Here is a 56,064-nt window from a genome sequence, read left to right as displayed (position 1 = left end):
CAGCCAGGCGCCGAACGTGTCGAGCTTGGCGACCTCGGAGACGTCGATGAAGATGCTTTGCGGGGTGCCTGCGAGCTTCTCGGCATCGGCCACCATCCGCTCCAGGACCGGCGCAAAGCTCGCGGTCCAGGTCCCGGTGGCGCACAGCGCCAGCGCGTTGCCCTTGGCAATCCGTTCCAGCTTCGGATCGCCACTCATGTCCGCTCCCGTGCCGGGGCGGAGAAAATCAGATGGTTGCGCACGCGCCCTTACCCAGAGAAGGTATCCCCAAGTGGTTAATGTTAGTTGCTAGAGGTAACTAGCAGGTTCAGATTTCGCCAGAGTTCAAAATGACTTCCATGAAATTTGCAGCTTTGGCGACGCGAATCGAGCGCTTCCCGATCGCCGGCAGCTTTACCATCAGCCGGGGCGCCAAAACCGAGGCCGTCACCGTCGTGGCGGAGGTCAGTCGGGACGGCCTGACCGGCCGCGGCGAGTGCGTGCCCTATCCCCGCTATGGCGAGACGCCGGAGGCGACACTGGCCGCGATTGAGGCCATGCAGGAGGCCGTCGCTGGCGGGCTGACGCGAGAGGCCCTCCAGGCCGCCATGCCGCCCGGTGCGGCCCGCAACGCCCTGGATTGCGCCCTGATCGACCTCGAGGCCAAGGCGGCCGGCTTGCGCGCCTGGAACCTGCTCGACCGCCCGGCCCCGGGGGAGCGCACCACGGCCTACACGATCTCGTTAGGGACCCCCGAGGCCATGGCCGCGGCGACCGCCAAGGCGGCGCACCGGTCGCTGCTCAAGATCAAGCTCGGCGGCGACGGCGATCCGGAGCGCATCGCGGCCGTGCGCAAGGCCGCCCCCGAAGCCGAGCTGATCGTGGATGCCAACGAGGCCTGGACCGAGGCCAATCTCGAACACAATCTCGCTGCCTGCGCCGTGGCCGGCGTTACCCTGGTGGAGCAGCCGCTGCCGGCAGGCAGAGACGAGGCGCTGGCGCGGATCAGGCGCCCGCTGGCGGTCTGCGCCGACGAGAGCGTGCACGACCGCTCTTCGCTCGCGCCCTTGCGCGACCGCTACGATGCCGTGAACATCAAGCTCGACAAGACCGGCGGCCTCACCGAGGCACTGGCCATGGCCGATGCCGCCCAGGCGCTCGGCTTCGAGATCATGATCGGCTGCATGGTCGCAACCTCGCTGTCGATGGCGCCAGCGATGCTGGTGACGCCGCAGGCGCGCTTCGTCGATCTCGACGGCCCGCTGCTGCTCGCGCACGACCGCGACCACGGCCTGCGTTATGACGACAGCCTGGTCTACCCGCCGGACGCTTCGCTCTGGGGCTGAGCCGTGAGGCGATGCCGCGCCGACCAGATCAGGATCGCGCCGGCAGCGGCCATCGCGGCCATGACGTAATAGACACCATCACCGATGCGGGCATAGATCGCGCCCGATGCGATCGACGTCGCCGCGCCCAGGAGTCCGTTGCAGGCGGCGTAATAGCCCTGCCCGCGCGCGATCTGATGCGACGGCACGCGCTGCACCAAGAGGTTCATGGTGCCGAGGATGGTCATGCCAAAGCTGAAGCCGTGGCCGAGCTGGGCGATCGCGAGCAGCACGAGCGGCGGCTCGCTGGCGGTGACGATCCAGCGCAGCACGGCGATCACGCCGCCGATCGCCATCAGCGTGGACGGATGCAGCGAGAAGCGCGGCGACAGCGCGAACACCACGATCTCGGCCATCACGCCCAGCGTCCACAGCACCGCGATGGTGAGCCCGCTGATGCCATGGAGCTGCCAGTCGATGGCCGAGAAGGTGTAGAAAGCGATGTGGCTGCTCTGGATCAGCGCGGCCGATGCGATCACCGCCCAGAAGCCGGCATCACGCAGCAGCGGCTTGCCGGCGGGCCGCTCCGGCGTCCTCCGCCTGAGATCGTCGAGCGGCTGGAGCAGCAGGCTGGCGAGAACAGCGACGACAGCCCAGGCCACGATGACCCAGATCAGCTCGCGCGGAGCAATGACGTCGACCAGATAGCCGCAGGCGAGCGAGCCGGCGGCGAAAGCCGCCGAGCCCCACAGCCGCAAGGGTCCGTAGTCGAGCCCGTAGCGGGCGACACCGCGCAGCGCATAGGCATCGGTCAGCGGCATCGTCGGCGTCCACATCATGCAGGTCAGCGCGTAGATCACGAACAGCGCCAGCGGCTGCTGCTGCAGGCCGACGACCGAAAATCCAATCGCCGTCGCCAGCGCCGACACCATGATGGCGGCGCGAATGGCATGCCGCTTTTCGGCAAAGGCCGTGACCTGCGGCAGCGTGGTGAAACGTGTGATCGCCGGCAGCGCGTTGATGATGCCGATCCAGGCCGCGTCGACGCCGATCGCCTTCAGCCAGACCGGGAAGAACGGCATATGCGTGCCCAGAACCGCAAAGAAGGCCGAATAGAACACGGCGAGGCTCACGGCGAATCGCCGCTTCGTCGCTGCCGCGATGGGGATTTGTGATTCGGACTGCATCAAACCAATTGCGATTCGGTCGATATCGTGGTGATCGTTACAGTAACGCGCACTGATTTGCGCGACGAGATTGTCATGGCCAACGAAGCATTCGCCCTTTCGCCCATGTCTGCCCGTGCGGCCGAGCCGAACGAGCAGGATTACGACGCGATCCGCGAAGCCTTCATGGAGACCGCGCGCGGCCGCTGGTTCCTCGGCGAATATGCCAAGCGCAACCGCAATGCCGACACAAGCATGGTCCTGGATGCGGTCGCTCGAATCGAGGAAACCCTTGCAGCACAGCGGCAACCGGTCGTCGAGGACCGCCTGCCCGAGGCGCTGGTCGAAATCCGCCGCGCCATCCGCGAGGCGGAGACGATCGCACTCGCCGCGTTCGATCCCGCCGCGATCGAGGCGAGCCTCGCACCGATCCCGCGCGGGGTGCGCATCATCAAGGAGATCTCCTGGCGCTGGCGCGAGATCGGCGCCGACGGGCGAATCTGCGACCTCATTGATTCGCAGCTGGCCTCGATCGAGGCCGCCTGCGGGCAGATCTCGACCCTCGATCCCCGCGTCGAGCTCAAGGCCGCGTTCGATTTGTTGAAGGATCGGGTCGAGCAGCTCGACGGCGGCGCATCGCCGCAGGCGGCTCCGGCTCCGGCGCAGGAGGTGCCGTCATCCGCTGCGGAAGCCTCGCCCGTCGAGACGGCGCCGGCGGCGATGGCCGGCGAAGCCGTGGCTTTTACGGAGACGCGCGAAGAGATCGCCGCAGCTCCGGAAGCCGAGGCGGCGGCTGTCGAAGCAACGGCCGTCGCTGAGACCTCCGTCATCGCCGAGCAGGCCATGGACGCGGCTGCTGCACAGGAGATCGCGGCCGACAGCCAGATCCCTGCTGAAAGCGCGGTGCTCGAAAACGTCGTGCCTGATGATGCCGAGCTCGAAGCCGTCGCGTTTGAAGAGCCGGCCGCTGAGCCCGAGGCATCGACGGAAGCAAGCGAGGAGTTCTCGCTCGATGCCGCCGCCGAGGCCGAGGACGAAGCCATTCTCGAAGCCATCGCGATGGAGATGGCCGCGCCCGATCCCGATTTCGACGAGATCATCGAGCCGGTCGAGATGGCCGCCGCAACACCGGAGCCGGTGCCCTCGGATGTCGCAGCGCCCATTGCCACCGCGCATCCGCAGGCGGTCGCCGAGCCGGTCGTCGCAGCCGTCGCCGAAGAGCCCGCCGCGGACGCGCCGATCGCGCTGGACTCGCTCGCGCGCCTCACCGACGCCATCGCGGAAGCCGCCGCCGAAGTGATGGAGCAGCAGACGCCGGCCATGGCAGCGGCAGCATCGTTCGCCGCAGCACCGGCCGCAACGCTGCCGATGCCTTCGCCCCTGCCTGCGTCCATGCCCGAAGCCTCGCTCGGCGCCACCATCCTCGCCAGCGGCATCCTGCAAAAGCCGCGCGCACCAGCCAACGACCCGCTCGCCCCCATCCGCCGCATGACCCAGGCCGAGAAGATCGCGTTCTTTTCCTAAGGGGCGCGCACGCTCACGTGTCCCGGACAAGCTGCAACGCCCACGGCGTTGCGGCGCAGAGCCGGGACCCAGGAGCCACAAATTCCACTGAGCATGGGCCCGGCTCTGCAGCGCACCGCTGAAGAAGCGCTGCGCTGCGTCCGGGGCACGAGAGGATTCGATGCCACTCTCTCCACAGCGTCATTGCGAGCGCAGCGAAGCAATCCAGAGTGTCTCCGCGGCGGCAGTCTGGATTGCTTCGCTGCGCTCGCAATGACGCGTAGGCGCAGTCAGCGCCTCATCACCCGCAATTCCACACCGCCCCGATCGGCGTGCGTGTCCAGCACGGGCCAAAGCTGCCACCATTGTAGCGGCCGCCGCCAAAGCCGGGGCGGCCGAAATAGTGCCACTCACCGTCCCAGCGATAATATTGCGGAACCGGATCGATGTACCAATGGCGACGTTCAGTCCGCGCGAGGCGCCGCATGGCGTCTTTCTGCTTGTAGAGCGGGATGCTGTTGCTGAGCGGCTGCCGATAGCCCGGCAGAAACCCATAGCCCTTCCAGACCGGCTTGGGACGCTTTTGCACGGGCTCGGCGGACGCGACAGCGGGCAGCAACGACAGGATGACAGCAACGAAGAGACACAGAAGGCGAGACATGGATCGACGATAGACGCTCGCCTGGCGGAAGACCATTCAAATTCGAGTGCTGGCAGATGGTCGCGTGGGAGCATCGCACACGATGTCGCATCCGCTTCGATCACGCGGTGCGTCGATCGAACCCAGCCGCGCTAACCGATCACGCCCTTGCGGATCAGGAAGCAGCCATAGCCCCTGCTGTCACCGACCTGCACGACGCCAAAGCCTGCCGCCGCCGCGCGATAAAAATCCGGACGGGAGAGCTTGCCGGGTGCAACGGCGCGGCCAACAGCGCGCTCGATCTCGGCGAGCACGGCGCGCTGCACCTCGGGCACGCGGTCGGGATCGTCGACCGGCATCATCACACGCACCGGATCGGGATCGAAATCGTCGAGCGGATAGACCGACATGATGGCGCGGACGGCGACCTCCATCGTCATGCCCGGCAATTGGATCAAGCGTTGCGACGAGGTGCTCTGCGCGATGCGGGTGGCCGGGTGATTGGCATCGACGAAAACGAGGTCGTCGCCGTGGCCCATGGAGGCGAGCAGCCAGAGCAGGTCTGGCGTCAGGATCGGATCGATCGATTTCAGCATGTGACGGCGGTTCCTCCCAATTGATCGCTAACCATAACAGGTTCCGAGCGTGATTCAGATCACGGAGGCCGCCATGGTGACAGGGATCACGGACCGCAGGGCTCGAACGCGGCCAAGCTTGCGCGCAACCAATCTCGCATCGAGATGAGTGCCAAAGGAGCACGCCATGTTCCGCCTAAAGCCCTTTTTCATGACAGCGAGCCTGTTGGGAAGCCTGTTCGGCTTCGCCTGCGGGCCCGTTTCCGCGCAGGTCGCCCCGGTGCAGCCTGCCCCCACCGCGCTGCAAGGCCCGGAGCAGCGGGTGGCGCTGGTGATCGGCAATGCGAACTACAAGAACGCGCCGCAGCTTGCGAATCCCGACGATGACGCCCAGTCGATGGCGCAGTTCCTGAACTCCGCCGGGTTCGAAGTGGTCGCAGCGACCGACCTGACCCAGAACGACATGCTCCGCGTCGTCCAGGACTTTTCCGCCAAGGTCGCCTCGCGCGGTCCGAACACGGTGGCAATGGTCTATTACGCCGGTCACGGTGTGCAGCTCGCCGGCGAGAACTATCTCGTTCCGGTCGATGCCAAGGTCTCCAACCCCACCGAGCTCGTCAACAATTCGGTGCGCCTCGTCGACGTGATGTCGACGCTGGAGACGATCCCGAGCCGCATGCGCATCGTCATCCTCGATGCCTGCCGCAACAACCCGTTCCCTGAAGTCAACGACGCCGGCCGCGGCTTGGCAATCGTCGATGCGCCGAACGGTTCGATCGTCGGCTACTCGACCGCGCCGGGCGCTGAGGCGCTCGACGGCACCAATGGTCACAGCCCCTACACGCAGGCGTTCCTGAACGTCGCGCGCGAGCCCAACGTGCCGATCGAGCAGCTGTTCAAGCGCGTGCGCCTGCAGGTCAACCAGACCACCAGCGGCGCGCAGATCCCGTGGGAGAGCTCGTCGCTGACGAGCGACTTTACGTTCTTCGGCGACACTGCGGTTGCCGCCAACCGCGCGCCGGTGAATACGCCGGTCGTGCAGATGGCCTCCAATTTGCCGAGCCGCTCGACGCGCCAAGCCTATGACTACGTCGTGTCCGAGGGTCGTCCGGAATATTATCAGGAGTTCATCCAGATGTATCCGCACGATCCGCTGTGCGACCACATCCGCTGGCTGCTCAAGAACCTGCTGATCTCGCAGGCCTGGCACAAGGCGGTGCTCGCCAACTCCCCGCTCGCCTACAAGAGCTTCTACGACAGCTACGGCAACAGCCCCTATGCGCAGGTCGCGCTGAAGCTGCAGGCGCAGCCGAAGCAGATCCCCCTGATGCAGGCGACCAAGTTCCTGGCGCCGCAGAACTTTGCCCCGACGATCAAGATCGGCAATCTCGGCCAGCCCAAATACATGCCGCTGATGCAGCAGGGCAATGGCGTGCAGGTGAACGGCAATTTGCCGGTCGTGCAGAAGCCGGTCGACGGCAACGTCGTCGGCAAGCTCGGTAATGGCGGCCAGATCGTCACCCTGCCTGCGGGCAACAACCAGCCGAACCCGCAGAACGGCACGCCGTCGCAGATCCCGAGCAAGATCGTCACCCTGCCCGCACCGACCCACACGACCAATGGCAAGGTCGGCATCGGCAAGATCGTGACCCTGCCTGCGACCAACAATCCGCAGAACGGCGGCAACAATGCCGGCACGATCAACGGCTCTTCTGGCAAGACCGTGAGCGTGCCGGTGAATCCGGGCACGAAGATCGACGTGAAGCCCGTCAACCTTCAGACGCAGAACCAGCCGATCCGCGTCAACAACGGCAACACCGGCATCGTGAAGCCCAACACTATCCCCGTGAACAAGGTGCAGGTGCAGACCAACGTGCAGACCAACCGTCCGCAGCTCAACACGATGCCGAACCGCATGGTCAGCAGCAACAACAACTTCCGACAGTCGATGAACCAGGCGCCGAGCATGAACAATGGCGGCAACCGTCGCGGCGGCTTCATGCACTGATTGCGCAAGACAGAAGGTGCGCTCCCTCCCCCGCTTGCGGGGGAGGGCTGGGGAGAGGGTCTCTCCACAACGGGACAATCCCCAAGAGGAAAAAGCCCTCACCCGGCACTGCGTGCCGACCTCTCCCGCAAGCGGGAGAGGTTGCACCGAGCAAGCGGAAAGTTCGATCCTCAAGATCGACAGAAACACAGAAGGGGCAGAGCGGCGACGCTCTGCCCCTAGTTCCTCTCATTCCGGGATGCGCCGTGAGGAGGAGGCGATCAGGCCACCAGCTCGGCGAACAGATCAGCGTCGACATTGCCGCCTGACAGCACGATGACGACGTTCTTCCCCGTCACGTCGAGACGTCCCGCGAGCAGCGCGGCCAGACCCACCGCGCCGCCCGGCTCCACCACCAGCTTCAGCTCGCGATAGGCGAAGGCGACGGCCGCGCCGACTTCGGCATCCGACGCCGTCACGCCGCGCGCGAGCAGCTTGCTGTTGATCGCAAACGTCATCTCGCCCGGCATCAGCGCCATCAGCGCATCGCAGATGGTGCGGCCAGCCGGCGGATGCGGCTCGCGATGGCCGGCGGTCAGGGAGATGCCGTGGTCGTCGAAGGCCTCAGGCTCGGCGACCACGATCTCGGCTTGCGGATAGCGCGCCTTCACGGCCGTGGCGACGCCCGCGATCAGGCCGCCGCCGGAGGCCGGCGCCACCACGATGTCGGGGCTGAGGCCGAGCGTTGCCATGTCCTCGGCAATCTCGCGGCCGGCGGTGCCCTGCCCTGCGATCACGAAGGGATCGTCGTAGGGTTTGACCAGCGTCGCGCCGCGCTTCTCGGCGATGCCGCGCGAGATCGCCTCGCGGTCGTCCTTGTCGCGGTCGTACAGCACAACTTCGGCGCCGTAGGATTTGGTGCGCTCGCGCTTCGACATCGGGGCATCCGCCGGCATCACGATGGTCGCCTGCATGTCGAGGATTTTTGCCGCCGCCGCCACGCCCTGCGCGTGGTTGCCGGAGGAGAACGCGACGACCCCGCCGGCGCGCTTGTCCTGCGGGATCGAGAACACCTTGTTGAAGGCACCGCGGAACTTGAACGAGCCGGTGCGCTGGAGCATCTCCGGTTTCAGAAACACCTTGGCACCGACGCGCTCGTTGAGCACGGGGAAGGACAACAGCGGGGTGCGGATGGCGTAAGGCGCGATCACGCGCGCCGCGGCGTCGATGTCGGCAGGGCCGATCGGAAGGAGCTGTTCGGTCATGGCGGAATGTTATCGCGGCCGATCAGGCCCGGGCAAGACACCTCCGCGCGATGATTCCCCCATAGCGCTTTAGAGCGAAGTGGCCACCGGTTCGCGTGAAGAAAACGCGTCAAAACAAGAATCTAGAGCCATTTCGATCCATCGGATCGAGATCGCTCTAGGCCACGAACCGCGGCTGTTCCGCGCCGGCCCTGCCGGGCAGCACCGCCCCGACCGCCAAAATGCTGTCGATGAAGACCCGCGCCGAGGCTTCCCAGGTGTAATTGGCGGCAAACGCGACGCAGTCCTGGCGGGAGATGTCGAGCGCGGCGAAGCAGGCGCTGCGCAGATCGTGATCGAGCGCGCCGACAGGCGCATCGCCGATCACGTCGCGGGGTCCCTTCACCGGGAAAGCCGCGACCGGCAGACCACTCGCCAGCGCCTCCAGCAGGACCAGGCCGAAGGTGTCGGTCTTGCTCGGGAACACGAACACGTCGGCGGCCGCGTAGATGTCCGCCAGTTCCTCACCGTGCTTCTCGCCGAGGAAGATCGCATCGGGATAGGCCTCTTCCAGCGAGGCGCGCGCCGGGCCGTCGCCGACGACCACCTTGGTGCCGGGCAGGTCGAGCTCCAGGAACGCCTCGAGATTCTTCTCCACGGCCACCCGGCCGACCGACAGGAATACGGGGGCCGGCAGGCAGAGATCGATGACGCGGGGGTGGAACAGGCCAGTGTCGACGCCGCGCGGCCACAGCACGACATTGTCGAAGCCGCGCTCGGTCAGTTCGCGCGCGAGCGCCGGCGTCGCCGCCATCACGGCGCGGCTGGGGCTGTGGAATCGCCGCAGCGCCCGCCAGATCAGCGAGCCAGGGACTGGCACGCGGGCGCGGACATATTCGGGGAAGCGGGTATGGAAGCTGGTCGTGAACGGCAGCTTGCGCTGGCGGCAATAGCGGCGAACCATCAGGCCGATCGGCCCTTCGGTTGCGATGTGGATGCTGTCGGGCCGCGCCTCCTCGATCAGCCTTGCGATCCGGGCCGGGCGCGGCATGGCGAGGCGCACGTCGCGATAGCTCGGCATGGCGAAGGTGCGGAACGATTGTGGCGTCAGGAACGTGAACTCGACGCCGAGCTCTTTGGCGGCGTCAGCGAGCTTGGTCAGCGTCCGAACCACACCGTTGACTTGCGGGTGCCAGGCATCGGTCGCAACCAGGATGCGCATCAGGCCGCCCTTGCCGCGACCTGTGGCACCTGCGCCGGCTTCTGCAACTGATCCGCCCAGGTGATGATCTCGAAATGGCCGTCGTCGTGCTCGACGAGGGCCGTGCAGCTCTCCACCCAGTCGCCGCAATTCATGTAGCGGATGCCGGCCTCGTCGCGGATGACGGCGTAGTGGATGTGGCCGCAGATCACGCCGTCGGCCTCGTGACGCCGTGCCTCGGCGGCGAGCGCCTGCTCGAACGCGCCGATATAGTTGACGGCGTTCTTGACCTTCTGCTTGGCCCATTGCGACAGCGACCAATAGGGCACGCCGAACAGGCGGCGGAAGAAGTTGACGAAGCGATTCATCTGGATCGCGAAGTCGTAGGCCTTGTCGCCGAGATGGGCGAGCCAGCGCGCGTTCTGCACCACGAGATCGAAGATGTCGCCGTGAATGACGAGATAGCGCTTGCCGTCGACGCCGGTGTGAACCGTGTTCTCGACCACGTCGATGCCGCCGAAATGCGTGCCGTAATAGTTGCGCAGGAATTCGTCGTGATTGCCGGGAATGTAGATGACCTTGGCGCCCTTGCGCGCCTTGCGCAAAAGCTTCTGGACGAGGTCGTTATGCGATTGCGGCCAGTGCCAGCTCGATTTCAGCGCCCAGCCGTCGACGATGTCGCCGACGAGATAGATCGTGTCGGCATCATGGTAGCGCAGGAAGTCGAGCAGAAGATCGGCTTGAGAACCGCGGGCTCCGAGATGGACGTCGGAGATGAACAACGTGCGAAAGCGCCGCTCCGGGCTCTCGTCACTCACATCGTAACTTCCCATGCGCCAGCCTGTAACAATGTCCCGTGACAGGGGGATGACCGATTGAACCCTCGAGGCACCTTGAAATACGAATCACGCCTTGCCTCGCCCTCCCCGCGAATATCAGTCGCATGCGACAATCAGGCGACATGGCGCCGCAGGGGGCTCTGGAGATCAGATTCCGGCCGGAAGCCAGGTAGGTGCGCTCCCTCCCCACTTGCGGGGAAGGGCTGGGGAGAGGGTGCTTCCGTAATGGGACAATCCCCAAGAGGAGAAAGGGCCCTCGACGCGACCTCGCCCGCAAGCGCAAGCGGGAGAGGCGAAGCAAGCCCGCCTCAGTAGAACTTGTGGAAATGATGAATCGGTCCGTGGCCGTGGCCGACGCTGAAGCGGTCGGCGGCGGCGATCGCGGCACTGATCCAGGCCTTGGCGTTGCGCACGGCGGCCTCGAGGTCCTCGCCCTTGGCCAGCCCAGCCGCGATGGCGGAGGACAGCGAGCAGCCGGTGCCATGGGTGTTGCGGGTTGCCACGCGCGGCGCGGCGAGCGCGATCGTGGTCCCGGCAGTGACGAGATAGTCGGTGCTCTCGGCACCCTCTCCGTGCCCGCCCTTGATCAGGACGGCGCGGCAGCCCAGCGCCAGCAGGCGGCGTCCCTGGCTTTCGATCTCGGCCTCGCTCGCCGCCACCGGCTCATCGAGCAGGGCCGCGGCCTCCGGCAGGTTCGGCGTGATCACGGCAGCCAGCGGCATCAGCCTGGTGCGCAGGGCGTCGACGGCTTCGGCGGCGAGCAGGCGATCGCCGGAGGTCGCCACCATGACGGGATCGAGCACGACGTGCCGCGGTGCCCAGCGCGACAGCGCGGCCGCGATGGCGTCGATGCTGGCGGCCTGGGCCACCATGCCGATCTTCACCGCACCGATGTCGAGGTCGGAGAACACCGCGTCGATCTGCTCGGTGACGAACCCGGCCGGCACCGCGTGAATGCCGGTCACGCCGCGCGTGTTCTGCGCCGTCAGCGCCGTGATCACGGAGGCGCCGTAGACGCCGAGCGCGGCAAAGGTCTTCAGGTCCGCCTGGATGCCGGCGCCGCCGCTCGAATCGGAACCGGCGATGGTGAGTGCGACCGGGGTCGTCATCGCGGGGGACATGTGCTTGAGGACGCCGCCATGGCCTGTCCTAGCGCGACCGCGGAACGCCAGCAAGCGCGCCGAATCGCCGCCGAGCGTGATTCGCGAATCAATTGCGCGCCTTGCGAATCAGTCGGACACGGCGCGGTCAAAGGCCCGCAATGATGCGGGCTTGAAAATGCAACGGCGCCGGACCCTTGGTATAGTCGTGTACCTTAGCGTGCTTCGCCGGTTACGCGAGACGTCAGGTGGTGGAACCGTCCAGCGACCCGATGTTGCAGGCCGCCCCGGCCCGCAAGCCATCTGAAAGACTCTTGGGGTGGAACGATGTGGGCCTTCTTCGAACGTCTCCTCGACTCGTCCATGCTGTCGCCGCACGGCATCTGCCTGTTGTGGGAGCCTGAGCTGATCTGGCTTCACGTCGTTTCCGACGCCTGCATTGCCGCCGCCTATTTCTCGATCCCGTTCGCCCTCGCCATCCTCGTCACCAAGCGGCGCGACCTCAAGTTCGGCTGGGTCTTCTGGGCGTTCGCGATCTTCATCATGGCCTGCGGCCTGACTCACGTGCTGTCGATCTACACGCTCTGGGTTCCGGTCTACGGCATCGAGGGCATGGTCAAGGCCGCCACCGCGGTCGCCTCGGTCTTCACCGCCGCCGCACTCTGGCCGTTGCTGCCGAAGATCCTGACGATCCCCTCGCCGTTCGAGCTGCAACAGGTCCAGGCCGCGCTCGAGGAGGAGGAAATCAAGAGCCGCGACGCCGCGCTGCTGCTGCAGCAGGTCCGCGACGCCCAGCGCGCGATGCGCGAGAGCGTGGCGCGCCTCACCGCGATCGTCGAGACCGCCGTCGACGGCGTCATCCTGTTCGATGCGCAGGACCGCATCCTGCTGTTCAATCCGGCCTGCGAGCGCTTGTTCGGCTACCGCGCCGACGAGGTGATGAACCGCAACGTCGGCATGCTGATGCCCGAGGCGGATGCGGCGCGGCATTTCGCGATAGGCGGCGAGGCCATCGGCCTGCGCAAGGACGGCACGACATTTGCGATGGATCTCTCGGTCGGCCAGGCGCGGCAGGACGGCGAATTGATCTTCGTCGGCATCGTCCACGACCTCACCGCGCGCAAGCTGACCGAGCAGCAGCTCCAGCAGGCGCAGAAGATGGAGATGGTCGGCCAGCTCTCCGGCGGCATCGCGCACGACTTCAACAATCTGCTCACCGTCATCATCGGCAATGCCGAGCACCTGAGCGAGCAGCTCAAGGCGAGGCCGGACCTCAAGCGCTTTGCCGAGGACATCTGCCAATCGGGCGAACAGGGCGCCGAGCTGACGCAGCGCCTGCTCGCCTTCAGCCGCCGCCAATTGCTGCGGCCCCAGACGATCGATTGCCGCAGCCTGCTCGATTCCATGTTCAAGCTGCTCAAGCGCACCTTGCGCGAAGACATCGAGATCAGGACGAGCTCCGGGCCCGGCACGGTCCTGGCCTTTGCCGACCGCGCCCAGCTCGAATCCGCCGTGCTGAATCTTGCGCTCAATGCGCAGGATGCCATGCCATCGGGAGGCCACCTCACGCTGGCCACTGAGCTGGTCACGATCGACGACGATCGCGCCCTTCACCCGGAGGTCGCGCCCGGCAGCTACGCCCTGATCTCGGTCACCGATGACGGCGAAGGCATGACGCCCGAGATCACCGCACGCGCGTTCGAGCCGTTCTTCACCACCAAGGAGGTCGGCAAGGGTTCGGGCCTCGGCCTCAGCATGGTCTATGGCTTTGCCAAGCAATCGGGCGGCCATGTCTCGATCTACAGCGAGGCAGGCCTCGGAACCACGGTCAGGATCTACCTGCCGCGCGCGAACACCGGCTGGTCGCAGGCCGATCTTCCCGACGGCGAGGACAAGGCGCCGCGAGGCTACGAGACGATCCTGATCGTCGAGGACGATCCCTTCGTCCGCTCCTCCGTCATTCGCAGGGTGGAAGCGCTCGGATATCGCGTCGTTGCTGCGGTCAACGGCAAGGATGCCCTGCAGCAGCTGCAGGGCGATCCCGGCATCGACTTGCTGTTCACCGATATCGTGATGCCCGGTGGCATGAGCGGCTGGGACCTCGCCGATCAGGCGCGGCGGCTGCGTCCCGGCCTGCCGGTCCTGTTCACCTCGGGCTACGCGCTGGAGACCCTGGTCGCGCAGGGCCACGCGCGGCCGCAATCGATCGTGCTGACCAAGCCCTATCGCAAGGTCGAGCTCGCCCAGCGGCTCAGGGATGCATTGGCCGCAGCGGTGGTCCCATCCTAGACTTGCGAATGCGCCGCGCAGGAGCCGCAAGCTGGCTTGCTAAATCCGGCCGGTTTTGGCCTATTAGCCGCCAGATCCGCTTTCGGAGTGCCCGCGATGGTTCCTTTCTTCGTCCAAATCAAATGCAAGCTCGGCCAGTCCTATACGGTGGCCAATGCGCTTGCCGAAGCCGAGATCGCCTCCGAGATCTATTCCACGGCCGGCCAATACGACCTCCTGGTGAAGTTCTACGTCGACAAGGATACCGACATCGGCCATTTCGTAAATGAGAAGGTGCAGGTGCTGCCGGGCATCCAGGACACCCTCACCATCATCACCTTCAAGGCGTTCGGCACCAGCTAGAGCATGCGCCTAACAACGGCCGAAGCGCGCCGGCAGCGCTAGCCGCCCTCCTTGCGTTTGGGCGGTGTCGGTCCCTGCACCGGCGGCAGCGACTTCAGATACGCGGCCATCGCGGCGCGGTCTTCTGCGGTCAGTTGCGCCAGATTCTTGATCACCGGCCGCATCGCACCCGAAGCGCTATCGCCCTCGGGCATGTCGCCGGTCTCGAGAAAATCCGCGATATCCTTCTCGCTCCAGCTGCCGATGCCCTGCTGCGTGATGTTGGGCACCCAGCCCTCACCTTCCGGATTGGGCCCACCGGCAAAGCGCTGGCCGGCGATGATGCCGCCGAGCGCATTGCGCGGGCTGTGGCATTCGGCGCAATGGCCGAAACCGTTCACGAGATAGGCCCCGCGATTCCATTGCGGCGAGCGCGCGGCGTCCGCGACGAACGGCGCGGTGTCCATGAACAGCAGTTTCCAGATGCCGACATTGCGGCGAATGTTGAACGGAAACGGCAGCGCGTGGTCGCGCACTCTGCCGGACACCGGCGGCAGCGTCTTCAGATAGGCAAAGAGGTCGCGAACGTCGTCGATGCTTGCCAGATGATAGGACGTGTAGGGAAACGCGGGGAAATAGTGCGCGCCCGCGGGCGAGATGCCGCGCACCACGGCGTTGACGAAATCAGCCTCGCTCCAGCGGCCGATTCCGTCGGCCGGATCGGGGGAAATGTTGGGCGCGTAGAACGTCCCGAACGGCGAGCCCAGCGCCAGCCCGCCGCCGAGCCGCAGGCGATCGGGCTGATTGGGGATGGCGTGACAGGACGAGCAGCCGCCGGCGTTGAACAGCTCCTGCCCGTTGGCAAGATCCGGACTCCGTGTCGGCGCCGGCAAGGCCAGCGCGGCCGGGGCGGTCAACCACCAATAGAGGCCGAACGCCGCGGCGGCGGCGATCAGGGCGGCAAGAAGCATTCGTCGCAGCATTCGATCATTCCATCGTGAGCGCGCGAACTTAAGGGTCATGCCGCGCCCGATCCAACCACGAATATTTTAGACGGTCCGGCTGTAATGCGGGAATAAACCGCATGGCGCACTGTTTGAAGAGCAATCAGGCGTCAACAGGGAGAGACCCATGACCAAAGCCGTTTTTGCCACACTGGCACTCGGAGCTGCCGTTGCGTTCGCCGCCCCGGCCAGCGCGGAGAAAATGAAGGCGACGCTGGACGGCAAATCCGAAGTCCCCGCCAACACCAGCAGCGCCACCGGAACGGCCGATCTGGACTACGACGCTGCCAGCAAGAAGCTGTCCTGGACGGTCACTTATTCCGGCCTCTCGGGCCCCGCCACCGCCGCGCATTTCCATGGGCCGGCCGAAGCCGGCAAGAACGCCGGCGTCGCGGTCGCGATCCCGAATGCGGCCTCGAGCCCGGTCAAGGGCGAAGCCACGCTCACGGACGCGCAGGCCGCCGATCTGCTCGGCGGCAAGTACTACATCAACATCCATACCGCGGCGAACCCGGGCGGCGAGATCCGCGGTCAGGTGACGAAGTAAAGCGAAAACGCGGGGCTTCGTCGCGGAAAGGCCGGACGCAAGGAGGGAGCGTCCGGCCTTTTCGATTCGGGGCGAGGACCTGCCTCGCTCAAGCGGCGTTCAGCGCCTGCGCGAGGTCGGCGATCAGGTCCGACGGGTTCTCGATGCCGATCGAGAGCCGGATCGTGGAATCGAGCACGCCGATTTTCCGGCGGATGTCGGCGGGAACGCCGGAATGGGTCATCGTCGCCGGCAGGCTTGCGAGCGATTCCGTGCCGCCGAGACTCACCGCCAGCTTGAGAATCTGCAGCGCGTTGAGGAATTTCACCGCCGCCTCCTTGCCGCCGACGATGTCGAACGAGAAAGTCGACCCCGCGCCGAGGCATTGCCGCGCGAACACACGCCCCGATGGCGAGGCCTCTTCGTGATGGCCGAGGTAGTGCACCTTGGCGACCTTCGGGTGGTCGCGCAGGAAGTCCGCCACGAGCCGCGCATTCGCATCGGCTTTCTCCATCCGCAGGCTGAGCGTCTCGAGCGAGCGGTTGATCATCCAGCAGGAATGCGGATCGAGCTGGGTGCCGATGGCGCCGCGCAACGCCTTGATGCCCTTCATGATCGCTTTCGATCCGAGCGCGGCGCCCGCGATCAGGTCGGAATGGCCACCGACATATTTCGTCAGCGAATACAGCGACACATCCGCGCCGTGCTCAATCGGCCGCTGAAACACCGGCCCGAGCAGCGTGTTGTCGCAAGCGATGATCGGCGTGTGTCCCTGTGCCTTGCCGATGGCATCGGTGATGCGGCGGATCATTGCGATGTCGACGAGGCCGTTGGTCGGATTGGCGGGCGTCTCGATCAGGATCATCGACACCCGCCCCTTGCGCATCGCCTCGTCCGAGGCCTGCTCGACCGCCGTCTCGTCGATGCCGTCGGCAAAGCCGACGGCGCCGATCGACAGACGCGCAAGGGTGTTCGTCAGCAGGGTCTCCGTCCCGCCGTAGAGCGGCTGCGAGTGCAGGATGACATCGCCGGGGCGAACGAAGGCCAGGATCGTGGTTGCGATGGCCGCCATGCCGGAGGAGAACAGCGCGCAACTCTCGGTTCGCTCGTAGATCGCGAGCCTGTCCTCGACGATCTCGCTGTTGGGATGATTGAAGCGCGAATAGACCAAGCCCGCGCCCATGCCTTCCGGCGGCTCGCGCCGACCGGCGACGTAGTCGAAGAAGTCCTGCCCGTCCTCGGCGGTCTTGAACACGAAGGTGGAGGTCAGGAACACCGGCGGCTTGATGGCGCCCTCCGACAATTGCGGGTCATAGCCATAGGTCAGCATCAAGGTTTCCGGATGCAGCATATGATTGCCGATATGGGTCTTCGACGGGAACGGTTTTGCCATGGCCTGTCTCGCTGTTGACTATGGTGCTCGCCGCGCGCTGGAACTCCCTGATGTCCTGAGAGTGTCGGGAGGAGGATGCGTCGACTCGTGTGAGCGCACGGCGCGCTGCCACAAAGATAGCTGCTCTGAGAGCAATCCGTCAGGCCTTGCGGACAGAATTACTGCCTCGCTGCGGCTCGCGGCTACGCAAAAAGGCGGCTGCCTTCGCAACCGCCCCCTTCACTGCTTCCTCGTCGCCCCGTTATTTCAACTTCAACCGATAGGTTTCGTGACAATCATTGCAGCGGTCGTTGATCGCCGTGTAGGCCGCCTTCAGGCTCGCGACATTGGTGATCTTGCCTTTGACGTCGGCGATCGCCTTCTGCACCGGCGGGATCTTGGAATCGAAATCGGCCTTGTTCTGCCAGACCTTCGGCGAGGAGCCGTAGGACGCATTCACGACGTCCTGCTTGGGATTGACCTCGAAGGTCTTGGCGATCTTGGCGACGTCCGCCTCCAGGTTGGCAATCGCCTCGTCGACGGTCTTCTGGTTGTAGGGAATGTCGCCCTTGGACATCTTCTGAATGACCGAGTACAGGCTCTTTGCCTGCGAGCGCATCAGATTGTCCTGCTGGACGGCAATCTCCTGTTGCGCCATGACGGCGCCCGCGCCCAGCACGAGGACGCCCGCGACAATCATCGTCCGTTTCATTGGTTCGCTTCTCCGGCTCTCGAGACGTTCAGGGAATGAGACTTCGCCGGCTTCACGTGAAGCCGGGACCCATCATGGGTAGAACCCCGCGCGGCGCGTTTATTCCCGTGCGCGCGGAGATCGGGTTCAGAGACTGTGGCGGCGGTGGTGCTCGTTGATGGCGATCCACACCCGCTCGGGCGTTGCCGGCATGTCGATGTGGTCGATCTTGTATTCGCGCCAGAGCGCGTCGACGATGGCATTGACGACGGCCGGACAGGAGCCGATCGCGCCGGCCTCGCCGGCCCCCTTCACGCCCATGGGATTGGTCTTGCAGGGCACGTTGTGGGTTTCGAACACGAAGGCAGGCCCATCCGCCGCGCGCGGCAGCGCATAGTCCATGAAGGTTGCGGTGATGAGCTGGCCGTCCGTCGGTCCATACACCACCTGCTCCATCAAGGCCTGGCCGATGCCCTGCATGGCGCCGCCATGCACCTGGCCGGCCAGGAGCAGCGGGTTGAGCGTCTTGCCGAAATCGTCGACGATCACGTAGTTGACGATTTTGATGATGCCGGTGGCCGGATCGATCTCGACCTCCGCGACATGGGTGCCGTTGGGATAGGTGCCGTCGGCGCTGGCAAAGGTCGCGCTGCCGTTCAGATTCGACGGATCGACCCCGGGCCGCTTGGTGAGATCGGCGAACGAGATCGCACGATCGGTGCCGGCAATGCGGATGATGCCATCGGTGATCTCTAAGTCGCCGGCGCTGGCTTCGAGCGCCTGCGCCGCGATCTCCTTCAGCTTTTGCCCGAGCTCGCGCGTGGCGCGCTCGACGCTGACGCCGCCTGACGGAATCGAAGCCGACCCGCCGGTGCCGAGGCCGGTCGCGATCTCGTCGGTATCGCCCTGGCGAACATGCACACGCTCGGGCACCAGGCCGAACTGCTCGGCGACGATCTGCGCGTAGGCAGTCTGATGGCCCTGCCCGCTCGATTGCGTGCCGATCAGCACGGTGACGTCGCCATTGGCATCGAGCCGCACATTGGCGGTCTCCTCACCCATCACGCCGCAGATCTCGACATAGCTCGCAAGCCCGATGCCGCGGATCAGGCCGCCCTTCTTGGCGAGCTTGGCGCGCTTGGGAAATTCCTTCCACTCCGCGATCTCCATCGCGCGCTTCAGATGCGCGGCGAAGTCGCCGGAATCGTAGACCTTCCCGGTCGCGGTCTTGTAGGGCAGCGCCTTCGGCGGGATGAAATTCTTGCGGCGGATGGCATCCGGCGTCATGTCGAGCTTTCGCGCGCAGGCATCGACGAGGCGCTCGATGACATAGGCGGCTTCGGGCCGGCCCGCGCCGCGATAGGCATCGACAGGCACGCTGTGGGTGAAGATGGTGCGCACCCGGCAATGGAAGGCCTGGATGTCGTAAAGGCCCGGCAGCATGCCCGCGCCGCCATGCGGGATGTAGGGCCCGAAGGTCGACAGATACGCGCCCATGTCGCCCATGAGGTCGCAATCCATGGCGAGGAACTTGCCGTCTTCAGCCAGCGCCATCTTGGCGGTGGTGACGTTGTCGCGGCCCTGCGCATCGCCCATGAAATGCTCGGAGCGATCGGCTGCCCACTTCACCGCCTTCTTCAGCTTACGCGCAGCGACGGCCATCAAGGCGTATTCCCGGTACGGAAACAGCTTTGTGCCGAACCCGCCGCCGACGTCGGGACAGATCACCCGCATCTTGTCGGTGGGGATGTTGAGCACGTTCTGGCAGAGGATGTCGCGCAGGCGGTGGCTGCCCTGGCTGCCGACCGTCAGCGTCAGATGGTCGCGCTTGGAATCGTATTCGCACACCGCCGCGCGCGTCTCCAAGAAGCTTGCCACCACGCGCGGATTGACGATGGAGATCTCGGCGACGGCATGCGCCTTGGCAAAGGCCGCGTCCACCGCCGCCTTGTCGCCGATCGAGACGTCGAACAGCACGTTGCCGGGCTTGTCGGGCCAGACCTGCGGTGCGCCCTTCTTCACGGCGTTGACGACGCCGGTCACGGCGGGCAGTGGCGACCATTTGACCTCGATCGCCTCGATCGCGTCGCGGGCCTGGTCGATGGTCTCAGCGACCACGAAGGCGACGGCATCGCCGACATGTCGCACCTCGTCCTGGGCGAGGATCGGGTAAGGCGGGCCGGTGAACGGATCGGTCTCGAGATTGAACAGGCAGGGCAGATTGCCGAGATCCCCAACGTCATCAGCCGTCAGGATCAGCGCAACGCCCGGCAGGCCGCGGGCCCGGCTCGCATCGATGGTGTATTTGGCATGCGCATGCGGCGAGCGCAGCACCAGGCAGCGGAGCGCGGCCTGCGGCGCGTAATCATCGGTATAGCGGCCCTTGCCGCGGATGAGCGCGTCATCCTCCTTGCGCAGCACGCTTTGGCCAACGCCGAACTTGATGGGAGCCGCCATTTTATCTTCCCGTTCTCATGGTTGTTTTGTGGGCATATTGCCGTGGAAAAACTGGCGCGTCAAAGCCCGGCCATCCTGGCGGCGTCGTAGATCTCGATGGTCGTCGGCTCCGAGACGAGCGATTGCAGCGCACGGACAAAGTCGCGCGAGGCCGGAACCGCGAAGTGCGCGAGCAGCGCAGCGCGATCGGCCCACTGCTCGACGAACACGAATTTGAGGGGATTCTCGCAATCGACATGCACCGCATGCGAGATGCAGCCGGGCTCGGCGCGCGAGCGTTGGACGTGTTCGAGGCTTAGTCTCCGGACCTCGTCGATCGAGTCCTGCCTTGCGATTGCGCTGCCGGTCACCAGGATCATGTCGCCTCCCCGTCCGCTCAGTGGAGTGTCCCATGGACCCGGTCGGGGAGTCCAGCCGAGCGACGGGGATCACGGCAGACGCTTTCGGGTGACCGACGCCTGGAATTGGCGACCACTCACATCCCGCCCCGGCTCATCAGATAGCTCGTACGATCTCTGAGCGTATCGATCGCCCGCCCAGCTGTGAGATGGTCGATCTCGGCGCGCGTCAGGCCGATGTCCATCAGCGCCCTGTCACTCAGGTCCCGCAAGCTGACCCGCGGATGCAGGAGCCACTCCCCAAACGCATGCCAATATCGACTGGGCAGGTCCAGGAGGCTTTGCGCCGGCGCGGCTGCTTCCCTCCCCGACAAGGCATGGCCCGGCGGTGCAACGGACACGTTGAGGCGAGCCGCTGCCGCCAGGACCTCGTCCATGGCCTCCTTCGCCAGGGCAATGGATCGGTCGAGGCGAAGCACCGCGGCATCGTGCTCGGCCTCGGATGAGATCTTCGTCAGTTGTGGTGGCATCGGACGCTCCTGCTGTGAGCCGGCAAGGAGCGTGGCCAAACAAAAGGCCCCGTCCGATGCCGGCGGGGCCTGGTGGAAAAGATGTCGTCGAGATCCTAGCGCACGACTCCTCCCACCGCCCAGCCGAAGCGGGTGATGTGGTTGCAGGAGACTTTGCGCGACGATTTGATCATGAGCGACTCCTACCACGGCAATCGCGCAAAATCAAGAGATGCATGGAGATCGATTGCATCCTGAAGGCGAACCCCCACGCCGGCCAATTCGTCTTTCCAACTAATGCGACGAAGGAGGTTAGCCGCAACAGCGCATAAGGGACCAGCCCCGCGAAGAGCGCTTGAGGCGCGCGATCGTTCAGAGCGGCGACTGACCGAAAGGCGATAGGATGACCCGTGATATGCGATATGCACGTCCGCTCATTATGTAGGTAACTCTGTCCTATAGCTGACGTTAGGCGCCGCGCATAACGGCGGGCACGATAGCTCGTTGCCCTCAATTCGCTGCTTCCGCGACGCATGGTGAGCTAACGCGCTTCCGAGCATTTCGGCGGCTTGCCACTTTCTGGAGGGCTTGTCGCACGGCTCCCGTTCGGCCACACTCGTCGCATTTCAAGTAATTGTTTGGAAGGGTGACCTCATGCCCGAAGCATTGGAAAGCCTTTTGTGGTGTGCCGCGCTTGCGACGTGGCTGATGCTCTTCTCGAGGATCCTGGGTGAACACCTCAAGCCCGTCTCGAAACACCTCGGCCATCTGATCGCGGTTGCTTTCAGACTCAGGACGAAGTGACGCAAAACGGCCTCGGCGCGGCTTGGCAGCTGTCAAACTGGCAGAACTGCTCGTCACGTTGTTGCTGGCGTGAAGCGAACGAACCAGGCGCACGCATCCTGCGGCCGCAGTGTTTCGTGACTCAGCGGGTACGGTGACGCTGCTAGAGCATGATCCGGAAAAGTGTGCAGCGGTTTTCCGAGAAGACCATGCTCAAACAATAACCTAAAGCGCGATGACGATTCTTCCTAATCGCATCGCGCTTTAGCGTCCCACCCTCCGGTCGAGGGAGAACCGGCCTCCTCCGGTGACCAGGATCAACAGAGCGCCTCCCATGATGGAGATGTTCTTCAAGAAGTGATTGTACTGGCCAATCTGTTGCGGACCAGCGGGATACTCCCAGTAACGATGTCCAATTGCAGTGGCCGCCAATACGAACAGAAACGTCAAAATTGCGCAGTAGCGCGTGCCGATGCCGAGTATCAAGCCAACCGATATCACGATTTCCAGCACGACGTTGATCGCCGTGAGCAGCTGGGGCACCGGGAGGTTCAGCGACCGAAAATAACTCACCGAGCCACTGAAGTTGGTGAGTGCTCCATAGGCGCTTCCAACGAAGACCCATGCAAGCAGGACACGGCCGATGAGGATGAGCAGGTCGGCGTTGCTGGTGGCGAACTCGTCGATCCGCGTGGACCAGGGTGAGCGGAATGGCATGGTAGTTGCCTCGTCTCCTGAGCAGGGCACCCGAATATCGGAAAATCGTATCACGATCGGCCGACCTTATGAAGGATTCCGGTCGCCGGTCCGTGTGAGGCAGCGGTAAATGGATAAATCCGGATGCGACCCTAGCCGCGCACCAGCGAGACCAGCCAGCTGCGGCCGAACAGCACGAGGATTGCGAGCGCGTAGACGATGGTACCGCCGACGGCGAGCAGGGCCAGCGTCGCTTCGTCCCGGAAGGTGTGCACGGAGGAAAGAACGACCGGGCTGAAGCGCGCGATCAGCCAGAACGCCGTGGCGAGGATCAATCCGATCAGCAGGAATTTGGCGAGCGACAACAGCCAGGCGCGGTCCGGCACGAGGAAGCCGCGCCGAACTGCGAAGAAGAGCACCAGCAGGAGATTGGTCCAGACGCCGATGGCGGTGGCCAGCGCAAGGCCGATCTGCGCGAGCGATCCCATCAACGCGACCTTGAGCGCGACGTTGACGGCGATGCCGGTCAGCGACGCCCGCACCGGCGTCGCGGTGTCCTTGCGGGCATAGAAGGTCGCGACCGCACTGCGGATCAGCACGAAGGGGATGAGGCCGATGGCATAGGCCGCGAGCGTCGCACCGGCGGCGGCTGCATCGGCCTTGGAGAACGCACCGCGCGCAAAAAGCGCGCGCATGATCGCATCGGGCACGGTGAGAAACGCTGCGACGAACGGCACCGAGAACAGCAGCGTGAAATCGAAGGCGCGGCGCTGTGCCTTCAGCGCGCCGTCGTGGTCGTTCGCCGTGATCCGTCGCGACATCTCCGGCAGCAGCACCGTGCCGATAGCGATGCCGATGACGCCGATCGGCAGCTGGTTGAGCCGGTCGGCGTAGTAGAGCGCCGACAGCGCGCCGGCCGGCAGGAAGGTCGCGATGATGGTGTCGGCGAACAGCGCGACCTGCGTGCCCATCGAGCCCAGCGTCGCAGGTCCCAACGCCCTAAAGAATCCGCGAACGTCCTCGTCGAGCTTGAGCGGCGCAAAGCGCGGCAGGCCGCCATGGCGGGCGAGATCGCCGGCGAGCAGGAAATATTGCAGGAAGCCGGAGATCAGCACGCCCCAGGCGGCGGCATGACCCGCGGTCGGAAACCAGACGGCAACCGCCAACGTCATCATCATCGCGACGTTGAGAAAGATCGAGGCGGCCGCGGCGCTGGCGAAGCGCTGCATCACGTTGAGCATGCCGCCATAGAGCGTCACCAGCGTGATCAGCAGGAGATAAGGAAAAGTGATCCGGGTCAGCTCGATCGCGAGCTTGCGCTGCTCGGCATCCTCGGAAAAGCCCGGCGCCAAAATGCTCATGGCCTGCGGCATGAACAGCCAGGCGAGGATCAGCAGCACCACCTGCGAGGCCAGGAGCAGCGTGAAGATGCGGTCGGCGAACAGCTTTGCCGCCGCTTCGCCCTTCTCGCCATGGACATGGGCATAGGCCGGCACCCAGGCGGCGTTGAAGGCGCCCTCGGCGAAGATCGCGCGGAAATGGTTGGGCAGCCGCAGCGCCACGAAAAAGGCGTCGGCCAACGGGCCGGCGCCGAGAATCGCCGCGAGCATGATGTCGCGGGCAAACCCCGTCAGCCGCGACAGCAGCGTGTAACCACCGACCGTGAAGATGCGTCCGAGCATGCGGACTCTTCTAGAGCATGTCAGGAATAGGTCTAGGTGCAAACCGCGGCGGAAGTCAGCTCCCTCCCCCGCTTGCGGGGGAGGGTTGGGAAGAGGGTGTCTCCGCAAGCGAGAGCCCCCAAGAGGAAAGAGCCCTCACCCGGCGCTACGCGCCGACCTCTCCCGCAAGCGGGAGAGGTGAAAGCAAGATCAACCCGCGAGCGCGCCGCGGACGGCGGCGATGATTCGCTCCTGGTCGGCTTCGGTTAGGTAGGCATGCATCGGCAGGCTGATGACGTCCTGCGACAGGCTCTCGCAACCCGGCAGGCCGCCCTCGGCGACCGGATATTGCTTGTAGGCGGTCTGCTGATGCATCGACTTGCCGTAATAGATCGCGGTCGGCACGCCCTGGGCTTTCAACGCGGCGGCAAAGCCGTCGCGGTCGGTCCCCTTGGGAAGGCGAATGGTGTACTGCGCCCAGACCGAGGTATTGCCGGGCGCAAGGCGCGGCACGGTGACGACATTGGACAGGCCGCGCGCATAGCGCTCGGCGACCTTGTTGCGGGCGGCGATCTCGTCGTCAAAGATCTTCAGCTTCTCGATCAGGACCGCGGCCTGCATGGTGTCGAGCCGGCCGGTGAGGCCGAGACGGACATTGTCGTATTTGTCGACGCCCTGCCCGTGCACGCGGATGCTGCGCAAGGTGGCAGCGAGCTCGTCGTCATCGGTGAAGATCGCGCCACCGTCGCCGAAGCAGCCGAGCGGCTTTGCCGGGAAGAAGCTGGTCGCAGTGGCGTGCCCGAGCGTTCCGAGCTTGCGACCCTTGTAGCTTGCGCCAAAGCCTTGCGCGGCGTCGTCGAGCACGAACAGGCCTTCGGCCCTGGCGATCTCGGCGATGGCATCGTGATCGGCGGGCTGGCCGAACAAATCGACCGGAATCACCGCGACCGGCTTGAGACCAGCCTTGCGGGCGGTGGCGATGCCGCGCTTGAGCGATTCAGGGCTCATGTTGAAGGTGGTCTCGTCGACGTCGACGTAAACTGGCGTCGCGCCGGTCCGCGCCACCGGCGAGGCCGTGGCGATGAAGGTGAAGGACGGACACAGCACGGCATCGCCGGGCCCGACATTCCTGGCCATCATCACCATCAGGATCGCATCGGTGCCGCTGGCGCAGCCGATCACATGCTTGGCGCCGGAATAGGCCGCGAGCTGCTTCTCGAGCTCGAAGACTTCAGGGCCGTTGACGAACTGGCAATGGTCCATCACGCGCTTGACGGCGGCATCGAGCGAGGCGCCGAGCCGGCGGCGCTGCGAGGCGACGTCGATGAAGGGAATGGGTTCGGAACGCAGATGCTGGTTCATGACCTGATTTTTGGCGCCTTGTGACGTTTGAGCGGTCGACATGGAAAGGAATCAGCCGGCGACGCGGCGCGGCGCCTTGCGCGCGGGTGACGTCGCCGCAGGACGCGAGGGCGTCTCCAGGCACTGCGTGGCGATCTCGAGGCTGGCGACGCCCTCGTCGCCCGTCACCGCCGGCGTCTCGCCGTTGCGCACCGCCTTGAGGAACGCGATCAGCTCGGCGCGCAGCGGCTCGTCATGGCCGACCGGCAGATGCCGCATCGAGTAGCTGCCGTCGGGTTTGAAGCCGAAGCATTCGGTGACCTGGCGCGTCAGGAGATCACCCATCACGTATTTGCCGCGCGTCGCGACCGTGACGCTGCGCGCCTTGAACGGCGTCAGCCAGTTGGTGTTGATGTGGGCGAGCACGCCGCTCTCGGTGCGGAACTGCAGCAGCGCGATGTCCTCGCGTTCGGCGACGGCGCTCGACAATTGCGGCTGCACCTCGACGATGTCGGATTCGGTGAACCAGCGGATCAGATCGATGTCGTGCACGGCAAGGTCGATGACGACGCCGACATTGGACATGCGCGGCGGGAACGGGCCGACGCGGGTGATCGCGATGGAGAGAATGTCCTCGCCCGCGATCGCCTGCTTGACCGCAGCAACCGCCGGATTGAAGCGCTCGACATGGCCGACCATCAGCGTGACGCCGGCCTTCTGTGCCGCGGCGACGATCTCGCGGCCCTCTTCCACCGTGGATGCGATCGGCTTCTCGACGAGAACGTGGATGTTCTTGGCGATGCAGGCGAGCGCGATCTCGTGATGCAGATGGGTCGGCGCCGCGATGGTAACGGCATCGACGCCTTCGGCGAACAGCTGGTCGAGCGTCTCGAAGCTTTCGCAATTGGCGAGTTCGGTTGCCCGCGCGCGATGCGCCGGCGAGGGATCGACGACGCCGACGAGGCTGACGCCGGGCAGGCCGCTGAGCACGCGCGCATGGTTGCTGCCCATCACGCCGGCACCGATGACACCGACGCGCAAGCCGGCCTTTGCCGGTGCAGACCCTTTGGAACTCATGTGAGCAAACCCCGATTCAACGCAAATCCCCGGGCCGCTTCTAGCACGGGCGCCACATTTGTGGCGAATGCCGGCCTGACGGTCCGGACACGATTTGATTCAAAAAGTTACACGTTCCCCGGGCCTTAGGCCGAAAAAGATACCGCTTCTCGGCCCGGGTCGCGTGATTCGGAGTTGCTGGTTACGACCTTTGATAGTCGTCTTCAATCCGGATGATGTCGTCTTCCCCGAGATAAGAGCCGGTCTGGACCTCGATCAGCTCCAGCTGGATCTTGCCGGGATTCTCCATCCGGTGGACGGCGCCCATCGGGATATAGATCGACTCGTTCTCGTGCACCGTCTTCACGGTCTCGTTGACGGTGACCTGGGCCGTGCCGCGGACCACGATCCAGTGCTCGGCACGATGATGGTGCTTCTGCAGCGACAGCCGCCCGCCCGGCTTGACCACGATGCGCTTGACCTGGTGGCGCTCGCCATTGTCGACCGACTGATAGCTGCCCCAGGGCCGGTGCACCTTGAGATGCTCCTCGGTGACCTTCGGCGCGACCGCCTTCAGCTTCGTCACCAGGCGCTTCAGCCCGTTGGCATCCTTCTGCCGCGAGACCAGCACCGCATCCGCGGTGGCGACCACGACGAGATCGTCGACGCCTTCGAGCGCGACCAGCGCGGAATCGGTGGTGACGTTGCAATTGCGGGAATCCTCGAACACGGCGGTGCCGTGCGCGGCATTGCCCAGCGCGTCCTTCTCCGACAATTCCCACACCGCATGCCAGGAGCCGACGTCGGACCAGCCGCACGACACCGGCACGACGGCCGCGCGCGCGGTCTTCTCCATCACCGCATAGTCGATCGAGATCGCTTTCGCCGCGCCGAACGCCTCGGGCTCCAGCGTGACGAAGCCGAGATCGCGGCCGGCATTGTTGACCGCATTGGTGATCGCCTCGACGCTTGCCGCATCGACCCTGCGATATTCGTCGAGCAGCACGCTCGCCGGGAACATGAAGTTGCCGCTGTTCCAGAAATAGCCCGAATTGACGTAGTCGGAGGCCTTCACCGCATCCGGCTTCTCGACGAAGCGTGTAACCGCATGCACCTCGCCCGAGATCACCTCGCCCGGATTGATGTAGCCGTATTCGGTCGCCGGCCGCTCCGGCTTGACGCCGAAGGTGACGATGCGCCCGGCATTTGCCGCGGTGAGGCCTTCGCGGCAGGCGGCGACGAAGGCGGCATTATTCTGCACGACGTGATCGGCGGCGAGCGCGAGCACGATGGCCTCATTGACGCGGTTCTGCGCGAACACAGCGCCGGCGGCGATCGCAGGGCCGGAATCGCGCCGCATCGGCTCGAGGATCACGTCCGCCTCGATGCCGATCTCGGCGAGCTGCTCCAGCACCATGAAGCGATAGGACGCGTTGGTGATGACGATCGGCCGGTCGAACAGCGAGGGATCGGACACGCGCAGCAGCGTGTCCTGGAACGTCGAGCGCGTGCCGAACAGCGGCAGGAACTGCTTGGGCCGCACCTCGCGCGAGGCGGGCCACAGCCGCGTGCCGGCGCCGCCGCACATGATCAGGGGGATTATGCGTTTGTCCATCGTGATCTCAAACCTTGAAATAGTCCCGATACCAGGTGACGAAATGATGAACCCCATGCTCGATCGGCGTTGACGGTGCAAAGCCGGTGTCGCGCATCAGATCCTCGACATCCGCGAACGTTTCCAGCACATCTCCCGGCTGCATCGGCAGCAATTCTTTGATCGCCGTCCGGCCCAGCTCCCGCTCCAGAAGACCGACGACGTGCATCAGTTCCTCCGGATGATGATTGCCGACATTGTAGAGCTTAAACGGCGCATTTGCGGCAGCCGGATCGTCCGCGGGCACGAGATCGATCAGCTTGGACACGACGCGCGTCACATCGTCGATATAGGTGAAATCGCGGCGCATTTTGCCATGGTTGAAGATCCGGATCGGCTTGCCGGCCATGATGGCGCCCGCGAACAGAAACATGGCCATGTCGGGGCGGCCCCATGGCCCGTAGATGGTGAAGAAGCGCAGCCCGGTGACCGGCAGGCGATAGAGGTGGCTGTAGGACTGCGCCATCACCTCGTTCGCCTTCTTGGTCGCGGCGTAGAAGCTGACGGGATGGTCGGTGCGGTCTGCCACCGCAAATGGCAGTTTTGTGTTGGCGCCGTAAACGGAGGATGACGAGGCGTAGACCAGATGACGGCAGCCATTGTTGCGGCAGCCCTCCAGCACGTTGAGGAAGCCGACGAGATTGGAATCGGCGTATGTCTGCGGCTGCTCGATCGAGTAGCGCACGCCGGCCTGCGCGGCGAGATGCACGACTTTGGCAAAACGATGTTGCGCAAACAGCGCCGCCATGGTCTCGCGGTCGGCGAGATCCGCCTCGACGAACGAGAAACGGGGCTCGTCCCTGAGCAGAGCAAGGCGCGCTTTCTTCAGCGCCGGATCGTAATAGCTGTTGAGATTGTCGAGCCCGACGACGGCGCGGCCTTCGCCCAGCAGCTGCCGGGCGACGTGGAAGCCGATGAAGCCGGCGGCACCCGTGACCAAAATCGCCTGATCCGTCATCCTGTTCCCTGGGGATCCCTCGCCCGCACCTGTTTAGCCGTCACCTCGGCGGGGTCGCAATAGGCTCCCTGCTCCTTCGCGAGGCCTCGTCATGGCGTCCTTAACGACGCATCCTGAACGACGCGTCCTTAACGACGCGTCCTTACGACGGCTCTTGCAAGATCGGCGCCAAAACCATACCAAAGCGGCCGAATTCGGCGCCTCGCGTCGGGTTGCCTCAATCCTCGCAAACCCTGTTCATGCGGACGAGATGCGCCGAATCCTGTTGTCGACGGCCAAAATCCTGATCTCCGTGGCGCTGCTCTATCTGGCGCTGCGCAAGGTCGACCTGTCCGAGCTGTTTTCCCGCTTCACCGTGACCAGCCTGTTCTGGATCGGTATGGCGATCGCGGTCACGTTCCTGCAGATCTTCGTCGGCGTGCTGCGCTGGCGCGAGATCAGCGCCGTCTGCGGCGCGCCGCTCGAGCTCGGCCGCGCCATGCGCTACAACGTGATCGGCTCGTTCTTCAACCAGACCCTGCCGTCGGCGATCGGCGGCGATGCGGTGCGGCTGTGGCTGGTCGCACGCGCCGGCGCCGGCTGGCGCGCGGCGACCTACTCGATCTTCGTCGACCGCGCCATCGGCCTCATCGCGCTCGCGATCGTGATCGTCGCGAGCCTGCCCTGGAGCTACACCCTCATCACCGATCCGCACGGGCGCTCGGCGCTGCTGCTCATCGACCTCCTGGCGCTGGCCGCCGGCGTCGGCTTCCTGATCTTCGGCGCGCTGAAATGGCGCTGGCTGAAGACCTGGTGGGCAACGCACCACATTCACGCCTGCGCCGTCATCGCCAATCGCGTGATCTTCAGCCGCAACCGCGGTCCCCTCATCGCGATCCTGTCGGTCCTCGTTCACGTGCTCGCCGTCGTCACCGCCTGGTGCGTCGTGCAGTCGATTGCGGCTCCGGTTCGTTTCAGCGACGTCTTTCTGCTCGTGCCGCCGGTGATGCTGATCACGATGATGCCGATCTCGATCGCCGGCTGGGGCGTGCGTGAAGCCACGATGAGCCTTGCGTTCGGCTTTGCGGGGCTTTCCGCCAACGAGGGCGTCAACGTCTCGCTGCTGTTCGGCGCCGTGTTCTTCATCGTCGGGGCCGTCGGCGGTCTGGTCTGGATCCTCAGCGCAGAGAAAGCCGCGCAAGGGTCGACCCCGATCGGAGTGCGGGAGTGAGCGCGGCTGCCGATGCGCTCGCCGGCGCGGCCCTGCTAATTGCCGTTGCCGCCGCCGCGCTGATCTCGGCGCTCGTCACCTGGACCAGCCGGCCCCTGTTGCAGCGCTACGCGCTGGCACGGCCGAATGCCCGGTCCTCGCATCGCATCCCGACCCCGCAGGGCGCGGGCATCGCGGTGATCGCCGCGACGCTGATCGTCGCCTCGCTGTGGGGGGTCTCGGCCAATGTCGCGATCCCGCCGGCGCTGGTCGCTGCGACAATCGTGATCGCCCTGGTCGGCTTCGCCGACGACATCGTGTCGCTGCCCGTGCTGGTGCGGCTGGTGCTGCAGGCCGCCTGCGTCGGCGCGGTGGTGTTCACCGCGCCCGACACCGCGCGCATCGTGCCGACGCTGCCGCTTGCGCTGGAGCGCGGCCTCGTCGTGCTTGCCGGCGTCTGGTTCGTGAACCTCGTCAACTTCATGGACGGGCTCGACCTGATGACGGTGGCGGAGGTCGTGCCGGTCACCGCCGCGCTGCTGCTGCTGGGAATGCTCGGGTATCTCTCATGGCCGGCCGTGCTGGTCGCCACCGCGCTATGCGGCGCCATGCTCGGCTTTGCGCCCTTCAACCGTCCGGTCGCAAAAGTCTTCCTGGGCGATGTCGGCAGCCTGCCGATCGGCCTGCTGCTCGGCTGGTGCCTTTTGGAGCTCGCGTTTCGGGGAGAGCCGGCCGCGGCGCTGCTGCTACCAGCCTATTATCTTGCAGATTCCACCATCACGCTGTTTCGGCGCATCATCCGGCGCGAGCCGTTCTGGTCGGCGCACCGCAGCCACTTTTACCAGCGTGCAACCGACAACGGGTTCACGGTCAAGCGGGTCGTCGGCGAAGCATTCGCGCTCAATCTCGTGCTGGCCCTGCTCGCCGTCGCGACCGTTCGCACCGGCTCGACGGCGATCACGATCCTCGCCTTGCTTGCGGGCGCGGGTGCGGTCGCCCTCCTGCTCTGGCGCTTCTCCCGCCCTCAGGCGTCCTGAGCCGCCAGCGCCTGCCGCAGCCCCTCGTCGAGCGAGACCTGCGGCTGCCAGCCGGTCGCGAGCGCCTTGGAGACGTCGAGCTCGAGCGAGCCGATCAGGCTGTCATGCGTATCCTGCCGGCCCATCACGCTGAGCAGCGTCGCGAGCAGTCTCGGCGGCATTCCGAACAGAACCGGGTTCTTGCCGGACGCAATGGCCAGGCGCCTGATGAATTCGGGCGTCGAGACCTGTTCCCGGTCGGCCACCAGGAAGATCTCGAAATTGCTCGTGGGATCAGGATGGCTGAGCCGGCGCAGGATGAACGACGACAGGTTCTGCACGGCAAGGAAGGCGCGCTGGTTGCGGATCGCCGCAAAGGGCAGCGGCAGTCCCAGGCTCACCGCACGCGTCAGCAGCGCGAAATTGCCCTTGGCCCCGGCGCCATAGACCAGCGGCGGCCGGATCACCGTGATCTTCATGTCGCTGTCGCGCGCCAGCGTCCTCAGGCCCGCCTCGGCCGCGGCCTTGGACATGCCGTAGAGGCCGCGCGGCGTCAGCACGTCGCTTTCGCTGAACGGCGCGCGGCCTTCATTGCTGCGGCCGTGCACGAGAACGGTGCTGATGAAGACGAATTGGCGCACGCCGGCCGCCGCCGCGCAGCGCGCCAAATGCAGCGTGCCGGCGATGTTGACGTTGCGGTAGAGCTGGACCGCGTGCTCCTCGTGCTTGTGGTGCACGCGCGCGGCCAGATGGATGACGGCGTCGACGCCTTCGAGCGCCGCCTGCCAGTCGGTCTCGGGACCGATCGTCTCGATCACGACCTCGCCATCGACGCCTGCCGGGCCGCGGACCGCACGGCGGACCGACCATCCCGCGCCCTCGAGCGCCGGCACGAGATGACGGCCGACGAAGCCGCTCGCTCCCGTCACCAGCACGACCGGTCTACGTTCGCTCATCGTTGCTCCGACAGGTCCGGGTTGCGCAACAATTCGTCGATCAACGCGGCATAGGCGTTCATCGCGGTGGTCCTGTCGAACCGTGACGCTGCCTTCACCGCCCGCGCCGCCATGGCACCGTCGTCGGAACGGAACGCGGCCCGGATCGCTTCGGCGAGCAGGTCGGCACGGCCCGGCGGCACCACCCAGCCGAGCCTGCTCTCCACCACCGTCAACGCGGCCTCGGCCTCCGGCTCGGACACCAGCACCACGGGACGGCCGACCGCCAGCAGATTGTAGAACCGGCTCGGCACCGACACGCCCGCAACGTTCTTCCGGTACGGAATGATCCAGAGATCGGCGGAGGCCAGGAACGCGTCGAGCTCGGAATCCTCGACGCGCCCGACAAAGGAGACATTGGCGAGGTTCGCCGCCGCCTGCAACTGCTTCAGCCGCTCGAAACCGATGCCCCAGCCGGACAGCAGGAAGTGAATGTCCGCCTCGTCCTTCAGAAGCCGCGCCGCTTCGAACACGATCTCGGGATCGTGGGTGAAGCCGAGATTGCCCGACAGGCCGACGATGAAGCGCGCCGGAATTGCCTTGCGGAACGGATTGTCCCGCGTGACCGGCCGCGGCGCGGGCACGAGCGTGGCCCAGTTCGGGATGAAGCGGATCTTGTTCCGCCTCATCCCCGAATAGCTGAGCAGCGGCCGCTCGGCGTCGCGGCCGATGGTGATGACGGCGTTGAGGGCACGGAACATCAGGCCGTTGGCGGCGCGCATCGTCCGCGTCACGACGGAGCGGGGCTTCAACAGGCCGGCCATCACCAACACGTCGGGAAACAGGTCGTGCATGATCAGCGCCGAGCGCGCGCCCTTCACCCGTGCCGCCGCCGCCACCGCATAGGGCAGCATGAAAGGCGCGGTGACCGTGAGCACGACGTCCCCTCGCCTCAGCTCCCGCACCAACGCGAGGAACGTGCGCACTGCGAACAACAGCTCGGAGGCGCCGCGCCGCACCAGCGCCGCCTTGCCCGCCATCCGGTTCCTGACCATGACGACGCGCGGCTTGCCCGGGCCGGTCTGCGCTGCCGGCAATGCGCCCGGCGAGCCCGAGAGCACGACGACCTCGTGCTCGGCGGCGAGACGGCAGGCGATCTCGGCCATGATCGCCGCCGTCGTGCTCGGGTCAGGCGGGTAGTGCTGGCTCGCGACGACGATCTTGCCAGCGATCTTGTCTTGCGGCTGCATGGTCAGGCCGCGGTCGACCCGAATTCGGGGACGGCGTCCTTGAGAATGGTCCTGATGGTGGCGCGATCGTCGCGCGCGATCGCCTGCTCCAGCGCCGCAATCCATTTGCGCAGCGTCTGCATCGGCGGTTCGTTCGGCTGCGCGGCCATGATTCCGGCGACGCCGATCTCGCGGGTCGGCTCCTCCGAAGCGAACAGGATCTCGTGCAGGCGTTCGCCCGGGCGCATGCCGGTGAACACGATCTCGATGTCGTAGCCGGGCTGCAGTCCCGACAGGCGGATCATGCGCTCTGCGAGATCGACGATCTTCACCGGCTGGCCCATGTTGAGCACGTAGACGGAGACGTCGCCACGCTGCGTTCCGAGCGCATGCGTGGCCGCGGTGACCACGAGATCGCAGGCCTCGCGGATGGTCATGAAGTAGCGCACCATCTCGGGATGCGTGACGGTCACCGGGCCGCCGGCCTCGATCTGGGCCTTGAACTTCGGCACCACCGAGCCGTTCGAGGCCAGCACGTTGCCGAACCGCACCGAGATCAGCCGCATCGGCGGCCTGCCCCCGCGCGCACCGGCGGCGAGGTCGTGATCCAGCGCCTGGCAGTACATCTCCGCGAAGCGCTTGGTCAGGCCGAGCATCGACACCGGCTCGATCGCCTTGTCGGTCGAGATCATCACCATCGCCTCGGCGCCGGCCGCCACGGCGGCATCGGCAACGTTGATCGAGCCGAAGATGTTGGTCTTGACGCCTTCGCTCCAGTCGCGTTCGAGGATCGGAACGTGCTTGAGCGCCGCGGCGTGGAATACGATGTCCGGCTTGAACTCCGCCATCAAGCGCATGATGCGCTCGCGATCGCGAATGTCGGCAATCCGGGCTTCGATCGCGGCCGCCGTCCCGCGGGCGGCGAGCGCTTCGGTGATCGCGTAGAGCGCCGGCTCCGAGTTCTCCACGATCAGGAGCCGCGCGGCGCCGAAGGCCACGACGCGCTCGCAGATCTCCGAGCCGATCGAGCCGCCGCCACCGGTGACGAGCACGGCCTTGCCCCTGATCAGGGCCTCGAGGCGTGCATAGTCGATCTTCTCGCTCGGCCGCAGCAGGAGGTCCTCGACCGCGACCGCCGTGAGCCGCGGCGTGTCGCCGCTCTCCAGCGAGGGCATCCGGTTGACGATGACGCCCAGCTTGCGCGCCCGCATCAGGATCGATTCCGGACGGGCTTCCGGCTCGAACGCCGACGGCGTCATGACGAGGCGCGCGATCGGCTTGTTGCGCTTGGCGAAATCGGCGATGACGTCCTCGACGTCGTCGATACCGCCCAGCACCGGCACGGTGCGGATGAACTGGCCGCGGTCGGAGCTCGACGGCGACAGCACGCCGACCGGCCAGATCCGCTTGATCGCCCCGCTCTCGATTCCGCGCAGCAGCACCTCGGCATCCGCGGCGCGGCCGATCAGCAGGGTCGGCGCAGCATCATCGGTCCTCGCATGGCGGCGCACGCGCGTATAGCGGAAGTAGCGGTAGGCCATGCGCAGCGCGCTGAGGAAGGATATCTCCAGGAACCAGTAGAGGACGATCGTCACCTTGCCGAGGAAAAAGGCGCCGCGGACATTGGGGGCGACGAAGATGTAGTCGAGCACGAGCAGGGCGACCGTCAGCACCGTCGCGACGCGGATGATGTTCAGCGCGTCAGGCAGCGAAATGAAGCGCCATTTCGTCGTGGTCAGGTTGAAGATGAAAAACACCACCACGCTGAAGGCGAGGAAGTAGGGCAGGATCTGGAACAGCAGCGGCAGGCGGTCGAAGAAGCCGTCGCCGCCCTCGAATCGCAGATAGAACGCGGCAAAAAGCGCCGCCGCGGTCGCGAGCAGGTCGTGGAGCGCGATCAGGAAATTGCGCAAGGTGAGATGCGAAAAACGCGTCATCCGCCGACCGATGAAGACCCAGTTAGATACAACCTGACCGCGCTGATAGCCCATCTGGACAAGACTTGCCAGCCGCGCGGCCGCTCACGGACCGCCTTCGCCCATCTTCGCCTCGGCCTGTTGTGCCCGGATCACCATGCCGCCGGCCACGCCGACGCCGATGACGTACATCCAGCCCTCGTGGAAGTCGAACAAATGCGAGTTGAACAGCGAGGTGAAGACGTTCTGCACCACGACCAGGAGCCCGATCCAGGTGGCAAGCCCGTCGCCCCGGAACAACAGCAGATGCAGGATCCAGATCGCGTAGAGGACTGCGACGCCGATCACGCCCCATTGCACGGCGACGTTCAGCGTCTGGTTGTGGGGGTTGCCAATCACTTCGGCGGACGCCTGGTACTGACCGGCGGGCGTCGCGACGCGCTCGAACAATCCGCGCGTGGAGCCGGTGCCGTGCCCTACGATCGGCGCCTCCGCGAAGAAGCCGAGCGATTTCCGCCAGAATTCGAGCCGCAGCCCGAGCGAGGTCGGCTCGCCTCTCTCGATGTAGCGGGTGTAGTCGTCGGAGAACCGCTCGGCGGTATGGCGCAAATACGGCGAGGCCTGCCAGGCGAGAATTGCGGCGACGAGCAAGGCGACAGAAATGAGCGCGATACTGCGCCATTTGAGATGAAGCAGTGCAAACACCCCGAACATGATCGGAACGGTGACGAGCGCGGTGCGTGACACCACTACAAACGTCATATTGATGAAGAAGCTCAGCGCCAGCGCCGTCAGCAGCCCGGCGAGCCAATAGCGCTTCTCGCGCAACAGCATCACGATCGGATAGGCAAGCGCGACGGCGCAGAGCGCGAATTCCTGGCTCTGGTCGATGTAGTTCTTGACGAAAATACCGCGCTCCAAGGGGTCGGTCTTGAGCGTGAGGCTCGGATAGAAGGCGACCAGCCAGGACATCACCGACAACAGCGCGCAGGATACCAGGAAGGCGACGAACACCCACCTGCCCCGCGGCGAGCGCTCGAAATGGTAGAGCAGGACCGGCAGCACGAGCAGCTTGACGGTCGGACTGACCGCGTGGAGGCGGACGCCCCAGGCTGCGTCCGACCACAGCGTCCCCAGCAGCGCGAGAGCGAAGAGTGCGATCGGCGCGATGCAGATCGGGCGCTTCAGCGATTGCAGGAACGCGGGAACGTCGAGAAACGGCACCATGCAGAGCAGCATCAGCGCGTTGAAGATGCCGGCAAGCGACGTCGACCAGGGCAGCGAGGCCGCGGTCAGGATCGCAAACAGATCGACGGTCTCGCGCCAGGCAGCGGGGCTGCGAAGACGACGATGCAACATTTCGCTGGTCGATTCCCGTGCGAGCGCCGTCAATTGCTCCCTCCCCGGGCGCGATGCACCAGCGCCGTCGTGCTGAAGCCTTGGAGGATGTCGACCAGCACGACCACCCCGCCCGCGGCCTCGACCACCTCGTGGCCGACGACCTGCTCGCGGGTGTAGTCACCGCCCTTCACCAGCACGCCGGGCTTGATCCTGGTGATGAGGTCGATCGGCGTGTCTTCCGCGAAGATGACGACGAGATCGACGGCCTCAAGCGCTGCGAGCACCTCGGCACGCGCGCGCTCGTCCTGGACCGGACGATCGGCCCCCTTCAGCCGCCGCACCGAGGCGTCGCTGTTGAGTCCGACGATCAGGCGGTCGCAGGCGGCGCGCGCGGCGGTCAGCACCTTGACGTGACCGGGATGGAGGATGTCGAAACAGCCATTGGTGAAGCCGACGCGAAGGCCCTGCCTTTTCCATTCGGCGAGCTGCGCGTCGAGCGCGGCCGGATCGAGCACGATCTTCTCCTCGGCCGCGAGCGTCGCATGCGGCAGGATCTTGCGTCGCAGCTCGGCCGCGCTGACGCTGGCGGTGCCCTGCTTGCCGACGGCGACGGCGGCGGCGGCATTGGCCATGCGCAGCGCCGTGTCCCAGTCCGCGCCGGCCGCGAGCGAGACCGCAAGCGTAGCGGCGACGGTGTCGCCGGCGCCGGAGACGTCGCGCACCTTCACCGGGACGGCCGGCACGTGAACCGCCCCGCCATTCCGCGGCACCAGCGTCATGCCGCGCTCGCCCTGCGTCACCAGGATCGCCTCGCAATCGGCGAGCCGCATCACGTCCTCGCTGGCCTCGACGATGCTCTGCACCGTTTCGGCGCGGCTGCGGGTCGCTTCCGAAAATTCCTTGCGGTTCGGCGTGAGCAGCGTGGCGCCGCGATAGATCGCCCAGTTCAGGCTCTTGGGATCGACGATCACGGGCTTGCCGAGCTTGCGGGCGGCATCGATGGTGTGGCGGATCACGCGCGCCGTCAGCACGCCCTTGGCGTAGTCGGACAGCAGCACGATGTCGGCGCGCGCGATCTGCGGCAGGATCGCGTCGATCAATTTGGTTTCGACGTCGTCGGACGCAGCCAGCGCCTGCTCCCAATCCGCGCGCAGCATGTGTGTGGAAAAATGCTCGGAGACGAAACGGACTTTTCGCGTGGTCGGCCGCGAGGCGTCGCGCACCAGCACGCTTTCGATGCCGGTTTGATCATCGAGCGCGGCCGCGAGCCGCGCACCGGCATCATCCTCGCCGATGAGGCCGACGAAGATGCAGCGCGCGCCGAGCGAAGCGACGTTGCGCGCGACGTTGCCGGCGCCGCCGACGTGGATCTCGCTGCGCTGGGCGGCGATGACGGGCGCCGGCGCCTCCGGCGAGATCCGCGACACCTCGCCGTAGACGAACTCGTCCAGCATGATGTCGCCGATGCACAGCACCGTGCGGCCTGAGATGGCTTGCGCGAGGGCATCGAAATCGAGAATGGGCGTCGGCATGGTCTACAGGGCCTCAGCGAAAGCGGTCGGGCCGGTCGAGATAGTCCCCGACATAGGCCTTCACCGCGTTCTCGAGCGTCGTGAAGCCGCCGTTATAGCCGGCGCGGAGCAGACGATCGACCTCGCTCTGGGTGAAATACTGGTAGCTGTCGCGGATCTGCTCGGGCATGTCGATGTATTCGATGTTGGGCCTGGCCCCGAGCGCGGCATAGGCAGCCAGCATGAGGTCCTTGAAGCTGCGCGCCTTGCCGGTGCCGACGTTGAACAGGCCGGACACCGACGGCGTCGCCAGCAGCCAAAGGACGACGCGCACGACGTCGTCGACATAGATGAAATCGCGACGCTGATCGCCGTCCTCGATGCCCTCGCGATGCGACTTGAACAGCTGCACGACGCGACCAGCCCTCACGTCGTCGAAGCGCCGCGCCAGCACGCTCATCATCGAGCCCTTGTGATATTCGTTCGGGCCGAACACGTTGAAGAATTTCAGGCCGGCCCATTGCGGCGGGAGCCGGTCGCAGCGCGCCACTCGTTCGGCAATTGCGAGATCGAACAGGTGCTTGCTCCAGCCGTAGAGATTCATCGGCCGCAATTTCTTCAGCGCCGGCAGCGAGGAATCGTCGTCGAAGCCTTCCGTGCCGTCGCCATAGGTCGCCGCCGAGGACGCGTAGATGAACGGCACCGCATTCATCGTGCACCAGTCCAGAAGGCGCATCGACAGGCGGAAATTGGTCTCGATGACGAGGTCGCCGTCGGTCGCTGTGGTTGCGGAAATCGCCCCGAGATGGATCACGGCCTCGAGCTTGCGGCCCTTCAGCCAGTCCATCAGCTCGGCGGGGGGAACGATATCCACAAGCTGCCGCTTGGCGAGGTTGCGCCATTTGCCTTCGGTTCCGAGGAAATCGCAGACCACGACGTCGCTGCGGCCGGCCTCGTTCAGCGCAGCCACGACATTCGATCCGATAAAACCGGCCCCGCCGGTCACCAGCAACATTCCACCTACCTGCCCGATTTTAAGTGCCCGATCCTGCCGTAGCGCATGATCCGCCAAAGTGTAAGCGGTTTTGGGATTGCTCTTCTGCCGGCTTTACCTCCCGGCCCGGAGCGGCTAACCGAGCCGCCATATCGGCACGTCTTCGGTCCTAATAACCAATGAACATTGATTCGCAACTTGGTGGTGATGCAGACCGGAGCGACACGCGCCCGATCCTGATCGTTCCCTACATGTGGATCGGCGATTTCGTGCGGAATCACACCGTCGTGCGGGTCCTGAAGGAACGCTGGCCGAACCGGCCGGTCGATCTCCTCACCACGTCCCTGTGCGCCCCGCTGGTCGATTACATGCCCGGGGTGCGCGCCGGCATCGTCTGGGACATGCCGCGCGGCCGGCTGGCCGTCGCACGCCAGTTCGGCTTGGCAGGGCTGCTTCGGAAACGGAACTATGGCACTGCCCTGGTGCTGCCCCGGACCTGGAAGGCGGCGATCGCGCCGGCGCTGGCCGGTATTCCCGAACGGGTCGGCTTCGTCGGCGAGTTCCGGTTCGGCCTGCTGAACCGCTGGCGCTGGGGCGAGAAGAAGCTGCCCCGCTTCATCGACAAGAACGCCGCCCTCGCCCAGCCCGACGGCGCGCCCCTGCCGGCGGAATGGCCGGTGCCGCAACTGCGCGTTCCGGCCGAGGACATCGCCCGCTGGCGCGAAGCCAATGGCCTTGGCGCCGGCGCCGCGGTGGCGCTTGCCCCAGGCTCGGTCGGCGTTTCAAAGCGCTGGACCTATTATCCCGAAGCTGCCCGCCTGCTGGTCGAGCGCGGCCTCGAGGTCTGGGTGGTCGGCGGCCCCGCCGAAAAGGGGCTTGCCCAGGAGATCGTCGCCGCCGGCGGCCCGGGGACCACTGGCGGCCCTGGGACCGCTCGCGGCCCGGGGGTGCGCGATCTCACCGGGACCGATCTGCGCAACGGCGTCCTCGCCATGGCCGCCGCCGGCGTTGCCATCTCCAACGATTCCGGCCTGATGCACATCGCAGCCGCCCTCGGCACGCCGACCATGGGCATCTTCGGTCCCACCAGCCCCTACCTCTGGGCCCCGCTCAACGGCCTCGCCGCGACACTGGTGCAGGACAAGGAAGCGCTGTCCTGCCAGCCCTGCCAGAGCACGGTCTGCAAGGTGAACGACCACCGCTGCATGCGGAATATTGCAGCTAGCGAGGTGGTGGGAATTGCGCAGCGGGTGCTGAAGGAGGTGGGGGCGAGGGTGACCAGCTGAGCCGATCGGGGCTCGCGGCAATGATGACATCCTGCCACTGTTTTGCCCGACGAGTCAAAATGCGATTCGAAAAATCCGCAATAGATTGAGCCCTCTCGCCAAGCCATTGATTTTGCTGAACCCGCCTACTGTGCATGGGGTTGTTTTCGCGGTTTTTGTGTCGCGGTATCAGGAGCTGTGCTCAGAGCAGCGGCCGATAGATCGCGCCGATCCGCGCCGCTTCGGCATCGAGGCTGAAAAGTTCGAGCACCCTCGCCCGCCCACGCTCGCCCATCGCGGTCGCCGCGGCCACATCGCGCATCAGCGGCTCGAGCGCCGCAGCAAGCGCGTCGGCATCACCCGTCGGGATCAGCACGCCGCTCACGCCGTCCTCTACCACAAGCTCGGCCGCGCCGGCGCGTGCGGCGACCAAGGCGCTGCCCGCCGCCATCGCCTCGATCAGCGTCAGCCCAAAGCCTTCGTTGCGTGAGGTGAAGGCGTAGATCGTCAGCCGCTGATACCAGCGCTGCACCGCTTCGATCGGCAGCTCGCCGGTGATGACGATGCGCGATTGCAGGTCGGCTGCCTCGATGCGCTTCTTCAGCTCGTTGGCAAAGGGCGTCTGCTCGGCCGTGACCTGGCCGACGATGACAGCGATGAAATCGGGATAGCGCGGCAGCAAGCGGCACATCGCATCGACGAACACGTCGGTGCCCTTCTGCGCGCGCACGCGGCCGAAACAGCCGATGGCGTAGCGGCCCGGCAGCGCGGCTTCGGCGAAGGCGGCAGTGCGATCGGCCGGCGGCGCATAGACATCGGTGTCGACGCCGTGCGGAATCACCGTCGCCTTCACCTTCAGGAACGAGGCCGAGAGATCCGATGTTGCGATGATCGCGTCCATGCGCCGGATCAGCCAGCGCGTGATCCAGCTGTGATGCCGCTGCGCTGCCGAGGTGAACACGAGCTTGAGCGGCCAGCCGAGCGCGCGCAGCACGACGCCGGCGATCATCTCGTTGTTGCGGCGTGCGTGCCAGATCAGCGGTGCCTTGCGGCGCCAGAGCTGGAGGAAATCGGCAACGTCGAGGCGCGCGATCCCTTCCGGCGCGTCGGAGCCGAACCAGGCGGCGCGGTACAGCTTTGCCAGCCGCGGCGCCACCATCCGGTTGGTCGCGGTGACGCCGGAATAGCGCCTGTGCAGATTTGGCACGATCACTTCGAGATCGCCCTGGGAATTCGCCACGTCATGCTCCGTTTCGCAAAGTCCCTATACGCAACATTAAGCATAGTGACCAGTTCAGGCGCGCCGATACCCCCTCTTCACCACGCAAGCGCTAGCTTGGCGCGTTGATCGAAGACGGGTGAGATCATGACTGTGCTAGTCACCGGCGGCGCCGGCTATATCGGAAGTCACACGGTCCTGGCGCTGGCGGAAGCCGGCGAGGATGTCGTCGTGATCGACGATCTCTCCACTGGCTTCTCGGCCTATCTGCCCGAAGGCGTGCCGCTGTTCATTGGGGACGCCGGCGACGAGAACCTGCTCGAAGGCGTGATCGCCCAGCACGACATCGAGAGCATCATCCATTTCGCCGGCTCCGTGGTCGTGCCGGATTCGATGCGCGATCCGCTCGGCTATTACCGCAACAATTTCACGACCGCGCGCAACCTGCTCAACGTCGCGGTCAAGCGCGGCATCGGCCGCTTCATCTTCTCCTCGACCGCTGCCGTCTACGGCAATCCGGACCAGGTGCCCGTGTCCGAGCACGCGCCGACGCGGCCGCTGTCGCCCTACGGCTCGTCGAAGCTGATGACCGAGATCATGCTGCACGACGTCGCCGCCGCCTACGGCATGCAATACGTAACCCTGCGCTATTTCAACGTCGCCGGCGCCGATCCGCAGGCGCGCATTGGCCTTGCCACCGTCGGCGCCACGCATCTGCTCAAGATCGCGGTGGAAGCCGCCACCGGCCAGCGCGCCAAGATCGACGTGTTCGGCACCGACTATCCGACCCCCGACGGCAGCTGCATCCGCGACTTCATCCACGTCACGGACCTGTCACAGGCGCATCGCTCGGCGCTCGCCTATCTGCGCAATGGCGGCGCCTCGACCACGCTCAATTGCGGATATGGCCGCGGCTATTCGGTGCTGGAGACCATCGATGCGGTGCGCCGGGTTTCGGGCCGCAGCTTCGCCGTGCAATACGCCCCGCGCCGGCCCGGCGACATCATGACCATGGTCGCCGACACCAGCCGCATCCGCAGCCTGCTCGACTGGCGGCCGCAATACGACGACCTCGAGACCATCGCAGCCCATGCGCTGGCCTGGGAGGACAAGCTGTTCCGCGAGCGCCACGGCGAGCTCCGCCACGCCGCCTCGGCCTAGAATCATCCCAAGCGCAAGCCCTTAATTGGGCTTGAAAAACCCGGCTTGAGCGGGCACAGAGGCCCATCGATCCCTGACGCGCGGGCAGGCTTTGTCCTGCGCCGTCAATGGACACCGGATGGCGCAGTTTCCAAAGAAAATCACCGACGATCCCTATGCGGCCATGGCCCTCGTGCGCCGGCTGATCACGGAACAGGGCATCGTCTACTGGCGGCGCTACCTCGTCGCCTTCGCTCTGATGGCCCTCGCCGCCGGTGCGACCGCTGCTGCGACCTACGTCCTCGGCCAGGTCATCAATCAGGCCTATGTCGACAAGAACATCCCGGGCATCGCGATGTTCTCTGGGATCACGGTCGCGCTGCTGTTCATCAAGGGCGTGGCGACCTACGGCCACATGGTGATCCTGACCAAGATCAGCAACGCGATCCTCGCCACCAACCAGCGCCAACTGTTCGCCAAGCTGATGCGCGAAAACGTCGGCTTTTTCTCCGAGCGGCACTCGTCCGAGTTCCTGGCGCGGCTGACCGCCGGCGCCAAGTCGATCACGGACGTGCTCAACATGCTGGTCAACGCCATCGGGCGCGACCTCTTGATGCTGCTCGCCATGATCGGCGTGATGGTCTGGCAGGACCCGCTGATGTCGTTCATCGGCCTCGTCGCGGTGCCACCGGCGATGCTGGTGCTGCGCAAGCTGGTCAAGCGCATCAAGGGCCTCGCCTTCAACCAGTTCACCGGCACTGCCGACATCATGGAGACCATGCAGGAATCGCTGCAGGGCATCCGCACCGTCAAGGCGTTCACGCTCGAAGAGACCATGCAGAGGCGCATCGACGAGAACATCGCGGTCGTCGAGCGCAACGCCAACAAGATGGCCCGCGTCGCCAACCGCTCCAACCCGCTGATGGAGATGCTGGGCGGCTTCGCGGTCGCGGGCTGCCTGATGTACGGCGGCTACGCCGTGGTCGCGCTCAACGCCACGCCCGGCGCGTTCTTCTCGTTCATGACCGCGTTCCTGATGGCGACCGAGCCGGCCAAGCGGCTCGCCCGCCTCAACATCGATCTCAACAGCCAGCTGGTCGGCGCCCGCATGCTGCTCGAGGTCGTCGACAGCCCCGCGAGCGAGCAGTCCGACGATGACAAGCCGGCGCTGAAGCTGACAGATGCCCGCATCGAGCTGCGTGACGTCAGCTTCTCCTATCGCTCGGGCGAGACCGTGCTCAACCGCATGAGCTTCGTCGCCGAGCCCGGCAAGGTGACTGCGCTGGTCGGCCCCTCCGGCGGCGGCAAGTCGACCGTGCTGGGGCTGCTCCTGCGCTTCTACGAGGTGACGCAAGGCGACATCGTGATCGACGGCCAGTCGATCTCGTCGGTCTCACGCAAATCGCTGCGCGCCCAGACCGCCTATGTCGGCCAGGACGTCTATCTGTTCCGCGACACGATCCGCAACAACATCGCCTTCGGCAAGCCGGGCGCCAGCGAGAACGAGATCGTCGAGGCGGCGAAGGCAGCCTGCGCGCATGACTTCATCATGGGCTTCCCGCTCGGCTACGACACGCCGGTCGGCGAGCACGGCACCCAGCTCTCGGGCGGACAGCGCCAGCGCATTGCGGTCGCGCGCGCGCTGCTCAAGAACGCGCCGATCATCCTCTTGGACGAAGCCACCGCCGCGCTCGATTCCGAATCCGAGCGGCAGGTACAGGAGGCGATCGAGCATCTGTGCCAGAACCGCACCACCATCGTGATCGCGCACCGCCTGCACACCATCATGCACGCGGACAGCATTCTGGTGGTCGAAGGCGGCGAGATCGTCGAGCAGGGCCGGCATGATGAGCTGCTCCGCCGCGGCGGCCGTTACGCCTCGTTCTTCCGCCTGCAACATCACGACGCCGGCGCTCTGGCGCCGATCAGCGCAACCGCATAAAGTTCGTTCCACCTCAAGACCAGCGAGACCGCTCCATGAACGCCGCCTCCTACGTCATCCCGCTTCCGCCCCAGGCTTCGCTTCCCGTCGTCGGCGAAAGCGGCCGTTATCCGGTTCGCCGCATCTGGTGCGTCGGCCGCAACTATCTCGAGCACATCCGCGAGATGGGCAATGACGAGCGCGCCCCGCCGTTCTTCTTCGCCAAGCACGCCGACATGCTGGTGCCCGACGGCGCCACCATTCCCTATCCGCCGCTGACCAAGGATCTGCATCACGAGGTCGAGCTCATCGTCGCGATGAAGAGCGGTGGGCTGAACATTGCCGCCGACAAGGCGCTGGACCACGTCTACGGCTACGCCGTCGGCATCGACCTCACCCGCCGCGACCTCCAGATCGCCTCGCGCAAGAAGGAGCGCCCGTGGGAGATCGGCAAGTCGTTCGACCATTCGGCGCCCTGCTCCGCGCTGCAGCCGGCCTCGAAGATCGGCCATCCCGCCCAGGGCAAGATCTGGCTGACGGTCAACGGCAAGGAAGCGCAGAAGGGCGACCTCACCGAGCTGATCTGGAACGTGCCTGAGATCATCTGGCAGCTCTCCCAGCAGGTGAAGCTCGCCGCCGGCGACATCATCATGACCGGCACGCCCGCCGGCGTGTCGCAGCTGCAGCCCGGCAACAAGCTCGAATGCGGTGTCGACGGCGTCGGCACGCTGAAGGTGAGCATCGGCCAGCCGGAGTAGGGCCTCGATATTGTAGGGTGGATTAGCGAAAGCGTAATCCACCACTACAGACGCACGACAACAAAGAACGTCAATTGTTGCTCGCGCCTATTGGTGGATTACGCTTCGCTAATCCACCCTACGGGAGCTACCAGGCCTTCACCGGCCGATTGGCATGGCTTACCTGCGGTACACCGCGATTGAGCGACATGTGCGAATGCACGCACAGCCAGCCATCGCCATTTTTCGAAAACACCATCGTCGCGCGGCCGGGGCGCGCAAACGTGCTGCCATCGGGATGATAGCCCGTGCTCGTCCACGGCGCGATCACGGTTGCCATCATGCCGTCCGGTGATACCAGAACGGACGTCTGATCGAGGACGAAGCGGAAGTCGGTCGTCTTCGGCCAGACGTTGTCCCATTGCGTCTTGACCCATTGATCGAGGCCGGGGATGACGTCGTTATGGGTACCGAAGGCGAGCACGTCGGGATGGAAGAGCGGCCGCGCCGAGGCGTAGTCGACCTCGCGGACATAGCCCGCGAAGGTCTCCAGCCACTCGCAGAAGACCTGCGTGATCTCTGCGTTCGCGGTCGGCAAGCAACTCATCGCGACGCGCCGATCACCTGATCGCCGACATCACGATGAGGCCGAGGATCAGCGCCGTCAGCGAGTATTTCAGCGTGTAGTAGACGTTGCGGTTCCACTCCTTCACCTTGCGGCTGGCGAGGTGGATCTCGTAGAGCTTGCCGAACACCTTGTTGAGCACGCCGACATTCTCACCGTCGACGTTCTGGGTCGCCGACGCCTTGACGATGTGATGGCTGACCCAGCGGTTGATCGCGGTCATGAAGCCGTACTTCATCGGGCGCTCGACGTCGCAGAACAGGATGATGCGGTTGACGTCGGTCGCATTCTCGGCGCTGTGGATGAAGGTCTCGTCGAACATGAAGGCTTCGCCGTCGCGCCAGACGCATTCGACACCGTCGACGAGGATCCGGCACTTGTTCGAGTTCGGCGTGACCAGGCCGAGGTGATAGCGCAGCGAGCCCGCGAAGGGATCACGATGCGCCCCTAACTTGCCGCCTGGCGGCAGCATCGCGAACATGGCGCCATGCACGCTCGGGATCGATTTGAGCAGCTCCACCGTCTTCGGGCACAGCGTGTTGGCCGACGGCAGGAAGTCGTCGTACCATTTCAGGTAAAATCGCTTCCAGCCGCTCTTGAAGAACGAGTAGAAGCCCCAATCGTTGTTCTTCGCCGCCGCGCGGATGAAGCCTTCGTCGAACAGGCGCACGGCCTCGTCGCGGATGGTCTCCCAGTTATCGCTGAGGGGTTTGAGCTCCGGAAACTGATCGACCGAGATCACCGGCCTGTTCGGCACTGCCGAGCCGGCGTACATCAGCACGTTGTAGGGCGCGAGATAGGTCGAGTGGTCGCCGAGCTGGCGCGCGAAGCGCAGCCGCTGCTTGCCGCGGAAGTGAACGTAAATCGTCGAGGCGGCAAGCACGTACAAAATGACGAGCTGCGGCGCAAAAAGCTGTTTCAACATTTCCCCAATCCCAAGTGATCCAGCCGGGGTGTCGTGTAGCCCGACCGGGACTGAGCGGCAAGATATTCGCCGGTGGGTTGCAATCACGCCGGAGAGAGCAAGGGGACGGAACTTGGGTCAAACTGGCCGAAACGAGCCGAATCAGGCCCGCGACAGCGCCTGCAGGCCCTTGAAGGTCAGGCGCTTGGGGTCGGTGACGCCGGCGAGGTAGAGCCGGCGGATGAAGGCGATGACGGCGTCGCGGTCGCAATCGGTCAGCGCGACGACGGCGTCGACCGCTATTCTCTGGGCTTCCATTGGGCTCACCTCGGCCTTGCGAGTAACCCCGGCCGAGACAGGCTAGGACTCATCCGTTAAATCGGCGTTAACCGTTGTGGAAGCGTCGCCGATTCAGCCGCCCCGCCGTATACGCAAAACAACGCATTGCGCAGGCGTGAAGCGGCTCAGCGCGCCTTGATGCTCTGCTTCAGCAGCGCGAACTGCTTCTTCAGCCGGGGCACGGCGAAGTCGGTGAAGGCGCGCACCTTGGGCACCGAAAGCCGGCCCTGCGGACAGATCAGATGCGCAGGCATCTCCGGATCCTTGTCGCCGGCAAGCAGGATCTCGAGCTCGCCGCGCGCGACCTGCTCGGCCACCTGGTACGAATACATCCGCGCCACGCCGCGCCCGGCCACAGTGGAGGCCACTGCCGCATAGGTGCTGTTGACGACGAGCCGCGGGGTGAACTGCACGGTGCGCGGCGCCGACGAGCCCGCCTGCGGCGCAAAGGTCCAGGAATTCGGCAGGTGCGCCATCGCGACGATCTGGTGCTTGGCGAGATCACCCAGCTCAGTGATGCGCGGTTGCTGTTTCAGGTAACGGGGAGCGGCCACCACAACGCGACTGATCCCGCCGACCCGCATCGCCACCATCGCCGAGTCCGCCAGCGGACCGATGCGAAGCGCGATATCGACGCCTTCCTCGATCAGATTGACCGCACGGTCGAACAGCAGGAGTTTTGCCGACACGGTCGGATAGGCGTCGAGAAACGCGTCGAGGATCGGCCGCAGCACCATCTCTCCCGAGACCACCGGAGCGGTGATCGTGAGCAGACCACGCGGTGCCGTGCGCGGTCCGGCCGCGATGTCCTCGGCTTCCTCCAGCTCGGTGAGCACGCGGCGGCAGACCGCGACATAGCGCTCGCCCTCCTCGCTCAGCTTGATCGAGCGTGTCGTTCGGTGCAGCAGCTCGGCGCCGACCCGCTCTTCCAGAAAGGCGATGGCACGGCTGACGGCTGCCGGCGAGCGGCCGAGCTTACGGCCCGCGGCAGCGAGGCTCCCCTCGTCCACCGCAAGGACGAACACCTTCATCGCGTCCAGACGATCCATGCGCTCGCCGCAGCCCCCTGAGATTTCGGCTGAAAGCTAGGCGTTTGCGTCGGCTGCGACAACCTCCGCAAGGATCGGTCCGGCATTCGTTCGCGCTGCGAAAGAGTGTCTGCCGGGCAGCGGATATTCGCAAGTAAGCCGCCGCAGCGTACCTCAACGCCCAAGCCAGCCCGCCGCTGGCGCAGGTTTTCAAGCCAAAAACAGGAGTCCGTCATGGGTATCGAGCAGAAGGTCGCCATCATCACCGGTGCATCGCAGGGTATCGGCGCCGCCCTGGTTCAGGGCTTTCGCGATCGCAACTACCGCGTCGTCGCAACGGCGCGCTCCGTCAAACCGTCGAGCGACGAAGACGTCCTCGCCATTGCCGGCGACATCGCCGACCGAGCCACCGCCGAGCGTGTGGTCTCGCAGGCCGTCGCCCGCTTCGGCCGCGTCGACACGCTGGTCAATAATGCCGGCATCTTCGTCGCCAAGCCGTTCACGCAGTACACGGCCGAAGACTATGCGGCCGTGATGGGCACCAACGTCGCCGGCTTCTTCCACATCACCCAGCTCGCCATCGCCGAGATGGAGAAGCAAGGGTCCGGCCATGTCGTCCAGATCACGACCACACTGGTCGATCAGGCCAATTCGAACGTGCCCTCGGTGCTGGCCTCGCTGAGCAAGGGCGGGCTGAACGCCGCGACCAAGTCGCTCGCGATCGAATACGCCAGGCGTGGCATTCGCGTGAACGCGGTGTCGCCCGGGATCATCAAGTCGCCGATGCACGCCGTCGCGACGCATGCGCAGTACGGCGCGATGCATCCCGTGGGCCACATGGGCGAGATGTCCGACATCGTCGATGCCGTGCTCTATCTCGAGGGCGCTTCCTTCGTCACCGGCGAGATCCTGCATGTCGACGGCGGCCAGAGCGCCGGCCACTGAGAGGAGGAGAACGACAATGCCCATCGTCACCATTCAAGTGACCCGCGAGGGAACGACGCCGGGTTCGGCGTCGCTCACGGCGGAGGAGAAGGCCGCACTGATCAAGGGCTCGAGCGAGCTGCTGCGCCACGTGCTCGGCAAGCCGCTCGAGTCCACCTTCGTCGTGATCGAGGAAGTCGACACCGACAATTGGGGCTGGGGCGGCCTGCCCGTGCAGGAATTCCGGCGCCGCCGCACCACCCAGACAGGATGATCCGAGCGCCGTCCGCGCAAGAGGATGACATGACCAGTGCAGATACGAAGCGACACGTCGAGGCTCGCGGCATCACCTGGCACTGGGCTTTGTCATGCTTTGAGCAAGCGACCTCAGCAACTCGGTTTGCCTCAGGACCAACTCACATTGCTTTCGCGCATGCGTGCCCGACAGCTCAACCAACTCCGCCAGCGTTCTTGCACTGCCTAGCTCCCGCGCATACTCCAAGGTCGCGCCCGCATTGATCTTCATCAGTTCGAGCACGACGGTGCGACACTCGGCTGCCGTTCCAATCGCGTCGATGAGATCGCTTTCCGCGACGACGGTTCCATTGGCCTCTGAACTCACACTGGCCAGCCGTGACTTTGCGAGGTCGTTGGCGTAGTCGAGCGTAGCGCTCATGCCGTCCAAGGCGCGGGCTTGATACTCCTTGGCCATGTCCACGATGAGATCAGTGGTGGTCCTGCTCGGAGGTTCAGGTCTTGCAACGATGACGCTGGCCGCCTCTTGTACCGAAACAGTCATCGGAGCAGGCGCTTCTTGCGCGATCTGCGGCGCTTCCTGGGGGAAGACGGCGACTGGGCCCGGCGGCATGGCCAAGCCCTCGTCGACCGCACGGCTCACTTCCGCCGCCAGTTCCAGCAGCGAGCGACGCCCGGTGCGTCCAACGTCAGCAGGCAGCTTTGAGCGCGCCTTTCCCATAATCGTCCGACTCCTCGGCCAAGTGCGCCGCGATCCAACCCCACAAACATACAATTTCGCCCGAAGCTTTGCCCGCAGGCGCGAACTCCGTCACGCCCAACCCTGCTCCGAGCGCATCCTGGTGATCGTTACGCTGCGCAATAAACGGGAGCGCAAGCATGCCGAGCGAGCTTAGCGATGTGGCAGCTTCGCTCAGCCGGCACCCCCGCGTCGGCGTCTGATTGAGGATGAAGGCAAATCGGCGGTTGAGCCTGCGAATGGCGATCAGTGTAGGAATTGCGGCTTCGATATCGGCCGGGCTCGGGCGCGCCGGGATGAGACAGAGATCCGCGCAGGCGATGACGCGCAGCGCCAGACTGTTGGTCGTGGCAGCTGTGTCGATGATGGCAAGCCAGACGCCTTCGGCCTTCAGGCGCGTGATCAACGGATCGATCTCGGCAGGATCCGTAACGCGCTCGACGCGGGGATAGGGATGATCGCGGCGCTCTTTCCATTTCGAGATCGTACCTTGCGCGTCCGCCTCAATGAGAGCGACGCGCTCAGCGCGCTGCGTTGCTGCCACCGCCAGTCCAACGGACAGCGTACTCTTGCCGCTTCCGCCTTTTTGCGTGACCAGGGCAAGGACGTGCATGTCCCGCGCTCCCCTTAAGACGGCAACGACGCGGAACTCAGACGTTGTCGGAAATAAACTTCTTGCAGCGCAAAAACACTACCGCAAGTCGCGATTCGTCTCAAGCGAACGCGAGGCTATCGCGGTATCCTACTTAGCAAGTTCAGGAATACTGCATCACGCCGTCGTCGATCCGGCCGAAGCGCAAGGAGACGATGTCGAGCGCGTAGTTCTGGTGGAGGCGCCACGGCCGCTTCGAGCCCTGCTTCGGCATTTTGGCGATCGAGCGCTGCACGTAGCCTGAGGTGAAATCGAGCGAAGGCTGCGCGGTGATGGTGGAATCGTCATTGTGCGGCATGCACTGGCGGAAATTGTGCCGGTCCATGTAGTTGATGAGGCGGCAGACATATTCGCAGGTGAGGTCGCATTTCAGCGTCCAGGACGCGTTGGTGTAGCCGAAGGCGGAGGCCATGTTCGGCACATCGGCATACATCATGCCCTTGTAGGTCAGCGTGTTGGCAAAATCGACGGAGCGGCCGTCGACGCTGACCTCGAGGCCGCCGACGACCTGGAGCACAAGCCCGGTCGCCGTCACAATGATGTCGGCGGCGAGCTCGCGGCCGTCCTTCAGGCGGATGCCGTCATGCGTGAAGGTGTCGATCTCGCTGGTGACGACGCTGGCGCGCTGCTCGCGGATCGCCTTGAAGAGGTCGCCGTCGGGCACCAGGCACAGCCGCTGATCCCAGGGATTGTAGCGCGGCGTGAAATGGGTCGCGACGTCGTAGTCCGGGCCGAGCGCCATCTGCACGCCTTTGAGGATGAGGTCCTTCACCTTCGCCGGCCGGCGCCGGCTGAGCTGGAAGAAGAACATCCCCCACATCACGTTGCGCCAGCGGATCAGGTGATAGGCAAGCTGCGCCGGCAGATTGCGGCGCAGCTTGTTGGCCACGGGATCCTGCGCCGGCCGCGACACCACATAGGTCGGCGAACGCTGCAACATGGTGACCTGCGCCGCCTTCTTGGCGAGCTCCGGCACCAGCGTCACCGCTGTCGCGCCGGAGCCGATCACGACGACACACTTGCCCGCGTAGTCGATGTCCTCGGTCCATTTCTGCGGATGCACGATGCGGCCGGCGAAATCAGCGGCACCCTTGAACTCCGGCGTGTAGCCCGCCTCGTATTTGTAATAGCCCGAGCACAGAAACAAGAAATTGCAGGTGAAGCACACCAGCTCGGCCGCGCCCTCGCCCGTGATGCGCTCGGCCTCGACTGTCCACCGCGCATCCGGCGTCGACCACGCCGCACGCTTGACACGGTGGTGGAAGCGGATGTGCTTGTCGATGCCGTTCTCGCTGGCAGTCTCGCGCACATAGTTCAGGATCTGGGGCCCGTCGGCGATCGCCTTCGGATCGGTCCACGGCTTGAACGAATAGCCGAGCGTGAACATGTCGCTGTCGGAGCGGATGCCGGGATAGCGAAACAGGTCCCAGGTGCCGCCGATGCAGTCGCGTCCCTCGAGGATGACGTAGCTCTTGCCTGGACACTTGGTCTGCAGATGATAGCCGGCACCGATACCGGACAGGCCGGCACCGACGATCAGCACGTCGAAATGTTGTTTGGTTTCGGCCATGGCGTTTCTCCTGTCACAGGATGGCAGCGCCGCGCCAAATTGCAACCGTCAGGTCGCTGCAGCGACCACACACGCCGTATCGAAATACTCGTAGAACTCAACGGCTTTACCGTCCTTGAACCGCCAGTAATCGATCTTCGGCGTCTCGGCGGTCTTGCCCGTCTTCTTGTTGGTCCAGGCCGTCGAGCCGCGTGCGACGACTGCGTCTCCTTGCGCGATATACTCGTCGATCGTGTAGTGCTGCATGGTCCATTCGGAAAGCAGCCGGTCGAAGTATTCGCGCAATTCCTTGCTGTCGCGATACTGCTTGGCGAAATCGAGCGGCGCGACACCCCGCGGCACCGATGCAAAATTGACGTTCGGGGCGACGACGGCGTCAAACCAGTGATCGACGCTGCCCCCACGACTTTCATGCCAGAGCCGATACGCCTCTTTCAGGATGTGGACATTCGCGGCTTCATTGGACATCGCATTCCTCCATAATGCTTTCGGTATCTGACAATACGCGTACGGAAATGGCCGCCCGCTGCAAAAGTGGCAGGCTTGTTTTGGCTCTACCTGAAGGGTATCAGACAGCCGGATAATAAAAAAGGCCCCGGATTGCTCCGGGGCCTTTTATCGCAAATGCGTGCGATCTCAGTACCGGTAATGGTCCGACTTGTACGGACCTTCCTGCTTCACGCCGATATAGTCGGCCTGGTCCTTGCGCAGCTCGGTGAGCTTGACGCCGATCTTGGAGAGGTGCAGGCGGGCGACCTTCTCGTCGAGGGTCTTGGGCAGCACGTAGACCTTCTTCTCGTACTTGCCGTCCTTGTTGTTGGCGAACAGCTCGATCTGCGCCAGCGTCTGGTTGGTGAACGACGCCGACATCACGAAGGACGGATGGCCCATCGCGTTGCCGAGGTTCACGAGGCGGCCTTCCGACAGCAGGATGATGCGGTGCTTGTCGGGGAATTCGATCTCGTCGACCTGCGGCTTGATGTTGGTCCACTTCAGATTGCGCAGAGACGCGATCTGGATCTCGTTGTCGAAGTGGCCGATGTTGCAGACGATGGCGCGATCCTTCATCGCGCGCATGTGCTCGATGGTGATGATGTCCTTGTTGCCGGTGGCGGTGACGAAGATGTCGGCGCGCGGCGCGGCGTCTTCCATGGTCACGACTTCGTAGCCTTCCATCGCGGCCTGCAGCGCGCAGATCGGATCGACTTCCGACACCATGACGCGGCAGCCGGCCTGGCGCAGCGAGGCGGCCGAGCCCTTGCCGACGTCGCCGAAGCCGGCGACCATCGCGACCTTGCCCGACAGCATCACGTCGGTGCCGCGGCGGATGCCGTCGACCAGCGATTCACGGCAGCCATAGAGGTTGTCGAACTTCGACTTGGTGACGCTGTCGTTGACGTTGATGGCCGGCCACAGCAGCGTGCCCGCCTTCTGCATGTCGTAGAGGCGATGCACGCCCGTCGTGGTCTCCTCGGACACGCCCTTGATGCTGTTGGCGATCCCGGCGAAGTAGCCCTTCGGCTTTTCCTTGAGCTGCTTCTTCAGAAGCGCGAAGAAGACTTCCTCTTCCTCGGAGCCGGGCTTGTCGAGGAAGGCGGTGTCGCCGTTCTCGGCGCGCAGACCGAGATGGACATACATGGTGGCGTCGCCGCCGTCGTCGAGGATCATGTTCGGATGACCGCCGCCGTGCCAGTCGAACAGCTTTGCGGTGTAGTCCCAGTAATCCTTCAGCGTCTCACCCTTGACGGCGAAGACGGGAATGCCGGCGGCGGCGATCGCAGCGGCAGCATGATCCTGCGTCGAATAGATGTTGCAGGAGACCCAGCGGATGTCGGCGCCGAGCGCGGCGAGCGTCTCGATCAGCACGCCGGTCTGGATCGTCATGTGCAGCGAGCCGGCGATGCGCGCGCCCTTCAGCGGCTGCTTCGGGCCGTACTCCTCGCGGGTGGCCATCAGGCCGGGCATCTCGGTCTCGGCCAGCGAGAGCTCCTTGCGGCCGAACTCGGCGAGCGAAATGTCCTTGACGATGTAATCGGTGAAGCCGGGCTTCGCGTTCATGTCTGTTTCCTAATCAGTGAGGGCTGGCGTGTCAGTACCAAAGCAAGCTGAACGCTATGTGGCACCATTCTCCCTCCCCCGTTCTTACGGGGAGAGGGCTGGGGTGAGGGGCTCTATCCAAGCACCGAGCTTGCGGAGAGTCCCCTCACCCGCCGCTTCGCGGCGACCTCTCCCCGCAAGCGGGGCGAGGTAAGGGCGCTAGAGCGCGCGCTTGAGCTGCTCGACGAGGTCGGTCTTCTCCCAGGAGAAGCCGCCCTCGTTATCGGGCGTGCGGCCGAAATGGCCGTAGGCCGAGGTGCGCGCGTAGATCGGCCGGTTGAGATCGAGATGGGTCCGGATGCCGCGCGGGGTGAGGTCCATCGCCTTGGCAGCGGCCTTCTCGAGTTGGTCTTCCGAAACCTTACCGGTGCCGTGGGTGTCGATGTAGATCGACAGCGGACGCGCCACGCCGATGGCGTAGGCAAGCTGCAGGGTGCAGCGGTCGGCAAGACCGGCGGCAACGATGTTCTTGGCGACGTAGCGCGCGGCATAGGCCGCCGAGCGGTCGACCTTGGTCGGATCCTTGCCGGAGAACGCGCCGCCGCCATGCGGGGCCGCGCCGCCATAGGTGTCGACGATGATCTTGCGGCCGGTCAGGCCGGAATCGCCGTCGGGACCGCCGATGTAGAACTTGCCGGTCGGGTTGATGTGCCAGATCGTCTTCGGGGTGATCCAGTCCTTCGGCAGCGCCTCGCGCACATAGGGCTCGACGATCTCGCGGACCTGGTTCGAGGTGAGGTCCGGGACCAGATGCTGGTGCGAGACCACGATCTCGCGCACGCCGACCGGCTTGCCGTTCTCGTACTGCACGGTGACCTGGCTCTTGGAGTCCGGACCCAGCACCTTCTCCTTGCCGGAGTGACGGGCTTCGGAGATCAGGCGCAGGATCTTGTGGGCGTAGAAGATCGGCGCCGGCATCAGATCGGGCGTCTCGTTGGTGGCGTAGCCGAACATGATGCCCTGGTCGCCCGCGCCTTCTTCCTTGACCTCGCCCGGCTGCAGCGCGTCGACGCCCTGGGCAATGTCGGCCGACTGCGGATGCAGGAGGATCTCGATGTCGCAGGTCTTCCAGTGGAAGCCTTCCTGCTCGTAGCCGATGTCTTTGATCGCGCCGCGCACGACGCTCTCGATCTGCTCGTTGGTCACCGACTTCGGGCCGCGGGTCTCACCGGCGATCACCACCTTGTTGGTGGTCGCGAGCGTCTCGCAGGCGGCGCGGATCTGCCAGGGGTCGATGCCCGCCTTCGGCCCTTCACGGTAGAACAGGTCGACGATCTCATCGGAGATCCGGTCACAGACCTTG

Annotated in this window: 51 protein-coding genes (2 of these 51 only partly in view); 14 read left to right on the top strand and 37 right to left on the bottom strand. The window is 65.2% G+C overall.

Annotated features, from left to right (window positions below; all coding sequences use genetic code 11):
- On the bottom strand, positions 1–198 hold the 5' end (the start) of the coding sequence (locus ACNJYD_RS13385) for an MlaE family ABC transporter permease (RefSeq protein ID WP_439366618.1). The gene continues 936 nt to the left of window position 1, outside the view; 198 of the gene's 1,134 nt are visible here — the first part of the coding sequence; it begins with the start codon at positions 196–198; its stop codon lies off the left edge, out of view.
- A 131-nt stretch (positions 199–329) separates the two neighbouring features.
- On the opposite strand from ACNJYD_RS13385, the gene dgcA reads away from it, so the two are divergent.
- Positions 330–1,325 (top strand): N-acetyl-D-Glu racemase DgcA, encoded by a 996-nt coding sequence (gene dgcA / locus ACNJYD_RS13380; protein ID WP_439366617.1) that lies wholly within the window; start codon positions 330–332, stop codon positions 1,323–1,325.
- Here dgcA and ACNJYD_RS13375 read toward each other — a convergent pair.
- Positions 1,295–2,491 carry an MFS transporter gene (locus ACNJYD_RS13375; RefSeq protein ID WP_439366616.1) on the bottom strand — a complete coding sequence of 399 codons (1,197 nt, stop codon included), beginning with the start codon at positions 2,489–2,491 and terminating at the stop codon, positions 1,295–1,297. The genes dgcA and ACNJYD_RS13375 overlap by 31 nt on opposite strands.
- A gap of 75 nt (positions 2,492–2,566) precedes the next feature.
- Between ACNJYD_RS13375 and ACNJYD_RS13370 the strand changes: the two genes are divergently transcribed.
- Positions 2,567–3,994 (top strand): hypothetical protein, encoded by a 1,428-nt coding sequence (locus ACNJYD_RS13370; RefSeq protein WP_439366615.1) that lies wholly within the window; start codon positions 2,567–2,569, stop codon positions 3,992–3,994.
- Between the two features lie 280 nt (positions 3,995–4,274).
- Here the strand turns inward: ACNJYD_RS13370 and ACNJYD_RS13365 are convergent, their stop codons facing one another.
- Together ACNJYD_RS13365 and ACNJYD_RS13360 are read right to left on the bottom strand one after the other, a co-directional pair.
- Complete coding sequence (locus tag ACNJYD_RS13365; RefSeq protein ID WP_246708802.1) at positions 4,275–4,634, bottom strand: hypothetical protein; 360 nt, start codon at positions 4,632–4,634, stop codon at positions 4,275–4,277.
- A 131-nt stretch (positions 4,635–4,765) separates the two neighbouring features.
- Positions 4,766–5,209 (bottom strand): RbsD/FucU family protein, encoded by a 444-nt coding sequence (locus ACNJYD_RS13360; RefSeq protein ID WP_172785277.1) that lies wholly within the window; start codon positions 5,207–5,209, stop codon positions 4,766–4,768.
- Positions 5,210–5,375: 166 nt separating this feature from the next.
- Here ACNJYD_RS13360 and ACNJYD_RS13355 point away from each other — a divergent pair, with 166 nt between their 5' ends.
- On the top strand, positions 5,376–7,196 hold the full coding sequence (locus tag ACNJYD_RS13355; RefSeq protein WP_439366614.1) for a caspase family protein: 1,821 nt from the start codon (positions 5,376–5,378) through the stop codon (positions 7,194–7,196).
- Positions 7,197–7,456: 260 nt separating this feature from the next.
- On the opposite strand, the gene ACNJYD_RS13350 is transcribed toward ACNJYD_RS13355, so the two are convergent.
- From ACNJYD_RS13350 to thiD, 4 genes are all read right to left on the bottom strand, one after another.
- A complete protein-coding gene (locus tag ACNJYD_RS13350; protein WP_439366613.1) occupies positions 7,457–8,440 on the bottom strand; it encodes a threonine/serine dehydratase in 984 nt (327 codons plus the stop codon).
- 157 nt (positions 8,441–8,597) lie between these two features.
- The gene (locus ACNJYD_RS13345; protein WP_439366612.1) at positions 8,598–9,641 is read right to left on the bottom strand and encodes a glycosyltransferase family 4 protein; all 1,044 of its coding nucleotides are present in this window, start codon (positions 9,639–9,641) and stop codon (positions 8,598–8,600) included.
- A complete protein-coding gene (locus ACNJYD_RS13340; protein ID WP_172785281.1) occupies positions 9,641–10,453 on the bottom strand; it encodes a UDP-2,3-diacylglucosamine diphosphatase in 813 nt (270 codons plus the stop codon). Before ACNJYD_RS13340 ends, ACNJYD_RS13345 begins: the two co-directional genes overlap by 1 nt.
- A gap of 314 nt (positions 10,454–10,767) precedes the next feature.
- Positions 10,768–11,568: a bifunctional hydroxymethylpyrimidine kinase/phosphomethylpyrimidine kinase gene (gene thiD / locus ACNJYD_RS13335; protein WP_439366611.1), complete on the bottom strand. Its 801-nt coding sequence runs from the start codon at positions 11,566–11,568 to the stop codon at positions 10,768–10,770.
- A 318-nt stretch (positions 11,569–11,886) separates the two neighbouring features.
- Here thiD and ACNJYD_RS13330 point away from each other — a divergent pair, with 318 nt between their 5' ends.
- The gene (locus ACNJYD_RS13330; RefSeq protein ID WP_439366610.1) at positions 11,887–13,848 is read left to right on the top strand and encodes a PAS domain S-box protein; all 1,962 of its coding nucleotides are present in this window, start codon (positions 11,887–11,889) and stop codon (positions 13,846–13,848) included.
- A gap of 96 nt (positions 13,849–13,944) precedes the next feature.
- The gene (locus tag ACNJYD_RS13325) at positions 13,945–14,190 is read left to right on the top strand and encodes an Lrp/AsnC ligand binding domain-containing protein (protein ID WP_135162037.1); all 246 of its coding nucleotides are present in this window, start codon (positions 13,945–13,947) and stop codon (positions 14,188–14,190) included.
- Positions 14,191–14,228: 38 nt separating this feature from the next.
- Here ACNJYD_RS13325 and ACNJYD_RS13320 read toward each other — a convergent pair whose 3' ends face one another.
- A complete protein-coding gene (locus ACNJYD_RS13320) occupies positions 14,229–15,152 on the bottom strand; it encodes a c-type cytochrome (RefSeq protein WP_439366608.1) in 924 nt (307 codons plus the stop codon).
- Positions 15,153–15,300: 148 nt separating this feature from the next.
- Between ACNJYD_RS13320 and ACNJYD_RS13315 the strand changes: the two genes are divergently transcribed.
- A complete protein-coding gene (locus ACNJYD_RS13315) occupies positions 15,301–15,720 on the top strand; it encodes a CHRD domain-containing protein (protein WP_439366607.1) in 420 nt (139 codons plus the stop codon).
- 88 nt (positions 15,721–15,808) lie between these two features.
- On the opposite strand, the gene ACNJYD_RS13310 is transcribed toward ACNJYD_RS13315, so the two are convergent.
- The 11 genes from ACNJYD_RS13310 to ACNJYD_RS13260 form a co-directional block, all read right to left on the bottom strand.
- Positions 15,809–17,092: a cystathionine gamma-synthase family protein gene (locus tag ACNJYD_RS13310; RefSeq protein ID WP_439366606.1), complete on the bottom strand. Its 1,284-nt coding sequence runs from the start codon at positions 17,090–17,092 to the stop codon at positions 15,809–15,811.
- Positions 17,093–17,333: 241 nt separating this feature from the next.
- Entirely contained in the window at positions 17,334–17,783 is a 450-nt protein-coding gene (locus tag ACNJYD_RS13305; protein ID WP_172785286.1) for a cytochrome c, read from the bottom strand.
- A gap of 126 nt (positions 17,784–17,909) precedes the next feature.
- A complete protein-coding gene (locus ACNJYD_RS13300; RefSeq protein ID WP_439366605.1) occupies positions 17,910–20,219 on the bottom strand; it encodes a xanthine dehydrogenase family protein molybdopterin-binding subunit in 2,310 nt (769 codons plus the stop codon).
- Between the two features lie 59 nt (positions 20,220–20,278).
- Entirely contained in the window at positions 20,279–20,578 is a 300-nt protein-coding gene (locus tag ACNJYD_RS13295) for a putative quinol monooxygenase (protein ID WP_172785288.1), read from the bottom strand.
- A 116-nt stretch (positions 20,579–20,694) separates the two neighbouring features.
- Entirely contained in the window at positions 20,695–21,087 is a 393-nt protein-coding gene (locus ACNJYD_RS13290) for a DUF1127 domain-containing protein (RefSeq protein ID WP_439366604.1), read from the bottom strand.
- 1,026 nt (positions 21,088–22,113) lie between these two features.
- Positions 22,114–22,566: a DoxX family protein gene (locus ACNJYD_RS13285; protein WP_172785289.1), complete on the bottom strand. Its 453-nt coding sequence runs from the start codon at positions 22,564–22,566 to the stop codon at positions 22,114–22,116.
- A 131-nt stretch (positions 22,567–22,697) separates the two neighbouring features.
- Entirely contained in the window at positions 22,698–24,227 is a 1,530-nt protein-coding gene (gene murJ, locus ACNJYD_RS13280; protein ID WP_439366603.1) for a murein biosynthesis integral membrane protein MurJ, read from the bottom strand.
- Positions 24,228–24,416: 189 nt separating this feature from the next.
- Entirely contained in the window at positions 24,417–25,568 is a 1,152-nt protein-coding gene (locus tag ACNJYD_RS13275; protein ID WP_439366602.1) for a DegT/DnrJ/EryC1/StrS family aminotransferase, read from the bottom strand.
- A gap of 51 nt (positions 25,569–25,619) precedes the next feature.
- Complete coding sequence (locus ACNJYD_RS13270) at positions 25,620–26,624, bottom strand: Gfo/Idh/MocA family protein (protein WP_212260226.1); 1,005 nt, start codon at positions 26,622–26,624, stop codon at positions 25,620–25,622.
- A gap of 181 nt (positions 26,625–26,805) precedes the next feature.
- Positions 26,806–28,218 carry a mannose-1-phosphate guanylyltransferase/mannose-6-phosphate isomerase gene (locus ACNJYD_RS13265; RefSeq protein ID WP_439366601.1) on the bottom strand — a complete coding sequence of 471 codons (1,413 nt, stop codon included), beginning with the start codon at positions 28,216–28,218 and terminating at the stop codon, positions 26,806–26,808.
- Positions 28,219–28,225: 7 nt separating this feature from the next.
- Entirely contained in the window at positions 28,226–29,215 is a 990-nt protein-coding gene (locus tag ACNJYD_RS13260; RefSeq protein WP_172785294.1) for an SDR family NAD(P)-dependent oxidoreductase, read from the bottom strand.
- A gap of 250 nt (positions 29,216–29,465) precedes the next feature.
- On the opposite strand from ACNJYD_RS13260, the gene ACNJYD_RS13255 reads away from it, so the two are divergent.
- Both ACNJYD_RS13255 and ACNJYD_RS13250 read left to right on the top strand, forming a co-directional pair.
- A complete protein-coding gene (locus tag ACNJYD_RS13255; RefSeq protein WP_212260224.1) occupies positions 29,466–30,425 on the top strand; it encodes a lysylphosphatidylglycerol synthase transmembrane domain-containing protein in 960 nt (319 codons plus the stop codon).
- Positions 30,422–31,441, top strand: a complete 1,020-nt coding sequence (locus tag ACNJYD_RS13250) for an MraY family glycosyltransferase (RefSeq protein WP_439366600.1) — start codon at positions 30,422–30,424, stop codon at positions 31,439–31,441. The genes ACNJYD_RS13255 and ACNJYD_RS13250 overlap by 4 nt, the downstream gene beginning before the upstream one ends.
- Here the strand turns inward: ACNJYD_RS13250 and ACNJYD_RS13245 are convergent.
- From ACNJYD_RS13245 to rfaD, 6 genes are all read right to left on the bottom strand, one after another.
- Positions 31,429–32,376 carry an NAD-dependent epimerase/dehydratase family protein gene (locus ACNJYD_RS13245; protein WP_212260221.1) on the bottom strand — a complete coding sequence of 316 codons (948 nt, stop codon included), beginning with the start codon at positions 32,374–32,376 and terminating at the stop codon, positions 31,429–31,431. The genes ACNJYD_RS13250 and ACNJYD_RS13245 overlap by 13 nt on opposite strands.
- Positions 32,373–33,605, bottom strand: a complete 1,233-nt coding sequence (locus ACNJYD_RS13240) for a glycosyltransferase family 4 protein (protein ID WP_439366599.1) — start codon at positions 33,603–33,605, stop codon at positions 32,373–32,375. The genes ACNJYD_RS13245 and ACNJYD_RS13240 overlap by 4 nt, the downstream gene beginning before the upstream one ends.
- A 2-nt stretch (positions 33,606–33,607) precedes the next feature.
- Positions 33,608–35,521 carry an SDR family NAD(P)-dependent oxidoreductase gene (locus ACNJYD_RS13235; RefSeq protein ID WP_439366598.1) on the bottom strand — a complete coding sequence of 638 codons (1,914 nt, stop codon included), beginning with the start codon at positions 35,519–35,521 and terminating at the stop codon, positions 33,608–33,610.
- An 84-nt stretch (positions 35,522–35,605) separates the two neighbouring features.
- Positions 35,606–36,892 carry an O-antigen ligase family protein gene (locus ACNJYD_RS13230; protein ID WP_439366597.1) on the bottom strand — a complete coding sequence of 429 codons (1,287 nt, stop codon included), beginning with the start codon at positions 36,890–36,892 and terminating at the stop codon, positions 35,606–35,608.
- On the bottom strand, positions 36,889–38,373 hold the full coding sequence (gene rfaE1 / locus ACNJYD_RS13225; RefSeq protein WP_212260218.1) for a D-glycero-beta-D-manno-heptose-7-phosphate kinase: 1,485 nt from the start codon (positions 38,371–38,373) through the stop codon (positions 36,889–36,891). The genes ACNJYD_RS13230 and rfaE1 overlap by 4 nt, the downstream gene beginning before the upstream one ends.
- Before the next feature lie 13 nt (positions 38,374–38,386).
- On the bottom strand, positions 38,387–39,367 hold the full coding sequence (gene rfaD, locus ACNJYD_RS13220; RefSeq protein WP_212260216.1) for an ADP-glyceromanno-heptose 6-epimerase: 981 nt from the start codon (positions 39,365–39,367) through the stop codon (positions 38,387–38,389).
- 158 nt (positions 39,368–39,525) lie between these two features.
- Between rfaD and waaF the strand changes: the two genes are divergently transcribed.
- Positions 39,526–40,632, top strand: a complete 1,107-nt coding sequence (waaF, locus tag ACNJYD_RS13215; protein ID WP_439366596.1) for a lipopolysaccharide heptosyltransferase II — start codon at positions 39,526–39,528, stop codon at positions 40,630–40,632.
- 181 nt (positions 40,633–40,813) lie between these two features.
- On the opposite strand, the gene ACNJYD_RS13210 is transcribed toward waaF, so the two are convergent.
- On the bottom strand, positions 40,814–41,851 hold the full coding sequence (locus tag ACNJYD_RS13210) for a glycosyltransferase family 4 protein (RefSeq protein ID WP_439366595.1): 1,038 nt from the start codon (positions 41,849–41,851) through the stop codon (positions 40,814–40,816).
- Between the two features lie 126 nt (positions 41,852–41,977).
- Here ACNJYD_RS13210 and galE point away from each other — a divergent pair, with 126 nt between their 5' ends.
- From galE to ACNJYD_RS13195, 3 genes are all read left to right on the top strand, one after another.
- Positions 41,978–42,991: a UDP-glucose 4-epimerase GalE gene (galE, locus tag ACNJYD_RS13205; protein ID WP_172785305.1), complete on the top strand. Its 1,014-nt coding sequence runs from the start codon at positions 41,978–41,980 to the stop codon at positions 42,989–42,991.
- A gap of 118 nt (positions 42,992–43,109) precedes the next feature.
- A complete protein-coding gene (locus ACNJYD_RS13200) occupies positions 43,110–44,912 on the top strand; it encodes an ABC transporter ATP-binding protein (RefSeq protein ID WP_439366594.1) in 1,803 nt (600 codons plus the stop codon).
- 35 nt (positions 44,913–44,947) lie between these two features.
- On the top strand, positions 44,948–45,649 hold the full coding sequence (locus ACNJYD_RS13195; RefSeq protein ID WP_439366593.1) for a fumarylacetoacetate hydrolase family protein: 702 nt from the start codon (positions 44,948–44,950) through the stop codon (positions 45,647–45,649).
- Between the two features lie 127 nt (positions 45,650–45,776).
- Here ACNJYD_RS13195 and ACNJYD_RS13190 read toward each other — a convergent pair whose 3' ends face one another.
- The 4 genes from ACNJYD_RS13190 to ACNJYD_RS13175 form a co-directional block, all read right to left on the bottom strand.
- Positions 45,777–46,235, bottom strand: coding sequence for a YybH family protein (locus ACNJYD_RS13190; protein ID WP_172785308.1), 459 nt, complete (start codon positions 46,233–46,235; stop codon positions 45,777–45,779).
- 13 nt (positions 46,236–46,248) lie between these two features.
- Positions 46,249–47,178: an aspartyl/asparaginyl beta-hydroxylase domain-containing protein gene (locus ACNJYD_RS13185; protein ID WP_172785309.1), complete on the bottom strand. Its 930-nt coding sequence runs from the start codon at positions 47,176–47,178 to the stop codon at positions 46,249–46,251.
- 141 nt (positions 47,179–47,319) lie between these two features.
- Positions 47,320–47,475 (bottom strand): hypothetical protein, encoded by a 156-nt coding sequence (locus ACNJYD_RS13180; protein WP_007612486.1) that lies wholly within the window; start codon positions 47,473–47,475, stop codon positions 47,320–47,322.
- 146 nt (positions 47,476–47,621) lie between these two features.
- Positions 47,622–48,545 (bottom strand): LysR family transcriptional regulator, encoded by a 924-nt coding sequence (locus ACNJYD_RS13175; protein ID WP_439366592.1) that lies wholly within the window; start codon positions 48,543–48,545, stop codon positions 47,622–47,624.
- 213 nt (positions 48,546–48,758) lie between these two features.
- On the opposite strand from ACNJYD_RS13175, the gene ACNJYD_RS13170 reads away from it, so the two are divergent.
- Positions 48,759–49,469 carry an SDR family NAD(P)-dependent oxidoreductase gene (locus ACNJYD_RS13170; protein WP_172785312.1) on the top strand — a complete coding sequence of 237 codons (711 nt, stop codon included), beginning with the start codon at positions 48,759–48,761 and terminating at the stop codon, positions 49,467–49,469.
- 16 nt (positions 49,470–49,485) lie between these two features.
- Positions 49,486–49,722: a tautomerase family protein gene (locus ACNJYD_RS13165; RefSeq protein WP_439366591.1), complete on the top strand. Its 237-nt coding sequence runs from the start codon at positions 49,486–49,488 to the stop codon at positions 49,720–49,722.
- A 72-nt stretch (positions 49,723–49,794) separates the two neighbouring features.
- Here the strand turns inward: ACNJYD_RS13165 and ACNJYD_RS13160 are convergent, their stop codons facing one another.
- The 6 genes from ACNJYD_RS13160 to metK form a co-directional block, all read right to left on the bottom strand.
- Complete coding sequence (locus tag ACNJYD_RS13160; RefSeq protein ID WP_439366590.1) at positions 49,795–50,424, bottom strand: phasin family protein; 630 nt, start codon at positions 50,422–50,424, stop codon at positions 49,795–49,797.
- Positions 50,393–51,055: a nucleotide-binding protein gene (locus tag ACNJYD_RS13155; RefSeq protein WP_439366589.1), complete on the bottom strand. Its 663-nt coding sequence runs from the start codon at positions 51,053–51,055 to the stop codon at positions 50,393–50,395. The genes ACNJYD_RS13160 and ACNJYD_RS13155 overlap by 32 nt, the downstream gene beginning before the upstream one ends.
- Before the next feature lie 142 nt (positions 51,056–51,197).
- Complete coding sequence (locus ACNJYD_RS13150) at positions 51,198–52,664, bottom strand: flavin-containing monooxygenase (protein ID WP_439366588.1); 1,467 nt, start codon at positions 52,662–52,664, stop codon at positions 51,198–51,200.
- Positions 52,665–52,712: 48 nt separating this feature from the next.
- The gene (locus tag ACNJYD_RS13145) at positions 52,713–53,132 is read right to left on the bottom strand and encodes a nuclear transport factor 2 family protein (protein WP_172785317.1); all 420 of its coding nucleotides are present in this window, start codon (positions 53,130–53,132) and stop codon (positions 52,713–52,715) included.
- 168 nt (positions 53,133–53,300) lie between these two features.
- Positions 53,301–54,722: an adenosylhomocysteinase gene (ahcY, locus tag ACNJYD_RS13140; RefSeq protein WP_172785318.1), complete on the bottom strand. Its 1,422-nt coding sequence runs from the start codon at positions 54,720–54,722 to the stop codon at positions 53,301–53,303.
- A 198-nt stretch (positions 54,723–54,920) separates the two neighbouring features.
- Positions 54,921–56,064, bottom strand: partial view of a methionine adenosyltransferase gene (gene metK, locus ACNJYD_RS13135; protein ID WP_172785319.1) — the 3' portion only. The gene runs 53 nt beyond the window's last position; only the last 1,144 of its 1,197 coding nucleotides appear in the window; the start codon falls outside the window, past its right edge; its stop codon occupies positions 54,921–54,923.

This window comes from Bradyrhizobium sp. SPXBL-02, from assembly GCF_051853065.1.
In the GTDB taxonomy this organism is placed as follows: domain Bacteria; phylum Pseudomonadota; class Alphaproteobacteria; order Rhizobiales; family Xanthobacteraceae; genus Bradyrhizobium.
The sequence above is the reverse complement of the archived record's forward strand: the minus strand, read 5'-3'. Positions and strand labels throughout refer to the sequence as shown.

Bases quoted from the DNA above. Each gene is read 5' to 3' on its own strand.
- ACNJYD_RS13285 (WP_172785289.1), bottom strand. From the start codon at position 22,566: ATGCCATTCCGCTCACCCTGGTCCACGCGGATCGACGAGTTCGCCACC.
- ACNJYD_RS13180 (WP_007612486.1), bottom strand. From the start codon at position 47,475: ATGGAAGCCCAGAGAATAGCGGTCGACGCCGTCGTCGCGCTGACCGAT.
- ACNJYD_RS13170 (WP_172785312.1), top strand. From the start codon at position 48,759: ATGGGTATCGAGCAGAAGGTCGCCATCATCACCGGTGCATCGCAGGGT.
- ACNJYD_RS13305 (WP_172785286.1), bottom strand. From the start codon at position 17,783: ATGAAACGGACGATGATTGTCGCGGGCGTCCTCGTGCTGGGCGCGGGC.
- ACNJYD_RS13320 (WP_439366608.1), bottom strand. From the start codon at position 15,152: ATGCTGCGACGAATGCTTCTTGCCGCCCTGATCGCCGCCGCCGCGGCG.
- ACNJYD_RS13195 (WP_439366593.1), top strand. From the start codon at position 44,948: ATGAACGCCGCCTCCTACGTCATCCCGCTTCCGCCCCAGGCTTCGCTT.
- ACNJYD_RS13235 (WP_439366598.1), bottom strand. From the start codon at position 35,521: ATGACGCGTTTTTCGCATCTCACCTTGCGCAATTTCCTGATCGCGCTC.
- rfaD (WP_212260216.1), bottom strand. From the start codon at position 39,367: ATGTTGCTGGTGACCGGCGGGGCCGGTTTTATCGGATCGAATGTCGTG.
- ACNJYD_RS13240 (WP_439366599.1), bottom strand. From the start codon at position 33,605: ATGCAGCCGCAAGACAAGATCGCTGGCAAGATCGTCGTCGCGAGCCAG.
- ACNJYD_RS13200 (WP_439366594.1), top strand. From the start codon at position 43,110: ATGGCGCAGTTTCCAAAGAAAATCACCGACGATCCCTATGCGGCCATG.
- ACNJYD_RS13165 (WP_439366591.1), top strand. From the start codon at position 49,486: ATGCCCATCGTCACCATTCAAGTGACCCGCGAGGGAACGACGCCGGGT.
- ACNJYD_RS13315 (WP_439366607.1), top strand. From the start codon at position 15,301: ATGACCAAAGCCGTTTTTGCCACACTGGCACTCGGAGCTGCCGTTGCG.
- ACNJYD_RS13340 (WP_172785281.1), bottom strand. From the start codon at position 10,453: ATGGGAAGTTACGATGTGAGTGACGAGAGCCCGGAGCGGCGCTTTCGC.
- ACNJYD_RS13255 (WP_212260224.1), top strand. From the start codon at position 29,466: ATGCGCCGAATCCTGTTGTCGACGGCCAAAATCCTGATCTCCGTGGCG.
- ACNJYD_RS13330 (WP_439366610.1), top strand. From the start codon at position 11,887: ATGTGGGCCTTCTTCGAACGTCTCCTCGACTCGTCCATGCTGTCGCCG.
- ACNJYD_RS13350 (WP_439366613.1), bottom strand. From the start codon at position 8,440: ATGACCGAACAGCTCCTTCCGATCGGCCCTGCCGACATCGACGCCGCG.
- ACNJYD_RS13365 (WP_246708802.1), bottom strand. From the start codon at position 4,634: ATGTCTCGCCTTCTGTGTCTCTTCGTTGCTGTCATCCTGTCGTTGCTG.
- ACNJYD_RS13265 (WP_439366601.1), bottom strand. From the start codon at position 28,218: ATGGACAAACGCATAATCCCCCTGATCATGTGCGGCGGCGCCGGCACG.
- ACNJYD_RS13260 (WP_172785294.1), bottom strand. From the start codon at position 29,215: ATGACGGATCAGGCGATTTTGGTCACGGGTGCCGCCGGCTTCATCGGC.
- thiD (WP_439366611.1), bottom strand. From the start codon at position 11,568: ATGACGACCCCGGTCGCACTCACCATCGCCGGTTCCGATTCGAGCGGC.
- ACNJYD_RS13325 (WP_135162037.1), top strand. From the start codon at position 13,945: ATGGTTCCTTTCTTCGTCCAAATCAAATGCAAGCTCGGCCAGTCCTAT.
- ACNJYD_RS13300 (WP_439366605.1), bottom strand. From the start codon at position 20,219: ATGGCGGCTCCCATCAAGTTCGGCGTTGGCCAAAGCGTGCTGCGCAAG.
- ACNJYD_RS13175 (WP_439366592.1), bottom strand. From the start codon at position 48,545: ATGGATCGTCTGGACGCGATGAAGGTGTTCGTCCTTGCGGTGGACGAG.
- ACNJYD_RS13275 (WP_439366602.1), bottom strand. From the start codon at position 25,568: ATGAACCAGCATCTGCGTTCCGAACCCATTCCCTTCATCGACGTCGCC.
- ACNJYD_RS13290 (WP_439366604.1), bottom strand. From the start codon at position 21,087: ATGCCACCACAACTGACGAAGATCTCATCCGAGGCCGAGCACGATGCC.
- ACNJYD_RS13155 (WP_439366589.1), bottom strand. From the start codon at position 51,055: ATGCACGTCCTTGCCCTGGTCACGCAAAAAGGCGGAAGCGGCAAGAGT.
- ACNJYD_RS13355 (WP_439366614.1), top strand. From the start codon at position 5,376: ATGTTCCGCCTAAAGCCCTTTTTCATGACAGCGAGCCTGTTGGGAAGC.
- waaF (WP_439366596.1), top strand. From the start codon at position 39,526: ATGAACATTGATTCGCAACTTGGTGGTGATGCAGACCGGAGCGACACG.
- rfaE1 (WP_212260218.1), bottom strand. From the start codon at position 38,373: ATGCCGACGCCCATTCTCGATTTCGATGCCCTCGCGCAAGCCATCTCA.
- ACNJYD_RS13185 (WP_172785309.1), bottom strand. From the start codon at position 47,178: ATGTTGAAACAGCTTTTTGCGCCGCAGCTCGTCATTTTGTACGTGCTT.
- ACNJYD_RS13150 (WP_439366588.1), bottom strand. From the start codon at position 52,664: ATGGCCGAAACCAAACAACATTTCGACGTGCTGATCGTCGGTGCCGGC.
- ACNJYD_RS13295 (WP_172785288.1), bottom strand. From the start codon at position 20,578: ATGATCCTGGTGACCGGCAGCGCAATCGCAAGGCAGGACTCGATCGAC.
- galE (WP_172785305.1), top strand. From the start codon at position 41,978: ATGACTGTGCTAGTCACCGGCGGCGCCGGCTATATCGGAAGTCACACG.
- ACNJYD_RS13160 (WP_439366590.1), bottom strand. From the start codon at position 50,424: ATGGGAAAGGCGCGCTCAAAGCTGCCTGCTGACGTTGGACGCACCGGG.
- ACNJYD_RS13310 (WP_439366606.1), bottom strand. From the start codon at position 17,092: ATGGCAAAACCGTTCCCGTCGAAGACCCATATCGGCAATCATATGCTG.
- ACNJYD_RS13145 (WP_172785317.1), bottom strand. From the start codon at position 53,132: ATGTCCAATGAAGCCGCGAATGTCCACATCCTGAAAGAGGCGTATCGG.
- ACNJYD_RS13360 (WP_172785277.1), bottom strand. From the start codon at position 5,209: ATGCTGAAATCGATCGATCCGATCCTGACGCCAGACCTGCTCTGGCTG.
- ACNJYD_RS13245 (WP_212260221.1), bottom strand. From the start codon at position 32,376: ATGAGCGAACGTAGACCGGTCGTGCTGGTGACGGGAGCGAGCGGCTTC.
- murJ (WP_439366603.1), bottom strand. From the start codon at position 24,227: ATGCTCGGACGCATCTTCACGGTCGGTGGTTACACGCTGCTGTCGCGG.
- ACNJYD_RS13370 (WP_439366615.1), top strand. From the start codon at position 2,567: ATGGCCAACGAAGCATTCGCCCTTTCGCCCATGTCTGCCCGTGCGGCC.
- ahcY (WP_172785318.1), bottom strand. From the start codon at position 54,722: ATGAACGCGAAGCCCGGCTTCACCGATTACATCGTCAAGGACATTTCG.
- ACNJYD_RS13270 (WP_212260226.1), bottom strand. From the start codon at position 26,624: ATGAGTTCCAAAGGGTCTGCACCGGCAAAGGCCGGCTTGCGCGTCGGT.
- ACNJYD_RS13190 (WP_172785308.1), bottom strand. From the start codon at position 46,235: ATGAGTTGCTTGCCGACCGCGAACGCAGAGATCACGCAGGTCTTCTGC.
- ACNJYD_RS13345 (WP_439366612.1), bottom strand. From the start codon at position 9,641: ATGCGCATCCTGGTTGCGACCGATGCCTGGCACCCGCAAGTCAACGGT.
- dgcA (WP_439366617.1), top strand. From the start codon at position 330: ATGACTTCCATGAAATTTGCAGCTTTGGCGACGCGAATCGAGCGCTTC.
- ACNJYD_RS13375 (WP_439366616.1), bottom strand. From the start codon at position 2,491: ATGCAGTCCGAATCACAAATCCCCATCGCGGCAGCGACGAAGCGGCGA.